42 protein-coding genes and 1 pseudogene (1 of these 43 running past the window's edge) are annotated in these 57,671 nt (G+C 42.3%); 35 read left to right on the top strand and 8 right to left on the bottom strand.

The features are described 5' to 3' along the window. Nucleotides 1-116, top strand: partial view of a phosphatase gene (locus FKN05_RS11200; protein WP_099611278.1) — the end only. The gene continues 631 nt to the left of window position 1, outside the view; 116 of the gene's 747 nt are visible here — the last part of the coding sequence; its start codon lies beyond the left edge, outside the window; the stop codon is at nucleotides 114-116. Nucleotides 117-241: 125 nt separating this feature from the next. On the opposite strand, the gene FKN05_RS11195 is transcribed toward FKN05_RS11200, so the two are convergent. Continuing rightward, nucleotides 242-1,024 (bottom strand): transporter substrate-binding domain-containing protein, encoded by a 783-nt coding sequence (locus FKN05_RS11195; RefSeq protein WP_157928690.1) that lies wholly within the window; start codon nucleotides 1,022-1,024, stop codon nucleotides 242-244. Nucleotides 1,025-1,373: 349 nt separating this feature from the next. On the opposite strand from FKN05_RS11195, the gene FKN05_RS11190 reads away from it, so the two are divergent. From FKN05_RS11190 to FKN05_RS11165, 6 genes are read left to right on the top strand one after another with little or no spacing between them, the layout of a single operon-like run. Next, nucleotides 1,374-3,008, top strand: coding sequence for an ABC transporter substrate-binding protein (locus FKN05_RS11190; protein WP_099611276.1), 1,635 nt, complete (start codon nucleotides 1,374-1,376; stop codon nucleotides 3,006-3,008). Between the two features lie 53 nt (nucleotides 3,009-3,061). Next, the gene (locus tag FKN05_RS11185) at nucleotides 3,062-4,036 is read left to right on the top strand and encodes an ABC transporter permease (RefSeq protein WP_099611275.1); all 975 of its coding nucleotides are present in this window, start codon (nucleotides 3,062-3,064) and stop codon (nucleotides 4,034-4,036) included. Nucleotides 4,037-4,050: 14 nt separating this feature from the next. Further along, complete coding sequence (locus FKN05_RS11180) at nucleotides 4,051-5,031, top strand: ABC transporter permease (RefSeq protein WP_099611274.1); 981 nt, start codon at nucleotides 4,051-4,053, stop codon at nucleotides 5,029-5,031. Next, nucleotides 5,028-5,984 (top strand): ABC transporter ATP-binding protein, encoded by a 957-nt coding sequence (locus tag FKN05_RS11175; protein WP_161433884.1) that lies wholly within the window; start codon nucleotides 5,028-5,030, stop codon nucleotides 5,982-5,984. The genes FKN05_RS11180 and FKN05_RS11175 overlap by 4 nt, the downstream gene beginning before the upstream one ends. Before the next feature lie 9 nt (nucleotides 5,985-5,993). Next, the gene (locus FKN05_RS11170) at nucleotides 5,994-6,980 is read left to right on the top strand and encodes an ABC transporter ATP-binding protein (protein WP_161433882.1); all 987 of its coding nucleotides are present in this window, start codon (nucleotides 5,994-5,996) and stop codon (nucleotides 6,978-6,980) included. 51 nt (nucleotides 6,981-7,031) lie between these two features. Next, nucleotides 7,032-10,487 carry a 1,3-beta-D-glucan phosphorylase, GH149 family gene (locus tag FKN05_RS11165; RefSeq protein ID WP_170887565.1) on the top strand — a complete coding sequence of 1,152 codons (3,456 nt, stop codon included), beginning with the start codon at nucleotides 7,032-7,034 and terminating at the stop codon, nucleotides 10,485-10,487. Nucleotides 10,488-10,578: 91 nt separating this feature from the next. Here the strand turns inward: FKN05_RS11165 and FKN05_RS11160 are convergent, their stop codons facing one another. Then, nucleotides 10,579-11,574 (bottom strand): LacI family DNA-binding transcriptional regulator, encoded by a 996-nt coding sequence (locus FKN05_RS11160; protein WP_170887507.1) that lies wholly within the window; start codon nucleotides 11,572-11,574, stop codon nucleotides 10,579-10,581. Between the two features lie 411 nt (nucleotides 11,575-11,985). On the opposite strand from FKN05_RS11160, the gene FKN05_RS16785 reads away from it, so the two are divergent. From FKN05_RS16785 to FKN05_RS11150, 3 genes are all read left to right on the top strand, one after another. After that, the gene (locus FKN05_RS16785) at nucleotides 11,986-12,108 is read left to right on the top strand and encodes a hypothetical protein (RefSeq protein ID WP_272870143.1); all 123 of its coding nucleotides are present in this window, start codon (nucleotides 11,986-11,988) and stop codon (nucleotides 12,106-12,108) included. 184 nt (nucleotides 12,109-12,292) lie between these two features. Continuing rightward, entirely contained in the window at nucleotides 12,293-13,885 is a 1,593-nt protein-coding gene (locus FKN05_RS11155; protein WP_170887506.1) for a glycoside hydrolase family 16 protein, read from the top strand. A gap of 471 nt (nucleotides 13,886-14,356) precedes the next feature. Further along, nucleotides 14,357-15,640, top strand: a complete 1,284-nt coding sequence (locus FKN05_RS11150; RefSeq protein ID WP_161426842.1) for a carbohydrate porin — start codon at nucleotides 14,357-14,359, stop codon at nucleotides 15,638-15,640. 165 nt (nucleotides 15,641-15,805) lie between these two features. On the opposite strand, the gene FKN05_RS11145 is transcribed toward FKN05_RS11150, so the two are convergent. Further along, nucleotides 15,806-16,675: a helix-turn-helix domain-containing protein gene (locus tag FKN05_RS11145; protein ID WP_161426841.1), complete on the bottom strand. Its 870-nt coding sequence runs from the start codon at nucleotides 16,673-16,675 to the stop codon at nucleotides 15,806-15,808. Between the two features lie 123 nt (nucleotides 16,676-16,798). Between FKN05_RS11145 and FKN05_RS11140 the strand changes: the two genes are divergently transcribed. From FKN05_RS11140 to FKN05_RS11075, 14 genes are all read left to right on the top strand, one after another. Next, nucleotides 16,799-19,603, top strand: coding sequence for a glycoside hydrolase family 3 protein (locus FKN05_RS11140; RefSeq protein ID WP_170887505.1), 2,805 nt, complete (start codon nucleotides 16,799-16,801; stop codon nucleotides 19,601-19,603). A 166-nt stretch (nucleotides 19,604-19,769) separates the two neighbouring features. Then, entirely contained in the window at nucleotides 19,770-21,110 is a 1,341-nt protein-coding gene (locus FKN05_RS11135) for an MATE family efflux transporter (protein ID WP_170887504.1), read from the top strand. A 164-nt stretch (nucleotides 21,111-21,274) separates the two neighbouring features. After that, entirely contained in the window at nucleotides 21,275-23,269 is a 1,995-nt protein-coding gene (locus FKN05_RS11130; protein WP_170887503.1) for a peptidase U32 family protein, read from the top strand. 144 nt (nucleotides 23,270-23,413) lie between these two features. Then, nucleotides 23,414-25,009, top strand: a complete 1,596-nt coding sequence (locus FKN05_RS11125) for an ABC-F family ATPase (protein ID WP_099611265.1) — start codon at nucleotides 23,414-23,416, stop codon at nucleotides 25,007-25,009. A gap of 532 nt (nucleotides 25,010-25,541) precedes the next feature. Further along, complete coding sequence (locus FKN05_RS11120) at nucleotides 25,542-26,516, top strand: autoinducer 2 ABC transporter substrate-binding protein (protein WP_170887502.1); 975 nt, start codon at nucleotides 25,542-25,544, stop codon at nucleotides 26,514-26,516. Between the two features lie 70 nt (nucleotides 26,517-26,586). Then, entirely contained in the window at nucleotides 26,587-28,080 is a 1,494-nt protein-coding gene (locus tag FKN05_RS11115; RefSeq protein ID WP_099611264.1) for a sugar ABC transporter ATP-binding protein, read from the top strand. Beyond that, on the top strand, nucleotides 28,073-29,071 hold the full coding sequence (locus tag FKN05_RS11110; RefSeq protein ID WP_099611263.1) for an ABC transporter permease: 999 nt from the start codon (nucleotides 28,073-28,075) through the stop codon (nucleotides 29,069-29,071). Before FKN05_RS11115 ends, FKN05_RS11110 begins: the two co-directional genes overlap by 8 nt. Further along, the gene (locus FKN05_RS11105) at nucleotides 29,071-30,030 is read left to right on the top strand and encodes an ABC transporter permease (RefSeq protein ID WP_161426790.1); all 960 of its coding nucleotides are present in this window, start codon (nucleotides 29,071-29,073) and stop codon (nucleotides 30,028-30,030) included. Before FKN05_RS11110 ends, FKN05_RS11105 begins: the two co-directional genes overlap by 1 nt. 11 nt (nucleotides 30,031-30,041) lie before the next feature. After that, nucleotides 30,042-31,676 carry an FGGY-family carbohydrate kinase gene (locus FKN05_RS11100; RefSeq protein ID WP_099611262.1) on the top strand — a complete coding sequence of 545 codons (1,635 nt, stop codon included), beginning with the start codon at nucleotides 30,042-30,044 and terminating at the stop codon, nucleotides 31,674-31,676. A gap of 533 nt (nucleotides 31,677-32,209) precedes the next feature. Further along, the gene (gene iolG, locus FKN05_RS11095; protein ID WP_099611261.1) at nucleotides 32,210-33,196 is read left to right on the top strand and encodes an inositol 2-dehydrogenase; all 987 of its coding nucleotides are present in this window, start codon (nucleotides 32,210-32,212) and stop codon (nucleotides 33,194-33,196) included. 96 nt (nucleotides 33,197-33,292) lie between these two features. After that, nucleotides 33,293-34,999 (top strand): solute:sodium symporter family transporter, encoded by a 1,707-nt coding sequence (locus FKN05_RS11090; RefSeq protein ID WP_099611260.1) that lies wholly within the window; start codon nucleotides 33,293-33,295, stop codon nucleotides 34,997-34,999. Nucleotides 35,000-35,098: 99 nt separating this feature from the next. Then, complete coding sequence (locus tag FKN05_RS11085; protein WP_170887501.1) at nucleotides 35,099-36,958, top strand: DUF294 nucleotidyltransferase-like domain-containing protein; 1,860 nt, start codon at nucleotides 35,099-35,101, stop codon at nucleotides 36,956-36,958. Beyond that, entirely contained in the window at nucleotides 36,955-37,671 is a 717-nt protein-coding gene (locus FKN05_RS11080; RefSeq protein ID WP_099611259.1) for a 3'-5' exonuclease, read from the top strand. The genes FKN05_RS11085 and FKN05_RS11080 overlap by 4 nt, the downstream gene beginning before the upstream one ends. 308 nt (nucleotides 37,672-37,979) lie before the next feature. Next, entirely contained in the window at nucleotides 37,980-38,816 is an 837-nt protein-coding gene (locus FKN05_RS11075; RefSeq protein WP_099611258.1) for a MurR/RpiR family transcriptional regulator, read from the top strand. A 192-nt stretch (nucleotides 38,817-39,008) separates the two neighbouring features. Here FKN05_RS11075 and iolB read toward each other — a convergent pair whose 3' ends face one another. Continuing rightward, the gene (iolB, locus tag FKN05_RS11070) at nucleotides 39,009-39,833 is read right to left on the bottom strand and encodes a 5-deoxy-glucuronate isomerase (protein WP_170887500.1); all 825 of its coding nucleotides are present in this window, start codon (nucleotides 39,831-39,833) and stop codon (nucleotides 39,009-39,011) included. A 361-nt stretch (nucleotides 39,834-40,194) separates the two neighbouring features. Between iolB and iolD the strand changes: the two genes are divergently transcribed. The 4 genes from iolD to FKN05_RS11050 all read left to right on the top strand — a co-directional run bounded on the left by iolD (nucleotide 40,195) and on the right by FKN05_RS11050 (nucleotide 47,114). After that, a complete protein-coding gene (gene iolD, locus FKN05_RS11065; protein ID WP_170887499.1) occupies nucleotides 40,195-42,126 on the top strand; it encodes a 3D-(3,5/4)-trihydroxycyclohexane-1,2-dione acylhydrolase (decyclizing) in 1,932 nt (643 codons plus the stop codon). 355 nt (nucleotides 42,127-42,481) lie between these two features. Continuing rightward, on the top strand, nucleotides 42,482-44,398 hold the full coding sequence (locus FKN05_RS11060) for a bifunctional 5-dehydro-2-deoxygluconokinase/5-dehydro-2-deoxyphosphogluconate aldolase (RefSeq protein WP_161428515.1): 1,917 nt from the start codon (nucleotides 42,482-42,484) through the stop codon (nucleotides 44,396-44,398). Nucleotides 44,399-44,419: 21 nt separating this feature from the next. Beyond that, nucleotides 44,420-45,310, top strand: a complete 891-nt coding sequence (gene iolE, locus FKN05_RS11055; protein ID WP_099611256.1) for a myo-inosose-2 dehydratase — start codon at nucleotides 44,420-44,422, stop codon at nucleotides 45,308-45,310. 292 nt (nucleotides 45,311-45,602) lie between these two features. Beyond that, nucleotides 45,603-47,114, top strand: coding sequence for a CoA-acylating methylmalonate-semialdehyde dehydrogenase (locus tag FKN05_RS11050; protein WP_170887498.1), 1,512 nt, complete (start codon nucleotides 45,603-45,605; stop codon nucleotides 47,112-47,114). A 76-nt stretch (nucleotides 47,115-47,190) separates the two neighbouring features. Here FKN05_RS11050 and FKN05_RS11045 read toward each other — a convergent pair whose 3' ends face one another. From FKN05_RS11045 to FKN05_RS11035, 3 genes are all read right to left on the bottom strand, one after another. Further along, complete coding sequence (locus tag FKN05_RS11045) at nucleotides 47,191-48,684, bottom strand: methyl-accepting chemotaxis protein (RefSeq protein WP_099611255.1); 1,494 nt, start codon at nucleotides 48,682-48,684, stop codon at nucleotides 47,191-47,193. Between the two features lie 10 nt (nucleotides 48,685-48,694). Beyond that, nucleotides 48,695-49,543 carry a transporter substrate-binding domain-containing protein gene (locus FKN05_RS11040; RefSeq protein ID WP_212752272.1) on the bottom strand — a complete coding sequence of 283 codons (849 nt, stop codon included), beginning with the start codon at nucleotides 49,541-49,543 and terminating at the stop codon, nucleotides 48,695-48,697. A 128-nt stretch (nucleotides 49,544-49,671) separates the two neighbouring features. Continuing rightward, nucleotides 49,672-50,844, bottom strand: a complete 1,173-nt coding sequence (locus FKN05_RS11035; RefSeq protein WP_099611254.1) for an iron-containing alcohol dehydrogenase — start codon at nucleotides 50,842-50,844, stop codon at nucleotides 49,672-49,674. A gap of 303 nt (nucleotides 50,845-51,147) precedes the next feature. On the opposite strand from FKN05_RS11035, the gene FKN05_RS11030 reads away from it, so the two are divergent. The 5 genes and pseudogenes from FKN05_RS11030 to FKN05_RS11015 all read left to right on the top strand — a co-directional run bounded on the left by FKN05_RS11030 (nucleotide 51,148) and on the right by FKN05_RS11015 (nucleotide 55,214). Further along, nucleotides 51,148-52,527, top strand: a complete 1,380-nt coding sequence (locus FKN05_RS11030; RefSeq protein ID WP_161433996.1) for a GntT/GntP/DsdX family permease — start codon at nucleotides 51,148-51,150, stop codon at nucleotides 52,525-52,527. A gap of 442 nt (nucleotides 52,528-52,969) precedes the next feature. Next, nucleotides 52,970-53,665, top strand: a pseudogene (locus FKN05_RS16645) (DUF1538 family protein); the annotation flags it as partial. Nucleotides 53,666-53,761: 96 nt separating this feature from the next. Next, nucleotides 53,762-54,454 carry a DUF1538 domain-containing protein gene (locus FKN05_RS16640; protein ID WP_237665841.1) on the top strand — a complete coding sequence of 231 codons (693 nt, stop codon included), beginning with the start codon at nucleotides 53,762-53,764 and terminating at the stop codon, nucleotides 54,452-54,454. After that, the gene (locus FKN05_RS11020) at nucleotides 54,451-54,816 is read left to right on the top strand and encodes a transcriptional regulator (RefSeq protein WP_099611250.1); all 366 of its coding nucleotides are present in this window, start codon (nucleotides 54,451-54,453) and stop codon (nucleotides 54,814-54,816) included. Before FKN05_RS16640 ends, FKN05_RS11020 begins: the two co-directional genes overlap by 4 nt. An 11-nt stretch (nucleotides 54,817-54,827) precedes the next feature. Next, nucleotides 54,828-55,214, top strand: coding sequence for a CBS domain-containing protein (locus FKN05_RS11015; RefSeq protein ID WP_099611249.1), 387 nt, complete (start codon nucleotides 54,828-54,830; stop codon nucleotides 55,212-55,214). A 157-nt stretch (nucleotides 55,215-55,371) separates the two neighbouring features. On the opposite strand, the gene FKN05_RS11010 is transcribed toward FKN05_RS11015, so the two are convergent. Next, complete coding sequence (locus FKN05_RS11010; RefSeq protein ID WP_161431173.1) at nucleotides 55,372-56,007, bottom strand: hypothetical protein; 636 nt, start codon at nucleotides 56,005-56,007, stop codon at nucleotides 55,372-55,374. A gap of 538 nt (nucleotides 56,008-56,545) precedes the next feature. Between FKN05_RS11010 and FKN05_RS11005 the strand changes: the two genes are divergently transcribed. Next, on the top strand, nucleotides 56,546-57,085 hold the full coding sequence (locus tag FKN05_RS11005) for a cytochrome b (RefSeq protein ID WP_099611248.1): 540 nt from the start codon (nucleotides 56,546-56,548) through the stop codon (nucleotides 57,083-57,085). Continuing rightward, the gene (locus FKN05_RS11000) at nucleotides 57,082-57,651 is read left to right on the top strand and encodes a YceI family protein (RefSeq protein ID WP_099611247.1); all 570 of its coding nucleotides are present in this window, start codon (nucleotides 57,082-57,084) and stop codon (nucleotides 57,649-57,651) included. The genes FKN05_RS11005 and FKN05_RS11000 overlap by 4 nt, the downstream gene beginning before the upstream one ends. The last annotated feature ends 20 nt before the right edge of the window (nucleotides 57,652-57,671 follow it).

Below are 57,671 nucleotides of genomic sequence, written 5' to 3'. Positions count from 1 at the left end.
TTGATAAATACCATGTTAACGAAGAGCAAGTTATTACCACTTCAACAGCTCGGTTTCTAAACTTTTTACTGTTGCGTGGAAAACCAAAAATTAACGAGTTTGAACATTTATATTGAAGGTTTACCTAAGCGAATTATTATCGACAGCGGCAGCCAGTCAATTCCCCAATTATATGCTCATTGGGTTGCTGCCTATCTGTTGATCCAAATCGTTTGAGTATAGAATTAGCTATTAACATTGTTTATGAATGTGGCGTATACTCTGCTAAAAAATCACAACGAAAATCGGCATATTGACTGGGAATAAATGGATTATTTAAGTAAATGACTTTCCATATGTTTGTTTGTAGTTGTTGCATAGTCGTCGAATAGTGTTGATTAAATATTTGATCAAATTTTTCACTTTTTCTTAGCGAATTCCAGCGATTATTTATATTTTTCATATCTTTATCCATACTCGGTGATAGATAAAAAATTAGAGGTAATGGATAGTAAAGGAGTACATCTTTTAAAATTATTAGTTTCGGTTTTATTTCTGGATATTGATCAATGACAGATTGGGCTTCTGTAATGCCTAAAGAGATATAATCACACTGATGATCTAACAATAAATTTAATATTGTTCTGAGATCACCATATTCTAATACTGGTAAATGATTACGCCGGAATATCTCTGCATCAGCCCATGTAGCAGGAAAACCAGCCGTTTTTTTTTCCAACATCTTTCTATTCACTGGATGAAATGAAGGAATATCATCTTTTCTTACGATTAAAACACGGCAGCCCAGCGTTCCTTTACAAATCGGGGGATCAATCGATAAAAAAGAGTGGTTTATAAACTTTTGATTACCAGCTACCGTGACTATCATATGAGTACCATTGTTAAAAATATTGGCTTCATCATCAGGGTTTGGATAATCACGAGTATCATTTATGATCATTTTTGGTGAAAACAATTGATGCATGAGAGCCAGTTCATAATGCTGGCGTACGGTGGTTTTATTGCCATTCCAAAATTTAATCATACACTTATCAGCCTCCATCTTTCGATTACTATTGGTAGTTTAATTTATTACTCCTCTTTAAGAAAGCGCTTTCTTAATTGTGGCAATAAATTAGATTGTCCGAGACAAAATTCTCACCTTGTTTTTTATAATTAAATCATGGATATGAAAATAATAAACTAAAGTATAATTTTAACTTATTGAAAAATATGGTTATTTTTTGTTTTGGTCATATTGGTAATAAAGATTATTCACTATTATGTGATCAAGGATTAGTTTTTCGACTCATGGAGTTGAACATTCGCCACAAATTCTTCAGAATCATAAAAAGAAAGCGCTTTCTTTATGGCAAATTAAAAAGGACAACGTGATGCAAAAGAAAACCTTACTCATTTCCATGCTAGCAAGCATGATAGGAATGAACGCTTATGCTGCTGAAGCCGTTCAGAAAGGAGGCACATTAACCGTGCCGATTATCAATACCGGCTTTGTGGACAATTTTAATCCTTATACCACCAAAGACTTACTTCATGGTGTTATGTTTGAACCACTACTTGTATTTAACAATATGACAGGGAAAACGGATTTTCGTTTAGCAGAAACATATCACTACTCAGAAGATCTAACGACACTCACTTTGACATTAAAGAAAGATCTTAAGTGGTCAGATGGTACAGCAATTACGGCTGATGATGTTGTATATAGCTTTATGGTGACAAAAGAAGCGCCAGCATTTGACCAAAAAGGGATTTGGTCAGGAGGAAATTTACAATCTATCTCAGCCGTTGATGATATCACTGTCGTTTTTCAACTAAGCTCTGCTGACTCTACTTTTGTATGGAACCTTGAACGTTATCATATCGTCCCTAAACATATTTGGTCGAAAGTTTCTGATATAACAACCTTTACCAACCCAAATCCTGTTGGTAGTGGTCCCATGACAACGGTGAAGTATGTGCGGCCTCAGCAGATGGAGCTATGTCGTAATCCTAATTATTATTTGGAAGGACGTCCATATTTAGACTGTATCAATTTCCGTTCATACAATGATAACTCTCAGATTCAACCAGCATTAATCCGTGGAGAGATCGATTGGGGATCGAATTTTATTGCAGATGTTGAGTCCACGTTTGTTGAACAAGATAAAGAAAATAATCATTTTTGGTATCCTGCGAACGATGCGATTCATTTATATATTAATACGAAAAAACCACCATTTGATGATTTACGAGTAAGGCAGGCATTGTCGATGTCTTTAGACCGACAAGCCATTGTTGATATTGCTGCTTATGGTTATCCGACACCTAACTATAATGTAGGAGGTATTGCGGAGTTATACCAAACACATATTGATCCTAAGATCGCACAAAATTATGGGTATATTACAGAATATAACATGAAGCAAGCTAATAAATTGCTTGATGAAGCGGGCATTATTGATAGTAATGGTGATGGCTTTAGAAATAATAAAGATGGTTCAACCGTTGAATTTGACATTGAAGTTGTTAATGGTTGGACAGATTGGATTCAAGTTGTTCAAATGGTTAGTGAGTATTTTGCTGAAGTTGGAGTAAAAGCTAAAGTTAAAACGGTTGATTGGGCTGTATATGATGCTAATTTAAAAGAAGGCAACTATACCATGTCTATTAACTGGTCCATGGTTGCGACCAATCCTATTTTAGCTTATCAAGAGTACTTCCATACTTCTCGTATCGGTAAAACCTGGCATGCAGGGCATGGTGTTCATTCGTCTAAAATTGATAATCTCATTGATAGTTTTGGTAAAACAGCTGATTTAAATAAACAAGAAAATATTTTATCAGAGTTACAAACATATACTGCTGAAAATTTACCTTTTATCCCACTTTTTTCGAATCCTACTTGGTTTCAATATAGTACTAAGAAATTCGTTGGATGGCCAAATGAGAAAAATCCTTATGTTCAACCAGTATGGTATGACGGTGGTAAACGGGTGATTATTTTAAATAATTTACATTTAAAATAGTTCTATATTTATGGGGCTAAATATTTATAGCCCCAAATTTTTAAAGGTGTACTATGTCGTTTCTACTACGCAGGTTTAGTTTTTACTTTACTGCCTTTTTAATTGCAATCTCATTCAATTTTATGTTGCCAAGATTGATGCCTGGTGATCCGGTTGATGCTTTATTCGCTGCAGCTCAAGGCCGAATGGATCCAGCACAGATGGATGCGGTTAGAGAAATGTATGGCTTCGTAGATGGTAATATTTTTGAGCAGTATATCGCTTATATGAAAAGTGTTTTTACTCTGGATCTTGGCCCTTCTGTTCTCATGTTTCCCGTTAGTGTTTCAGAGGTTATTACAATGGCATTGCCTTGGACTATGTTTCTAGCTTTGGGATCATTAATTGTTGCTTTGATTATTGGTGTGAGTATTGGTACTTACGCCTCTTATCGGAGAGAAGGGGTATTTGGTCAAATTGTGCCACCCATTTTAGCATTTATTAGTAATTTCCCATATGTAGTAACCGCATTGTTATTATTCTACTTTTTTGCCTTAAAATTAGAATGGTTTCCCCTTGCTTATACTTATGATTCATCATTGCAACCTGCTTGGACATTTGAATTTATATTAAGCGTTGTAAAACATGCCGTTTTACCGGTTGGTTCCATGGTTATTGTGGGTATTGCAACATGGGTATTTAATATGCGCAATGCAATGATTAATGTATTAGGTGAAGATTACGTCACAATGGCAGAAGCGAAAGGATTAAGTAGTTATAGGGTAATGTCACGTTATGCTGGGCGAAATGCAATATTGCCAGTTGCAACTGCGATTGCAATGGCGATTGGTTTTTCATTTGCTGGTTCAATAATGACAGAAGTTGTTTTCAACTATCAAGGCTTAGGGAATATATTGTTAAAAGGTATTGTTGCTCGTGACTATCCGCTAATTCAAGCCATATTACTTATTTTAGTTACTGCTGTGCTTACAGCCAATTTCATCGCTGATTTATTATACGTTTGGCTTGACCCTCGTATTTCTAATTAAAGGGTAAAATTATTATGAATATTGAAAATTCTACCAAGTCAATAGATTGCTCTAGTGATGCACCAATATCTTTTTCTAAAAGAATAAAAAACATTGCCAATAAAGCATATGCATTTTTTTATGGTAACCCTCCTGCAATTATCGGTGGATTGTTGTTATCGATTATTTTATGTGGTGCAATGTTTGCCCCTGTACTTGCGTCTCATGATCCAGAAAGGCGTGTCGCTCGTCCTCATGTTTCGCCTAATGTTGAACACGTGCTCGGAACGACAAGAAGTGGAAGAGATGTTTATAGCCAAGTGCTTTATGGTGCTAGAAAATCACTTTCTGTTGCGATAAGTGCAGGGATTATTGCCATGAGTTTAGCGGTAATAGTTGGTGTTTCTGCTGGTTATTTTGGAGGGAAAATTGATGAACGGTTAAATTTTATCACTAATGTTTTCCTAGTATTTCCTCAGCTTCCCTTATTAATCGTTTTAGCTGCATTTTTAGGGCAGGTTGGCTCGCTTGTCATTACTGTTTTGCTCGGTTTAACCTCGTGGCCATGGGGAGCGAGGGTAATTAGATCGCAAACAATGGCTATTCGTCATAAAGAATTTATTATTTCAGCTGAAGTGATGGGAGAATCTAAAATTAGAATTATTTTAGTTGAAATACTTCCTAATTTAGTTTCAATCGTTTTTGGTGGCTTTCTTGGAACAGTGATTTATGCCATGGGGGCTGAAGCTGGTTTGGGTATTCTTGGGTTAGGTGATCCTACTGAAGTGAGCTGGGGATCGATGCTTTATTGGGCACAAACTTCCTCTTCCTTATACACCGGTGCTTGGTGGGAAATGTTGGTTCCAGCTATTGCATTAGCTTTAACGGGCGGAGCTTTAGCCTTGATCAATATGTCTATTGATCAGGTTAGTAATCCTAAATTACGTACAGGGCCTCATATTAAATTGTGGCATAAATTGAAAAAAGAAGCAGATAAACGCCGAGGTTTATTATGAATAAGTTATTAGAAATTAATAACCTATGTGTTGATTACGTATCACCAAATGGGGTAGCTCGCGCAGTTAATCATGTTAGTTTATCTATTGCCCCAGGTGAAACATTGGGGCTTGCTGGTGAGTCTGGATGTGGTAAAAGCACCTTAGCCTTTGCTATTTCTCGACTTCACAAGGTACCCGCTTTGATCTCAGAAGGTGAGATCCTTTATAAGGGTAGCGATGTTCTTAAGATGAACGATAGACAGCTACGAGATTTTCGTTGGAATGAGGTGTCGGTTGTATTTCAAAGTGCGATGAATTCATTAAACCCGGTCATTACCATTGGTGAGCAGTTAACGGATGTGATACTTGCGCACAAAAAAGTCTCTTACAAACAAGCGTATGAACGAGCGGTTGAACTATTAAATATCGTCGGAATCCATGCCGATCGCATGAAAAGTTTTCCACATCAGTTAAGTGGGGGGATGCGTCAGCGAGTCGTCATTGCTATTGCTTTGGTATTGAAACCTAAACTAATTATTATGGACGAGCCAACAACTGCACTTGATGTTGTTGTCGAACGAGAAATTTTAAATGAATTGTATGAATTAAAACAAAAATTCGGTTTTTCTATTTTATTCATCAGCCATGACTTAAGTCTTATGGGAGAAATTGCAGACCGTATCGGGGTGATGTATGCAGGTAATTTGATTGAACTTGGCCAAGCGAGTGAGGTTTTTGGTAATCCTCAACATCCTTATACTAAAGGCTTAATCTCCTCTTTTCCTACAATTCATGGCCCCAAAGAGAGGCTGTATGGAATACCTGGTAACCCTGTTAATTTATTGAACCTACCAAATGGGTGTAATTTTCAAGAACGTTGCACAGTCTGTGTAGAAAAATGTCAGCAGCAAGCACCTCAGTTAATATCCGTTGAAAATGGTAATTTAGTATCTTGTCACCTTATTCGATAAGAGGAATATATGGAAAGTATTAAAAAAAATGAAGTGATTTTGTCCATTAATCATCTTGTCAAAGATTTTCCATTGGGACAGTCTGTCAAAGATAATGTGATGAGAGCGGTCAATGATGTTTCTTTTGAATTAAGAAAAGGCGAGGCTCTGGCTATTGTCGGAGAATCGGGTTCAGGCAAGAGCACAGGAGCTCGTATATTAACTCGAATTTATCAAGAAACAGCGGGTGAAATTATTTTTAAAGGACAACCACTAGCGGAGTATATTAAGGAAAACGGTGAGTTGGAATATGCACGACAAGTACAGATGATTTTTCAAGACCCATTTGGTTCACTTAATCCAGTGCATAGTATTTACCATCATATTGCACGCCCTTTATTAATTCATAAGCGTGCTGATAAAGCTCATATTCCTAAATTAGTGTTCGAGTTACTGGAAATGGTGGGGTTATCTCCGGCAAAAGAAACCGCCGAAAAATATCCGCATGAGCTTAGTGGAGGCCAACGTCAACGTGTGGCGATTGCCCGTGCTATCGCGGTAGATCCCGAAGTTATCTTGGCAGATGAGCCTATTTCCATGCTTGATGTATCAGTACGTCTAGGCATATTAAATTTAATGTCAGATCTAAAAGATAAGCATGGCATTTCATTTATGTATATAACCCATGATATTGCTACAGCGCGTTATTTTGCGGAAAAAACAGCGGTCATGTATGTTGGGCATATGGTGGAATGGGGCGATAGTGATAGCGTAACCCAAAATCCTGAACATCCTTATTCACAATTACTGCTATCTGCAGTTCCAGAAGTTGGTCGAGCTGGCAAAAGAGAACTGTTAGCTAAAAAAGGAGATATCCCATTATGGAAACCGAGCAGTGTTGGCTGTCCTTTTGCTCCACGATGCTTAAAAGCTACTGAGCAGTGTCGTCTGAGCTTTCCTGAAGCTCGAAAAGTCGGGACAAATCACTTTGCACGTTGCCACCATATTAATCGTTAGTCGTTTAAAAAAGCGTAAAAGAAAGCGCTTTCATTATATTGAGATAACATGATGAATGTAAAAAAAAATATGAATAGTTCTGTTGAAGGCCATTTTGTCGATTTACATGGTGAACGTTATTATAAAATTAGCCATGTTGATAAAATAGATCCGTTTTTTATCAGTATTGTTTCTTCAAGCAACCATTGGTTTTTTATTTCTTCGACTGGTAGTTTATCTGCTGGACGTATTCGTCCTGAAAATGCACTTTTTCCATATAAGTCCGTTGACCATATTCATGAGAGTGCGGAAAATACAGGCTCAAAAACAATTATTCGAGTTAAAAATCAACAAGAGTGGTCACTTTGGGAACCATTTAATCGTTTTCATGATGGTTTATATCAAGTTGAGCGTCACCTTTATAAAAATAACCTTGGTGATAAAATTGTTTTTGAAGAGCTTAACCATACATTAAAATTAAAATTTCAATATTCTTGGACAACGTGTGAAAAATATGGATTTATTCGACGTGCTGAAATTACCGATTTATCTGGTAAGCCTCGTACACTAGATATATTGGACGGCTTACAAAATATACTTCCATCTGGAGCACCACTTGCGGCTTTACAAACTCGTAGTGCATTAGTCGATGCTTATAAGTGGAATGAACAAGTAGTCGATACTTCTTTAGCACTTTATACCATGTATGCAAAATTAAGTGATCGTGCTGAGCCTGCAGAGTCATTACTTGCGACTACGGTATTTTCTCTGGATGATGAGCTTGAACAAATTTTATTAAGCAGTGAGCAAATAAGTGTATTTCGTTGTGGTGAAAGGCTTGTCAATCAACCTATCTCGCGAGGTGTTCGAGGAAGTTATTTAATTAATAAAACAGTGAAGTTGTTGGAAAATCAAAGTAAAAATTGGTTAATTGTTGCGGATATTGATAAAAATCATTGCGATGTTCGAGAATTGGAACAAGAGCTAGCAACACCCGCGAAACTAGCACAAAAAATCGAAACCAACATTATGGAAAATCAGCAAGAGTTGATTTTTTTAATGTCTGGGGGAGATGCTTGGCAAGTAACTGAACAGGAAGCAACGTATGTTCATCATTACGCTAATGTATTGTTTAATAGTATGCGTGGTGGTGTGATTGAAAATAATTATCAGCTTGATAAAAAAGACGTTTTTAAAACCATGATGCAGACAAATCGGTCTGTGGTTACACGTCAGCGCCTCTTTTTTGATGAATTACCGGATGGTTTTACCCATGCTGAGTTGGTCAAATTAGCAAAGCAAACTGGTGATACTCAATTAGTACGCTTAAGCTACGAGTACCTTCCTCTAACGTTTGGCCGTCGCCATGGTGACCCAAGTCGACCTTGGAATCATTATGAGATTAAACTTAAAGATGATAATGGTGAACGGTTACTTTCTTACCAAGGTAATTGGCGAGATATTTTTCAAAACTGGGAAGCGTTAGCATTGAGTTATCCTGGATTTATTTCCTCTTTCATGGCTAAATTTGTTAACGCCTCGACGATGGATGGCTATAATCCTTATCGCATTACTAAAGATGGAATCGATTGGGAGTTACTGGAAGCGGATGACCCATGGAGTAATATTGGTTATTGGGGCGACCACCAAATTATTTATCTACTGAAATTTCTTGAGCTTTCTAAAAAATATCAACCAGAAGAACTCAAAGAATTATTAACCTCAGATTTATTTAGCTATGCAAATGTACCTTATGAACTGTGTAGTGTTGATGGTTTGTTTGCCAATCCAAAAGATACAGTGACCTTTAACTATGAATTACAAAAGCGTATTGAAGAAAAAATTGCTCAGATAGGCAGTGATGGACGTTTAGTGCTTACTGGATCAGGGCAGGTCTATATGGTCAATCTTTGTGAAAAAATTCTTGTTCCTTTACTTTCTAAACTTAGCAATTTAGTGTTAGATGGAGGTATTTGGCTTAATACTCAGCGTCCAGAATGGAACGATGCTAATAACGCAATAGTGGGTAATGGTCTTTCGATGGTGACGTTGTACTATATGCGTCGTTATGTTGTTTTTATGCAAGGGATGGTGAATGTTCTACCTTCTTCTATCTCAATCTCAAAAGAGGTGTTTGATTGGATGCTCTCAATCACCCGAATTTTACAGGACGCGAACAAAGAAATTCGTCAGGGCACAGTAAACCGTCAAACACGTAAAGCGATTCTAACCTTATTGGAAAAATCCGCAGATGAGTTTAGACAACGTGTCTACCGTATGAATAGCTTCTCAGGCAAAACGAAAGCGGAAAAAAGTACAATTGAAAAATTACTAGAAGTGAGTCTTGTTGTACTCGATTCCAGTATTAAAAGTAATCTACGTGAAGATGGTTTATATAATGCATATAACATTCTGACTTATTCTGGTGAAAGTCTTAGCATAGAAAATCTTTACCCAATGTTAGAAGGTCAAGTGGCAGTATTGAGTGCCGGAGTTTTAACGCCAAAGCAAGCTGTAGAATTATTGAATAACCTATTTAATAGCGATATGTATCGTGAAGATCAGCAAAGTTTTATGCTTTATCCAGATCGCGAATTAATCAATTTTGTCGAACGTAATCGCATCGAGTCAGATCAAATTAAAGCGAGTCCTGTTATAGTTGCGATGTTGGCAAATAATGATCATCGTATCGTATTGCGTGACTTACAAGGTGATGGGCATTTTCATGCAAAATTTGAGAATGTGAATTCTCTTCGCAAAGCTATAAATCAAGTACAAGCTGATTATCCAGAGCTTCCAAAAGAACAGTGGGATGAATTAGAAACACTTTATGAACAAGTGTTTAATCACCGAACCTTTACGGGTCGCTCGGGAACGATGTTTGGATACGAAGGGTTAGGATGTATCTATTGGCATATGGTATCTAAATTGTTATTAGCTGTTCAGGAGAACTATCAGTATTCATTTAATCAAGATCCAGATAGCATAGAAACCAAGTTATTAGCTCAATATTATTATCGTGTTCGTCATGGTATCGGATTTAATAAAACACCACAAAATTATGGTGCATTTCCGACGGATCCTTATTCTCATACACCTAAGCATGCAGGTGCACAACAGCCTGGTATGACAGGACAAGTCAAAGAAGAAATATTAACGCGATTTGGTGAGCTAGGGTTACAGGTTAAGTCGCAAGGATTAAAAATTATTCCATCGCTACTAAAACGTGATGAATTTTTGTCAGAATCAGCAACATTTAATTTTTTAAATGTTAATAAAGTTCATGTCAGTTATGTATTAAAAGCGAACCAATTGGCCTTTACTTATTGTCAAGTTCCCTTTATTTATGAAGTTTCTAGTACAGAACATGCAAAAATTTTTGTGCATATGATGGATGGGAAAATAGAGAATTATCAAGGTACACAGCTGCCAAAATCGAGGAGTCAAAGTCTCTTTGAGCGTCGTGGTGAAATAGAAAAAATCATTGTCTATCTACCTGAAAAATTGTTATATAAAGACGTTGAATAACGAAACTAAATAGGCCTCACCATGTGGGGCCTACTTTTGAATAATATTAAACATAACACCATGATACACAGATAATGGGCTGAGATTAAATTTATCTCATTTTTACCGAATCTCGAACTACTAATTCTGGAGTTAGTTTGTGTTTAAGAGGGTACGCTTGTTGTTTAACTAAAGCTAAAACACCTTTTGCCGCTTCAATACCCATTTCTTGTACTGGAAAGTTAATGGTTGTTAAACGAGGTCTTATATGTTGACTGTGTGTATCGTTATCAAACCCCACAACAGAAATATCTTGACCAATGATTAATCCTCGTTCAGCAGCAACATCATATACAGCCAGTGCAATGTTATCATTTTGGCAAAAAATGGCACTAATGGTAGGATCTCGGTCTAATAAACGCCGAGCAACATCGTGATTGCCTTGGTGGTCAAATCGACCTTCAACAAATAAAGCTGCATTATAATCAATACCATATTCTGCTAGGGCATTTCGATAACCTTGTAATCTATCTCTACTATCTCCTTTACTTAGTTGACCTGAGATACAGGCAACTTTAGTATGACCATTTTCAAGTAAATGCTTTGTTGCTAAATAACCACCTAATTCATTATCAATATAGATACAATGATCAGCTATTTCCGGTATATAACGATTGAGTATAATCGTTGTATTTTGTTGTTTAACCACATCAATTAATTCATCATCAGAGAGCTTATCTGAATGTATAATCAAGCCATCAACTTGCTTTGAACGTAAAAAATAAATCGAATCGAGTTCTTTACTATAAGACTCTTGCCCACTAGTAACGATCAAATGAATGTTATTTTGTCTAACTGTATCTTCTGCATGGTGCATAAGTGGGCCATAAAATGGGCCATCGAGTGATCCCACCAACATCCCAATACTATTGGATCGACTGGATGCGAGAGCCTGTGCAAAGGCGTTAGGTTTGTAACCCAGTTTTTCAATCGCCTCGAAAACTTTTTTACGATTGGCCTCTTTTACCGTTGGGTGGCCGTTAAGGGCTCGAGATACGGTAGATTGAGAAACCTTCGCTAGCTCAGAAACTTCTTTAATGGTGATCAATGGAACTCCCCTTATATAGTACCTTTTGAGTTCAGGGCGACAGTGTAACCCTGTGATCTCTAAGTGCATAGTGCTTATGCGGTCGAGATAGAAAATATTGGAACTGAACAAGGTTCAGCACTGGTTCACTAAGCCAATTATAAGTAAACGTAGCAGAACTGATTATAATGTGATCCATACATAAAGAAAGCGCTTGCTTTTTTGGTGATGCTCACGTTTTTCATCCTTATTTATTTCTAGAATGGTTTTATCGACGGAAGACATTGCAAAATATGGGATTTTCAATTTTATTGCTGTCGTTTAGCGAAAGCGATCTGTCTTCTCAGTTTGTTTTCTCGCTCTTTTTATGAAACAAAAAGAAAGCGATTTCTTTTTGTTTTTATTCCAATCTATAACGTAAGGACACTAAGAATGAATCTGATGAAAAACATCATGAAGTCCGTGTTACTGCTCTTCTTCCAAGCGTTTGATGAGCCATGGAAAGGCGCAGCCTATCGTTTGAGCTCAAAGGCATCCCCGACTTTAGCGACGTGACTTCGCTGATCTACTTCAGTGGCACTGCTGACATTGATGGCGGTGTAGTGGAAGTGCGCAATGTGGTCTTCAACAAATAATCGTTAATCCGCGACGAAGGGCTATGCCAATGGTATAGCCTGTTTGTCGTTCAGCGGATTTCACACTGACAACGCAGTCACGGGGTATCCCGTGCGGAGGAATCATGACATCGAACAACCGTAATCGTATTAACCAGCTTGCTTTGGCCGTTTCTCTTGGCTTGTTGGCGGGTTGTAGCCAAACAGGTGCGAGTGACAGCGCATCCGGAACCGACTTCGTTCAAACCAAAAAGCCAGTGATGCTGCTGGATCAACCTACGCCACCGAGCGCAAAGTGGCAACTGGTGTGGGCCGATGAGTTTGACGGCAGTGAAATCAACAGCCGTAACTGGAGTTTAGAAGAGAACTGTTGGGGCGGCGGTAACAACGAGCAGCAGTGTTATACCAAGCGCAGTCGCAATGCTTTTGTTCAAGATGGCTACTTGCACATTGTGGCGCACAAAGAGAGTTTCACTGGCCCGGATGATGCTGAGGGTAAAACGGGGGCGAATAAAACCCTGCCATTTACTTCGGCACGTCTGCGCTCCAAAGACAAGCGTGACCACAAATATGGCCGCTTTGAAATCCGCGCCAAACTGCCATCTGGGCAGGGAGTGTGGCCAGCAATTTGGATGCTGCCGACCGATAACAAATATGGCACTTGGGCGGCGTCTGGTGAAATCGACATTATGGAAGCGGTTAACTTAAAAGCACAATCCGATGCGCCAGGAGCACAAGCGGGCGATGGTGAAAACCGCATTTACGGCAGCCTGCACTATGGTAAAGCATGGCCAGATAACGTCTACAGTGGTCAAGGTGCTTCGCTGCCCAACAACATCAATCCAGCGGATGACTTCCACACCTATGCGATTGAGTGGGAAGAAGGGGAAGTTCGTTGGTATGTCGACAACATTCACTACGCGACACAAACGCAAGATGAGTGGTACAGTCAATACAAAGTCGATGGTGCTCTGGTCAACGCCAAAGGTTCAGCACCGTTTGATGAACGTTTCCATTTGCTGCTCAATCTTGCCGTGGGCGGCTCTTGGTCTGCCAATGCTAATGAGAAAGGCGTGGACAAATCGGACTTCCCGAAAACTATGCTAATAGATTACGTGAAAGTGTATCGCTGCTCGGCAGATCGCTGGAAAGGTAAAGGCTGTGCGACCATCGGTGAGCAAGCGGTGAAGGTCAAAGGGCAGCAAGCCCCAGCGATTTTGGCGCAAGATGATCGCTACGCTGAGGGGCCAAACTTAGATATTTTCTCCGATAGTAACTTGGCGTACGGCAGTTACGATCCAATGGACATCGTGTCGCACCAAGAAGTGGCCGATGGCGAACACGGTCAAGTGTTGAAGATCACCAAGCAAAACGGTGCGGGCAATCTCTATTTCCGTTCACCCACCACCGACGTGAGCCATTGGTTGGAGAGCGGTGAGTTGATTTTTGATATCAAGGTGGAGTCGATGACCGACGGCAGTGAGTTGATGGTTAAAATAGACAGTGGCTGGCCAAAAACCAGTGATATGACGGTGGAATTGCCAGCAATCGGTCAATGGGGCGAAGTGCGCATCAAACTGGTGGATTTACTCGCTCAGTCAAACCGGTTTGTGGCTGGCAATCAAGCAGATCCAACCATGATCAATAACTTATTGGTGTTTGAACCTACGGCTGCGATGACTTTCAGTTTAGATAACATTCGTTTCGAAAAAAAATGATCTAAATCTGTCGTGTTCAGCTCGTGATGTTTACATCACGAGTTGTTTTTTGCGAATTCAATTAGCGATGCTGTTAACTTCTCTATTATTAATATACCCTTCCTACTTGAAGCTGCAGGGGTGTTGGCTACGTTCGTTCACCCCAATCACATAGCTTGCCTATGCTCATGGAGATTCACTCACTTGCCGCCTACCTACAACTCCAAGTTGTTTGGGTATCGATAAAATATAAAAGTGTGATAAATATTTAAGAAAGCGCTTTCTTAAATGAGAGTGATCACAGTTTTGTATCTGAAGATCATTTTATACTTTCTTTGCGCTGAACATAGTCCTTAAGGCTTTATTTTATTAGTCTTATTGATTAAGTAGATGTGGATTATCCATCTGTGTCTTTTACTAATGTTCAGAGTTCCTATAAATACTAAAGAAAGCGCTTTCTTTGTGGCGTTAATGATAGAACATGGAGTTAATATGAAACTTTCTAAGCTAACCCTCGCTTGTTTGGTTGCAACTGCAGGACTGAGCACTATACCTACTGCCTATGCTGAAAAATCAGATGGTTTTGAATTTCACGGTTATTTCCGTGCCGGTGCGCTTTTCAGTAAAAATGATGATTATAAACGAACCAAATTTCCAGCCTCTAAAGAACGATTAGGTCGTTTAGGGATTGAATCTGATAATCATTTTGAACTGGCGTTACAGAAAAATTTTGAAAATGATGATGGGCAAAAAATTCGCATTAAAACTCGTGCTGGAGCTGATAATGCTCAATCTCAAGGTGAAAATCAATTAGGGCTAAATGCAGATGCTGCTAATAGTAGTATTGGTATGGTCGAAACTTTTGTTGAATTTGATGGTGTTACGGAGACGGGTACTCTTTGGGGGGGGACTCGTTTTTATGGCAAAGACAACTATATTTTTATGACTGACTTTTTCTATACCGATATGTCTGGTACTGGTGTGGGAATTGAAGGGATTGAGCTAGGTGGTTATAAGTGGGACTTTGCCTATGTGGCTAGTGATGATGCAGAAGGTGAATTTTGGGCAACTAATGCAAATAATCCGATGCATGCGGTACATGTTGGAGTGGATCTAGGTGGGGTGGAATTACATGCAATGGGGAAATACCTACCAGATAACTTTGTTGATGGTACAGAGTACGCGAGCAATGGTATGGAAATGACTGCTATTGTTCACTCAGATAAGGTATTTGGCCTTTCTGAAAAAGGATTTACTAAATATATTGTGCAAGCTGGTAAGGGGCTTGGCTCTGGCCAACTACTTGGTGGCACATTAACCACGTATAACGCATGGAAACCAGGAAATGGTGCTTTAGAAGGCCCATCAAAAATGAAAAAAGTAGAAAGTGGAGATGTTTCTGCACGAGCATTAGTTTGGGGAGGATACTTCTTTGAAAATGGAATCAGTATCTTCCACTCGATTCAAGGTCAATATAATGATTTAGATAACGGAGGAAAAGATAGTTGGGCATCAGCTATGGTTCGTCCTTCTTTCCCTATTTCGCAAAACTTCTTTGTTGCCACAGAAGCTGGTTTTCAATATAACAAATGGGAAGATCAATATGGGGTTGGTGATAATGCTACTAACTATAAGCTGACGGTTGCTCCGACGGTGATCGTCCCTACTGGTTTTGGCCCTGCTCCAGAAATTCGCTTCTTAGCGACTTATTTAGATGGTTCTAAACGGGATAATTCCGATCTTATTGTGGGTATTCAAGCAGACATGTGGTGGTAAGCCACCTGTATGGTAATGGGAGAGATTACCTCGTAGGGAGTGGCACTTTAGGGAACCGCTACTCCCGATTTCGCAACTGGCAAGTCGGGCTACAGGGGGAGCTTGTTTTTGTTGCATGAATGCATACCACTGCCATTCATTATGCCGCTGACAGCAGCGGCTTTTTTATTTTTGTTGTGCCATGTATTGACGTGGGCTTTGGCCAAATTTCTGTTTAAAGCATTTGGAAAAATAGTTGCTGTCACTGAAGCCACACTGTTCCGCCACGTGCTGAATCGAAACACCCCTGTCATTACTTAAGAGAGTACGCCCATAGTTGAGCTGCATTTCACGCAAGTACAGATTGGGTGAGGTGTTGAGAAATTGCTTAAATAATCGCTCTAATTGACGCTGACTGACAAACGCCGCTTGAGCAATATCCCCACTGTGAAGGCCACTATCGGTAAAGTGCTGCTCAATAAAAATCAGCGCGCGGCTTAGCGCTAGTGTGGTTTTTGGCAGATCGTGCGTTTGTTGCTGATACATGCGCGCCAGAGTAATCACCAATTGTTGCATCAAGCTGGTGAGCATGGTTTCAAAGCCGCTTTCTCCGTTCTGATACTCACGGCGAATCGATTCGATTAATTGCGAAATGATTGACAATTGCAGCGCATTTAAAGTCAGTTTGGCCTGATAGTCGCGCGTTTGGCGGGCAATCGGTTCGACTTTAAACATCGCCTGATAGCCTGAGAGCATTCTCAGTGACGGTGTTTCGAAAAACGGGGTGCCTGCTTCAAACATCAAATTGATGATGATTAACTGATCCACATTCTGGAAGGCGTGCTCAGTATCGCCATTAATCACAAACACATCGCCAGCGCTGAGTGGATAAACATGCGAAGCAACAAGGTGATTGCCTTTGCCACTGACCACCAAAAACAGCTCAGAGAAATCGTGTTTATGCAGGCCGAAATCGCTGTGATGGTGGCCATCAACGTAAGCAAATTTAAAGTGGGGATAGCGAAGATGATGATGCAACTGATAAGTGATACTCATGTCGCTATTTTCCTTTTATTAGTCGGTATATTGGTATAATTGCGCGCTTGGAAAGCTTACACTCAAACTCAACCAATGAGAATGCCAAAGGCAAAAATAAGGCAAGAAGAGGGCGATAGAGCGATGAGAAATCCAGCGATAGAAAAAGCGCAGCAAGCACTGGTGTCGGTGAGCCGACAAGCGGCAGCAGAAGGCATCGTCTTGCTGAAAAATGAAGACCAAGCCCTTCCTATTCAGCCATCAGAGGTGGTTTCTCTGTTTGGCCGCTGTCAAATGGATACCTATCGCAGTGGTACAGGGTCTGGCGGGGCGGTCAATGTACCGTATGCCGTTAACGCGCTGCAAGGGTTACAAGTCAACGCTTCGTTCACGCTGAATCAGGAACTGATCGCTACCTATCAAGCTTGGTTGGCACAGCATCCATTTGACGATGGCGGCGGCGGTTGGGCGGCGGAGCCGTGGTTTCAACATGAAATGCCATTGACTGATGAGGTGGTGGCGCAGGCCGCAGCGCAGTCAGACAAAGCGATCGTGTTTATTGGTCGCACTGCCGGTGAAGATAAAGATTACGCCGATGAAGCAGGCAGCTACCGCTTAACCGAACTGGAAACCGGCATGCTAACCAAAGTGTGTCGCCATTTTTCCTGTGTGATCGTGGTGATGAACGTCACCAACATTATCGATATGTCGTGGTTAACTGGCCTTGAAAACCATCAAGCGATCAAAGCGGTGCTCTACAGCTGGGCGGCGGGGATGGAAGGGGGCCACGCGCTGGCCGATGTGCTCTCTGGCGCTGTCTCACCTAGTGGTCGTTTGACCGACACCATCGCCTATCGTTTGCAAGATTACCCTTCATCTGCCCATTTTGGCCGCAAAGATTTTAATCTCTACGCGGAAGATATTTACGTCGGCTATCGCTACTTTGAAACCTTTGCCCCAGAGGCGGTGCAGTTTGAGTTTGGTGCTGGGTTATCTTATACCCAATTTGAACGCCGTTTGCTGCAGTGCTCTAGTGACGTGGCCGATGCTGGCGGCGATCTCGCCAACGCCAACGTGCTGACGTTTGATATTGAGATTCGTAATGTCGGCCAACAATTTAGCAGCAAAGAAGTGGTGCAGCTCTATGTTGAAGCGCCACAAGGAAAACTCGGCAAACCCGCACGTGTGCTGTGTGGTTTTGATAAAAGTGGTGAAATTGCACCGAATGGCCGTGAAAGAGTGCAAATTAGCGTGCCGTTATGGGCTTTGTCTTCCTATGACGACAGCGGTGTGACAGGGCACAAAAACAGTTATGTGTTGGAAGCGGGTGAATACCGTTTCTACCTTGGGGGGAGCGTACGCCAAGCCGAGCTGCTTGATGCCGTTTGGCAACTCGACCAACTGCGGGTACTAGAAACCCTTGCAGAAGCCTGCGCCCCAACGCGTGAGTTTGAGCGTCTTGTGCCCGCCGAGCGCCAAGCCAATGGCATCTATAAAGCCAGTTATCAGCCTGTGCCACAGCGCTCGGTGGATCTGGCGCTGCGAATTGAAGCCAACTTGCCGCCAACCTATGCTTTTACGAGCGAACAAGGGATTAAGTTGGCCGATGTTGCCCAAGGCCAAGCCGATTTAGACGCTTTCATTGCCCAACTGACGCCGGCGCAATTGGCGACTCTTGTCCGTGGAGAAGGCATGTGCAGCCCGAAAGTGACACCGGGTACGGCGGCGGCGTTTGGCGGGGTGTGTGACTCGCTGTTTGAGCTGGGCATTCCGGTGGCCGCGGCGGCCGATGGTCCGTCTGGGATTCGTATGGACAGTGGCCATCAAGCGACCCAAGTGCCGATTGGAACGCTGCTTGCCTGCACGTGGAACTCGGCGCTCAATCAGCAGTTGTATTATCTGGTTGGCCAAGAATTGCAAGCGTACCAAATCGATACGTTACTTGGCCCCGGCATCAATATTCATCGTCATCCACTCAATGGCCGTAATTTCGAATATTTCTCCGAAGATCCGTTATTAACCGGTTGGATCGCAGCGGCGCAAACCACAGGTTTAAAACAAGCGGGCGTTTCTGGCACCATCAAACACTTTGCGGCCAACGATCAAGAAACCGCACGCGTGGATGTGGACAGTGTGATGTCGCAGCGCGCGCTGCGTGAAATCCACATCAAGCCGTTTGAAATGGCGGTGAAGTATGGTCAGGCGTCCACCATCATGACTTCCTACAATCCGGTCAATGGCCATTGGGCAGCGTCCAATTATGATCTCAACACCACCATTTTGCGTGGTGAATGGGGCTACACCGGCATTGTGATGACCGACTGGTGGGCAAAAATGAATCACCCGATTGACGGGGGCGACGAGAGTAAGTGTTTCACTGGCTATATGCTAAGAGCGCAAAATGATCTCTACATGGTGGTGGAAAACGACGCCGCCGAGCGCAACCCGATGGACGACGACACATTACAGGCGTTAGCGCAAGGTGAGTTGACGTTAGGCGAGTTGCAACGCAGCGCGATGAACATCTGCCGCTTTATTTTGCAAGCGCCTGTGATGCAAAGACCGCTGCAGGCGTATCAAGCGGTGAAGTCTTTTGCGCCGCTAGCGGGCAGATTGCCCGATGCCGTGCCGCTGTTGCCGGTAACGCAGCGCATGGTGGTGAACAGCGAAAATAATTGCGAACTCTGGGTTGAAGTTGCGCAAGCAGGGCGTTATCGCTGTTTTGCCGAAATGGCCTATGATCGCGAATCATTGGCGCAATCCTCTTGCAGTCTGAGCATCAATGGCGAATTTGCCATGTCGCTGCCTACCAATGGCACCGAGGGAAAAAACGTTGAAACTGAGGGCATCGCTATCCATTTGCAAGCGGGGATTTATCGAATCGATACCCAATTTGTGAAAAAAGGCGCAGTGTTGCAAACCTTACGCTTTGAGCGACAAGAGCAATAAGCACAGCCAGTTTGCACCCAATTTAACCATGAATGTTATGTATCTTTTTGGGCATCATGTGCACAATAAGATACATATTATTTTTCATTCAGACTGCTCTGCAACCTTTTTATTGAGCAGTTTTCCGTTTTTTCGACAATCGTTATTCATATTTAAGGTCAACAAGATGGCTAAAACCCAAAATATCAACCAGCGTATGTCTATCGTGACGCTCGCGTGGCCGATATTAGTGGAAATTTTGCTACGGACAGCACTCGGCACCAGTGATGTATTCATGCTCTCTGGTTATTCGGACAAAGCGGTTTCTGCGGTGGGGGTGATCACCCAACTGACGTTTTTCCTCATCATCATCTCTACTGTTGTCAGTAGCGGCACCGGGATTCTTATTGCACAATACAACGGTGCAGGGCGCGATCAAGATTCCTCCCACGTTGGGGTGGCGAGCATCGCGCTTTCCAGCATGATTGGGGTGATCCTCAGTGTGTTGGCGGTACTCGGTGCGATGCATCTGCTTCCTTACTACGGACTTGAAGCACAAGTCGAACAGTATGCGCAAGAATACCTGCTTATCAGCGGGGCGCTGACCTTTAACGTCACTATTGGTATTGTGTTTACCACCATTTTGCGCAGCCACGGTTATTCGCGCTCACCCATGACGGTTAACCTTATCAGTGGCGTGCTGAACGTTATGGGGAACTACATTGCACTCTATCAGCCGTTTGGTTTGCCCGTATATGGTGTACAAGGGGTAGCGATTGCGACGGTGGTGAGCCAAGTGATCGGCACGACGATTTTAGGCGTGCTGCTGTGGCGTAGCGCCATCGACTTGCCGATGCGTTCCCTTGCACAAGTGCCCAACGCGGTCTATAAGCGAATCCTCAAAATCGGCGGCATGAACGCAGGGGAAGTGCTTTCGTACAATATGGCGCAGATTACCATCGTCTATTTTGTGGTGCAAATGGGTACTTCGTCTCTTGCGGCGTTTACCTACGCGCAAAACATCGCGCGTTTCTCTTTTGCGTTTGCCTTAGCCATTGGCCAAGCAACGCAAATTCAAACTGGTTACTACATCGGTAAAGGTTGGGTAGACAGTATCCTCAAACGGGTACAACTCTACTTTCTCGTGGGGTTTACCACCTCCGTTACCGCTGCCAGTCTGATTTATTTTTTCCGCGATTCCATCTTAACGTTATTTACGCAGAATCCAGAAGTTTTGCGACTTACGGGGGCTTTAGTGATGGGATCTATCCTGCTTGAAGCTGGGCGAGTGTTTAACTTGATTTTTATCTCTGCATTGAAAGGAGCTGGGGACATCCAATTCCCGGTGCAAATGGGCATTTTGAGTATGTGGGGCTTAGGCGTGGTGTTTTCGTATCTACTCGGTATTCACTGGGGTTATGGCGTATTCGGTGCTTGGATGGCGATAGCGTTGGATGAATGGGTTCGCGGAATTATCATGGGTATACGTTGGCGCTCAGCGGTTTGGGCTAAATATCAATTACTTTAACCTGTCAACAGACTCTAGAAAGTGTTGAGTGGCATCAAATAAGATTTGTTCATCACTTTCTTAAAATAAATCTTAGATGTCGCTCTCACCTGAGCCACATCAAGGGTTTTGTGACCGAGATCGCTATAATGCCTGACCCAATGAAATGAAAAAGAGTCAGTCGTTTGTTTTTCCCAAAAGAACAGTTTGAGTTATTAGCCCCTGGCGGGGATTTGGATTCAATTAAAGCCGCAATAGTAGCCGGAGCTGATGCTATTTATTGTGGTTTGGAAAGGTTTAACGCCCGCAACCGAGCGACCAATATCACATTAGATATCTTGGATAGCGTTTTAACGCTGGCACATCAACACCAGTGTAAAATTTTTATCACCATAAATATTGTGCTGTTGGAAAATGAAATTCCTTCTGTTATCCGCTTACTTCAACAGTTAGCTGGGTCAGATGTGGATGGGGTGATCGTACAGGATCTGGGGTTAGCATACATAATTAAGCATTATTTCCCTGAGTTGGATATGCATGCCTCAACTCAAATGAATACGCATAACGAAGGTCAAATGTTACTTTTGAGTCAACTGGGTAGCAGCCGTGTAAACCTCTCACGTGAGCTGAACATCGATGAAATTACCCATCTGGCTCAATTGGGCCGTCAGCATAATGTAATGACGGAAGTCTTTGTACATGGCTCGTACTGCATTGGTTTTTCTGGTTTGTGCTATTTCAGCTCTGAACGCAGTGGCGCTTCTGGCAACCGAGGTCGATGCAGCCAACCCTGCCGAGATCAATATCAAACGACATCCGTTGGAAAAAACTATCCGCTTAACTTAAAAGATAACTCGGCATACACCGATATTGCCGCTTTAGCCAAAGCTGGAGTGTATTCTTTAAAAGTCGAAGGGCGGATCAAAAAGCCACATTATGTTTATACAGTAGTGGATAACTGGCGTAAGCAGATTGACCAATTTTGTGAAACAGGGACGATTCGGCAAGATATGACAGAGCTATACCATGTCTTTAACCGTGATTTCACCAATGGCTATTTACAAGGTGATATACATCGTGACATGTATATAGATAACCCAAGAAACCATGCCGCCACGCACTTCTCCACCATTTATCAATGTCGTAACCTTGATGAAGTTAAACAGGTTAAGCAGCGCCTGTATGACAAGACCACTGAAATTATCGATAAGGTTGAAACGCTTACTCGAACGATGCCGATTGAACCTAAAGCTCGCCGTAGTTTAAAAGGTAACAGCAGAAGAGGTGATATTTCGATACCAAAACAGGCGAATAGTGATATCACCACGCCACCTCAATTATCGGTGTTGATTTCTGATTCTAGCGATTTGGAGCTTATGAACTCATGCAGCGATGTCTCTTTTTTCTATCAGCTTCCAGATGCACTGAACTATCAACTTGAAGCGATGATCGCGTTGTTTAACCATCACCCCACATTGATTCCATTTTTTCCTGCGGTGCTGATTGGTGAGCATTATCAAGCCGCCATCGAATTACTCCGAAGGATCAACCCCGATTTGCTGGTAACCGATAATCTGGGCGTTGCTCATATTGCGCAAACTTTAGGAATCAACTGGGTTGCGGGGCCACAACTTAACATCACCAACTCCTTCGCTCTGCAATGTATACAGCAGGAATTAAAAGGCGTTGGAGCTTTCATTTCCGATGAAATTAATGCTCTACAAATGAGAAAGATTGTTCGGCCACAAGGCGTTAGGCTCTTTTATACCCTCTATCATCCGATACATTTAATGACCAGTCGCCAATGCTTTTTTATGTCAACGGTTGGGTGTAAGAAACCGCGCATGAACAAAGGTTGCATGATGCGTTGTGAAAAAACCGCTTCGATTATCTCGTTAAAAGAGAGGCCTTATGTCATTCATAAACAGAAGGGGAGCCATAACCGTTTGTACAGTGATGTCAATTGCCTTAATCTCGCAGTTTTAGAGGATTTACCATCGTTGTACACCGATTTCATGATCGACTTGCGTCACATTCCTACCCAAACTCAAATTCAGATGGACAAGAGATCACTTATCGAACAATTTAAACGCGCCTTACAAGGTGATCTTACCGCTAAAGAAATGCTATTGACGCAAATTCAAGGCACCACAAACAAGCAGTACCAAAAAGGCTTATAACGGCACATTGGTTACTGAAAAGGAAAGTCCATCGACAAACTCAGGTGATATTTGTCACAAAAACTGTTAGTATCGCCCCCACTTTTTGAAAGGTTGGTTTTTGCCAACCTTTTGCTTTTACCATCCAACAACTTGGAATTCTCTGTGTTAACGACTGCAAACATCACCATGCAATTTGGCGATAAGCCATTATTTGAAAATATCTCGATTAAATTTGGTAATGGTAACCGTTATGGCCTGATTGGTGCTAACGGTTGTGGTAAATCCACCTTTATGAAAATCCTCAGCGGTGAGCTGGAGCCTTCTGCGGGGTCTGTCTCGACTGACCCGAATGAACGTATGGCTAAATTAGGGCAGGATCAATTTGCGTTCGAGGAATTTACCGTGGTGGATACCGTCATCATGGGCCATAAAGAGTTGTGGAAAGTAAAAGAAGAGCGCGATCGCATATACGCCCTACCGGAGATGACCGATGAAGATGGTATGCGAGTGGGCGATCTTGAAACCGAATTTGCGGAGATGGACGGCTATTCTGCTGAAGCTCGTGCAGGAGAACTTCTGCTAGGTTTGGGGATACCCGAAGCGCAACATTTTGGTTTGATGAGTGAAATTGCTCCGGGTTTGAAGCTTCGAGTCCTACTGGCGCAAGTGCTGTTTGCTGAGCCTGAAATTATGCTGCTTGATGAACCGACCAACAACTTGGACATGCATACCATTGCTTGGTTAGAACAAACCTTGCTGGCGCGTAACTGTACCATGATCATCATCTCGCACGACCGTCATTTCTTGAACACCGTCTGTACTCATATGGCGGATCTTGATTATGGTGAATTACGCTTGTTCCACGGTAACTATGATGAATATATGATTGCCGCAGAACAAGCGCGTGAGCGTTTACATGCTGATAACGCGAAGAAAAAAGCACAAATGGCTGAATTACAAACATTTGTAAGCCGATTTTCTGCCAATGCCTCAAAAGCAAAACAGGCAACATCTCGTCAGAAACAGCTGGATAAAATTCAGCTTGAAGAAGTAAAACCTTCGAGCCGTCAATCTCCATTTATCCGTTTTGATCAGAAGAAAGAGTTATTCCGTAACGCATTAGAAGTTGAAGGTCTTAAACAAGGGTATGGCGACAACATCTTGTTTAATAACGTAAACTTAATGGTAGAAGTGGGTGAGCGCATTGCTATCATTGGTGAAAACGGGATCGGTAAGTCAACCATGCTCAATACCCTTGCTGGGGTAATGGAGCCAATGGCTGGCATGATCAAGTGGTCTGAAAATCATAACATCGGTTTTTATGCACAGGATCATGCGCATGATTTTAGCCAAGAGATGACCTTGCTTGACTGGATGAGCCAATGGAAAAACGAAGGGGAAGATGAACAAACCGTACGCGGCATTTTGGGGCGTATGCTCTTTTCACAAAATGACATTAAAAAATCGGTAAAAGTCATTTCCGGTGGTGAACAGGGCCGCATGCTGTTTGGTAAGCTTATTATGCAAAAACCCAACATTTTACTGATGGACGAGCCAACCAACCACATGGATATGGAATCAATCGAAGCGTTGAACTTAGCGTTAGAGAACTATAAAGGCACTTTGCTGTTCGTATCTCACGATCGCCAATTTGTTTCTTCTATCGCCACACGCATTATTGAGATCACCAAACAAGGCGTCAACGATTTCCACGGCACCTATGATGAATATCTGGCTAAACAAGGTTTAACGGGCTAATTTTTCGTTCAACCATATAATGTTTATAAGCCATCGCGTTATGTGATGGCTTTTTTATCATAATTGGGTAGCGTTGAAACTCTAAAACAAAAATTGGTTACTTAATAACAAAAAAGCTAAATGAGTTGGAGGGTTTTATATTGAGGAAACTCTTTCTTATGCCCCCGATTGAGTGAGAAATGATTATTTTTGAGAAATAAAAGTGATTTTGTTCATATATTGATCAAAATTCACATTCTATATTGAATGATCATTGATAGAAAACGATTGCTTTACCATTTGATTGGCTTTTTTGTTTTTTTATTGTTTTTTATTTGTTTTTAATTTGATCTTTTGCCCTTCATTTTTTTATGTAAGTTTACACCCCTCTATATATAAAACCTTAAGTTATCATTTTACTAACCACCTATTAACAATATCGTGTGTAGATCACGTTTATTATCCTTGGTGGCAATAATATCTTGATATTAGATTTAACATTCTCGTGTCGATTCACCTAACCCTGCATACCACCAAGAAAGGATTGATGAAGATGAAAAAGATCTTATTAAACGTCGCCGCATTAACGCTTGCTATTGCGGCTGTCGGCGCACAAGCCAAGGATTATGAAATAGTCAATGTCGTAAAAGTTTCCGGCATTCCTTGGTTTAACCAAATGAACAAAGGGATTGAGCGAGCCGCAAGTGACTTTGGCGTGAATGCTCGCCAACTTGGCCCTTCAACGCCTGATCCCGCACAACAAGTTAAAATTATTGAAGATTTAATTGCTAAAGGCGTTGATGCCATCACGGTAGTTCCTAATGATGTCACGGTATTGGAACCTGTATTTAAGAAAGCTCGTGAGAAAGGCATTATTGTCCTAACTCATGAATCTCCAGATGAGCATAACGCAGATTGGGATATTGAAACTATTGATAACCAAGCTTATGCGCAGGCAACGATGGATGAGTTAGCTAAAAATATGGGAGAGAAGGGAGGATATGCTGTTTATGTTGGGTCATTAACGGTTCCTCTGCATAATAACTGGGCAAATTTAGCCATCGATTACCAGAAAAAAAATTATCCTGATATGTATGAGGTGACCAGCCGGATGCCTGTCGCTGAAAGTATTGACCAGTCCTATGCAGCCACCAATGATCTAATGAAAGCTCACTCAGATATGTCAGGCATTGTTTCTTATGGCTCCTTGGGCGCGATTGGCGCTGGCGAAGCGATCAAAAAGAAACGTGCAAAAGATAAGATCAGTGTTGTGGGTATTATGATGCCTAGTCAAGCTGCGCCATATTTGGCCCGCGGAGAAATAGATAAAGGTTTCTTATGGAACCCGGCCGATGCCGGTTATGCCATGGTTGCTGTAGCAAAGCAGATGCTAGAAGGTAATGATGTATCAAAAGGCGTGACGGTCGAAGGGCTTGGAGAGGCTGACATTGATATTGAAAATCGTGTTATTAAATTCAATAAAATTTTAGAAGTGGATAAAACCAATGCTCGCCAGTTAGGTTTTTAACCACGCTACGTTCTTCCTCTACTCTTATTTGGGGCGGCGCAACGCCGCCTCATGACTACTGGAGATTCTTATGTCAGGTACTCCTTTTATTACTCTTAAGCATATTTCAAAGCATTTCGGTTCAGTAAAAGCTTTAGATGGTATTAATCTCACCTTTAACCGAGGTGAAGTGCATTGTTTAGCGGGTAAAAATGGCTGCGGTAAAAGTACATTATTTAAAGTGATCTCCGGTGTTCATGCGCCAGAGAAAGGAGCAGAAATCATTCTTGCTGGCAAAAGCTATGCAAGACTTACTCCACAGCAGTCCATTGAATACGGCATTCAAGTGATTTATCAGGATTTATCATTATTTCCTAACTTAACCGTTGCAGAGAATATTGCCATTCAAGATCACATTGAGTGGGCGAAAGGATTGGTGCAAAAAAAACGAATTCAAGGCATTGCCCTCAAAGCGATGGAAAAAGTCGGCGTGACGTTGCCGTTACAAAAACGGGTTGAACAGCTCTCTATTGCTGAATGTCAGCTTGTGGCGATTTGTCGTGCTATGGCATCGGATGCCAAATTAATGATTATGGATGAACCGACCGCATCGTTAACCCGCACGGAAGTTAATCATTTGATTAATGTCGTCGCCGATCTCAAATCCAAAGGTGTTACGGTCGCTTTTGTGAGCCATAAGCTCGATGAGGTGATGGAAATCTCTGATCGCATCACAGTCATCCGCGATGGGAAAACCATTGGTACTTATCAAGCTAATGAAGTGGATAGTGATAAATTGGCCTTTTTAATGACGGGGCAGCGTTTTAAATTTACGCCACTTACTCCTTATCATGAGCAGGGTGATATCAAGCTAGAAGCAAAAGGTTTAACGAAAAAAGGGCAGTTTAGTGATATTTCTTTTTCTGTGCGAGCGGGTGAAATCATCTCAATTACGGGTCTATTAGGCGCTGGCCGAACTGAATTATGTATGGCTTTATTTGGTATGACCAAACCTGATCAGGGACAAATATTGGTGAATGGACAGCCGGTGCAATTTGAATCAAATCGCGATGCGATTGCTCATGGTATTGGTTATGTTTCAGAAGATCGCATGTCGACCGGTCTGGTTATGGAGCAAACGATTCGCGATAACATTACGGCTGCAGTGTTAGACCGGTTGCAAAAACCTTCTGGATTTCTCGACCATATCAAGGCGAATAAGTTAGTGGATCTTTTGATCTCATCGCTCTCGATTAAAGTTGCCGACCCTCAACTACCGGTCACTAGCCTCTCTGGTGGCAATGCACAGCGTATTTCTATTGCAAAATGGATAGCTGTCGAGCCAGAAGTCCTGATTCTTGATTCTCCGACCGTTGGGGTTGATGTTGCTAATAAAGAAGCGATCTACACCATAGCGAAAGATCTTGCCACAAAAGGCATCGCGATCATCATGGTTAGTGATGAAATACCAGAAGTGTTTTACAACAGTCATCGCGTCATAGTGATGAAAGAAGGACGTTTTACCCATGACTTCTATCCCGTTTACAGTTCCGAGCAAGAGATTATGGAGGCGGTCAATGCTTAATTTCGTTCGTCGGTCTGTTACCGCATTAATGAAACATCACGAATTTTATCTGTCGATGATGATTGTGCTGATGATGATGGCATTGACGATGACCTCTGAAGATTTTTTCACTTTAGGTAACTTATTTGATATGTCTATCAGTTCAGCAATTCTGGGCATCATGGCGTGTGGGCTCTTTGTTGTTTTGATCGCTGGAGGAATTGATATCTCTTTTCCTGCCACCGCGGCCATCGCACAATATGTCATGGCGAGCTACGTGTTAAATCTTGGCGGTAATTTTATGGTGGCTTTTGCCATTGCTACCGTTGTGGGCATTTTACTGGGGATGATTAATGCGATCCTGGTGTATAAGCTAAAAGTGCCTGCCATTATTATTACCATTTCTACTTTAAACCTCTTCTTTGGATTACTGATCTATACCAGTAACGGCGAGTGGTTATATGGTTTTCCTGACTGGTTTATGGATGGTATCGAGCTGTTTACTTTTACCGGTCATGATGGTTATGACTATGGCTTGTCACTTCCTATTCTGACTTTAATCGTGATGGTTTTCGTTACCTCTTTTTTGATGAATAAAACCCGCTTAGGACGACAAATTTATGCTGTAGGGGGAAATGCCGATGCCGCCAGTCGAATTGGGATTAATCTTTTTGGCATTCATTTATTCGTTTATGGGTATATGGGGGCTCTCGCGGGCATCGCTTCGGTGGTACAGACCCAAATCACTCAGTCGGTCGCGCCAAATTCATTGATGGGTTTTGAACTGACAGTGCTAGCGGCGGTCGTGCTGGGAGGCACTAGTATGACTGGCGGAAAGGGAACTTTATTGGGCGTTATTCTTGGCGTTGTTTTGCTAGCGATTGTAAAAAATGGACTAACCATATTAGGCGTTCCTTCCTATTGGCATACGGTTGTTACCGGCTTCATTATTGTGTGCAGTATTAGTATGACAGCGATCAATGAAAAAAAACAAGCAGTGCAGGGGGCATAATGGAAGCGTTTCTCAATAAACTATCACTACCGACCGATAAGAATATTCGTTATTTGCTCGTGATCTTAGCCGGTATCTTATTGGCGATGGGTTTATCTGCCGGCAAAGCTTTTTTTTCGTTAGGTAACCTACAGTCGATGTCCTCCCAAATGCCATTGCTTGGTTTACTCGCACTGGCGATGGCGATCTGTATGCTAACTGGAGGCATTAACTTATCGATTATTGCCACAACCAATGCCTGTGGTTTAGTTATGGCCAGTATTATCACCCAAGCGCCAGACAGTGCAATCATGCTTGTTGCCGCTTTAGCCGGTGGCATGCTAACCGCAGTTGTGGTTGGGCTGTTTAATGGAGTGTTAATTGCTTATGTTGGTGTGTCTCCTATTCTTGCAACATTAGGAATGATGACATTAATCAATGGGTTGAATGTGCTCATTTCAGGAGGAAGCGTCATTTCAGGGTTTCCTCATGCCTTATTGGTGCTAGGAAATGGGACGCTTTGGGGGATCCCGATGCCGCTTATCTTGTTTGTCGTGTTCGCGATTGGGCTTTGGGCGCTGCTCGAACATACCCGTTTAGGCCGAACCATCTATTTGATTGGCTCAAATGAAAAAGCCACCCGTTTTTCTGGGATTAATACAAAAAAGGCCATCTTAGCGGTGTATGTGCTTTCCTCAATCCTATGTTGGGTTGCCGCATTGGTCATGATGGCGAAATTTAACTCAGCCAAAGCAGGGTATGGTGAATCATACCTGTTGATTGCCATCCTCGCTTCCGTGCTAGGTGGGATTAATCCCGATGGTGGTTTTGGGCGAATTATTGGCATTGGGCTGGCCTTGATTGTTCTACAAACCTTGGAAAGTGGCCTGAATTTGTTAGGGGTAAGCAGTTATCTCACGATGGCCCTTTGGGGCGGCATTCTGATTTTATTTATTTTCTTACAAAAGAATAAGGCTTAACGGTGAAATCTATGAGTATTTATTTTATCGGCGTTGATGTAGGCAGTGGTAGCGCGCGAGCTGGGGTGTTTGATGCTCATGGCTGTAAAGTTGGCGAAGCAAAGCGCGACACGCTGATGTTCAAACCACAAGCGGATTTTGTTGAACAATCTTCCGAAAATATCTGGCAATCCGTCTGTCTTGCCGTCAAAGATGCCGTTGCTCAGGCCAATATCGACCCGATCCAAGTGAAAGGAATAGGATTTGATGCCACTTGCTCTTTGGTGGTTTTAGACCCAAATGGTCAACCCTTAACGGTCAGCCCTACTGGGCGTAGTGAGCAGAATATTATCATGTGGATGGATCATCGAGCTATTGTACAGGCTGATCGCATCAATAGAACGCAGCACCCTGTACTGGCGTACGTCGGAAATCGAATTTCACCTGAGATGCAAACTCCCAAGTTACTTTGGTTGAAGCAGCATATGCCGAATACTTGGGCAAAAGCGGGGTATTTTTTTGATCTTCCTGATTTTTTGACTTGGAAAGCCACCTTTGATGCAAGTCGTTCACTCTGTTCAACCGTTTGTAAATGGACTTACTTGGGCCATGAAGGGAAATGGGACAAAAGCTTTTTTAATCAGATCGGCCTTGAAGACTTACTAGCCAGTAATGCGAAAGTGATCGGAGAGCGCATTCTACCGATGGGGCAGCCAGTAGGAGATGGCTTAACCGCTCATGCGGCTTCCGATCTCGGTTTAATTCCGGGAACCGCGGTGGCGACTTCCATCATTGATGCTCATGCAGGGGGAATTGGTGTATTAGGTGCGGCTGGAATGACAGGAGATAAAGCAGACTTTAATCAGCGATTAGCTTTGATTGGTGGCACCTCTTCTTGTCACATGGCCGTTTCAAAAACCGCGCGTTTTATTGATGGCGTCTGGGGAGCTTACTACAGCGCGATGATCCCAGGGTATTGGTTAAATGAAGGCGGGCAGTCTGCTACTGGTGCATTGATTGATCATATGATTACTTCTTATCCCTTGTATCCTAGCGTAAAAGCTCAAGCTGATAAGGTAGGAAAAACCGTCTATCAGATCCTCAATGAACGTCTGCTTGCCTTAGCGGGAAGTAAGGATAACATCGCTTTTCTAACCAAAGATATTCACGTGTTACCGTATTTCCATGGTAACCGTTCACCGCGAGCTAATGCACATCTTACCGGGACGATGACTGGATTAAAAATGTCCCAAACAATCGATGATATGGCATTGCTATATTTAGCGACCATTCAAGGCATTGCGCTAGGAACCCGGCATATCATTGAAGTGATGAATCGTTCAGGTTATGAAATCAACACCATTATGGCCTGTGGTGGCGGGACTAAAAATAGTGTATTTCTGCAAGAACATGCGAATGCCACCGGATGTATCTTCTTGTTACCGGAAGAGAGCGAAGCGGTGATTCTTGGCTCCGCCATGTTAGGCGCAGTAGCCGCTGGGTTTTATAGTGATATTCCTGATGCCATGAATGCGATGAGCCGTATCAGCAAAAGTGTAACCCCACAAACCGAAAAAATTAAACGCTTTTATGAAGTCAAATACACAATTTTCCATAAAATGTATCAAGATGATGCAGAATATAAGCGCCTAATGGCCGATTTCTAATTCGGCAGTTTTAGCAGTTGGGGTGAACGAACGTAGCTAACATCGCTGCAGCTTCAACTAGAAAGGGATATTTACCCCGCTCAAAGCCACAAATAGCATCAAATAACGTTATTTTGTGGCTTTTGCTCTTGTTACTCCAATAACAAACAGCATCGCCATTATGGTGATAAATAAAACTTTCATTTCACTTTTTAGCGGTAGAGTCCCCGGCGTTGACGTGAATTTTTCTATACCGACCCTATCCTGTGTTGCGCTTGAATATCGTACCTTCTCTCATATTCACTCTGATGAATAAGAAATTTTAATGAGCCCTGAACAAAAATGCTGCAATACTCTCAATTTTTAAACGCAAAATAAAAATTTCATTTTATATGATTGTGAAATTATTTTTTCGTTGTTATGGTGTGTTTGTCATTAACAAGAGCTCATTGCTTCCAATTGATCGAGAGCTGCCGGTAACACGACATCGACTCATCACACGATGGAATTCAATGAAAAGATCATAAAAACATCCTGTAGAAGGAGAGTACCCTATGTATAACATTGCTTTGTTTGGCGCTGGCCGAATTGGACAAGTTCATGCGGTTAATATCGCTGAACACAAAGAAACTAGCCTTTATTCCGTCATTGATCCTTATGGTGATGGGGCGACAAAATTGGCTGACCAATATGGCGCTAAAATTCAAACCACAGAACAAGCGTTAGCCGATCCGAATGTGCATGGGGTGCTGATTGCCTCGGCAACGGATACCCATGCTGAACTAATAGAACTTGCCGCACGGGCAGGAAAAGCCATTTTCTGTGAGAAGCCAGTTCATCTCGATATCGAACGAGTTCGTGAATGTTTAGCGACAGTCAAAGAGTATCAAGTTCCTCTCTTTGTTGGATTTAACCGTCGTTACGATCCTCAGTTTCGCAAAGTCCGTGAACAATTGAGCGCCGGTCTGATTGGTAAAGCTGAATCCTTACTGATTACCTCACGCGATCCATCACCACCACCAGCTCAATATGTCAAAGTTTCTGGTGGCATGTTCCGTGATATGACGATTCATGATTTTGACATGGCGCGTTTTATCATGGGAGAAGATCCAGTCTCTATTTATGCCCAAGGCAGTAATCTTGTCGATCCTGAAATTGGTCAGGCGGGGGATATTGATACCGCATTTATCGTGATGAAATTCCCATCAGGGGCGATGGCGACCATTACCAATAGCCGTCGTTCTGGTTACGGTTATGATCAACGGATTGAATTGCACGGCGAAAAAGGCTTATTGCGCGCCAATAATATCCATGAAGATGTAGTGGAAGTTTGGGGCGAGCAAGGGTGTGTGGCAGCCAAACCGGAACATTTCTTCTTACAACGTTATGAAAAAGCGTATCGCGCAGAGTGGCAGCATTTTGTCGATGTATTGTCTGGACGAGCTCAACCAGAATGCAGTGGTTATGACGGCGAGCAAGCATTATTGCTCGCGGATAAGGCGCTGGAATCACTGCATTCAGGACGCGAAATTACACTGTAAATCGTCATTAGCTCACCGTAATCGAGTGGGCTAATTCATCGCCCAGCATGGGGACGTATAAGGGTGCTGGGCGTAATAAAAGCTTTTGGAGGAACCATGCTCGCTTTTATTTCATTTATCGGTTTTACGTTGTTCGTTGCGGGATTTGCTTACTATAAAACTCGTAATGCACACCTCACTGATTCAACCGAAGGTTATTTCCTTGGCGGTCGATCGTTAACAGGGGTTTACATTGGTGGATCCATGTTGCTGATGAACCTCTCGACAGAACATCTTGTCGGACTGAATGGTTTATCCTTTCGAACCGGCTTTATCGTTATGGCATGGGAAGTGATGGCCGCGATGACCATCGTTCTCTTTGCGATTTTCTTTCTACCGCGTTACTTAAAACTGGGGATTTCCACCATTCCTGAGTATTTAGAGAAGCGGTTTGATAAACAAACGCTGACCATTACGTCCATTCTATTCTTAGCCATGTATGTTATTTCACTCTTACCGATTGTACTTTATACCGGCGCAATTGCTTTGGAGAGCTTGTTCCAAGTGTCCAATGTGTTTAGTGTCGATAAAGATACCGCTTTATGGTTGATGGTTTGGGGGGTCGGTACGATTGGGGCAATTTATGCTGTTTTTGGTGGTATTAAAGCCATTGCGGTCGCCGATACCATTAATGGCGTAGGATTAATTACCGGCGGCTTGATGGTTACCTTGTTTGCACTGGCTTACGTTGGTGACGGTAATATCTTGGGCGGTTTAGTGGAAGTGTATCAATCCCATCCTGAAAAATTTAATTCGATTGGAGCTGAAGACTCTATGGTGCCATTTTCAACCTTATTTACAGGGTTGATCGTCTCCAATATGTTCTTCTGGTGTACCAATCAGTCCATTGTACAAAAAGCGCTTGGAGCAAAGAACTTGGCAGAAGGACAAAAAGGGGTTCTACTGTGCGCTTTCTTTAAACTGATGATTCCAAGCATTATCATTTTACCCGGTATCATTGCGTATCATGTGTTCAGTGGCCAGATGGATAATCCAGATCATGCTTATCCTAGCCTCGTGCAATTGGTTTTACCGGAAATGTTGGTCGGTTTCTTTGCTGCCGTAGTCGTGGGAGCGGTGTTCTCCACCTTTAGTGGCGGATTAAACTCTTCAGTTACCCTATTTACCGTCAATATTTTCCAAAAATCGCTTAAACCTGATGCAACGGAAGCCCAAACGGTGTCACTTGGGAAATGGCTAGGACTAAGTTTGGCATTAATTTCTATGATTGTAGCCCCGTTGGTGGCCAATGCGCCAGACGGCTTGTTCTATTTGATCCAGCAGCTACAAGGTTTGTTTAACTCGCCTATTTTAAGCGTGGTATTAGTTGGCTTATTGACTAAGCATGTACCCGCGATAGCAGCAAAACTCGGGTTATTATTTGGCGTATCAGCCTATATCCTATTCAATTTTGTGTTCCAAGTTGATATCCATTTCTTCCACTTAGTTGGGTTATTATTTGTCGCTAACGTTGCCTTTATGTTGACGGTTGGCTACTTCTATCCACAAGAAGATCATGAAGATATCTATACCGAGCAAGTGGATATTACCCCTTGGTCAATGACTCCAGCTGTCGCGGTATTGATCACGCTTTCTTCGGTATCTATGTATGTGTTCCTCGCGCATAATGTGCCCACTTGGATCATGACTGGCTATTATTTATTAGCTGCCGGTTCTTTAGGTTATGTCTTCTGGACGATTTTCCGTGAGTTAATGCGTAGCCCCAGAGCGAAGTTGATCAAAGCTCAGAAAGACGCTCAATAATAACGTATCTCCCTCTTGGCTAACGCCAAGGAAATGCGTCCTCCGCTCAATCTTTTATATTAAGATTGAGCGATTTTCGTTAATCAATAGGGGTTCTCGATGGAAAGTTCATTGTTACCGAATATTGTCAGCTACCTCTCCTCGGTTGATCCTTTTGAGCGGCTTGGTGAACAAGAACAAAATGCATTGGCTGCTGCGGTAGATATACTCTATTTAAAGCAAGGAAAGTGCCTTGCGGGAGAACAAATTGTTGGGCAGGGGTTGTATCTTGTGCGAACTGGAGCGGTCGAGCAATATCATCCCGATGGGACTTTACGTGCTCGGTTAGCTGATGGTGATCTATTTGGTTTTAGCCAGTTATATCGTTCCGGCCAGTGTGACTATCAATTAGTTGCCTTAGAAAATACTTTGTTGTATCGGATCCCTAAGCAGATTTTATTGCAGTTAATGCGCGATAATCCGGCAGTTAGCCACCATTTTTCATCTAAAGAATCGGTTCGATTGGCTCATTCGAATGAGAAATGGTCTGGCGAGGAGGTGTTTTATTTAAAAAGTGTCAAAGAGGTAATGAATCGTAGTGTCGCCAAAGTCCAACCGTGCACTTTAGTTCAAGAGGCGGCACAAATGATGGTCGATAAACACCGTTCCAGTGCCTTAGTGATGGAAGGGGAGCAGCTGGTTGGTATTATAACGGATCGAGATATGACTAAGCGTGTCATTGCGGCAGGCCTAGGGTTGAATGTTCCTGTCAGGCAAATTATGACTCCGGATCCACAAACCATTCAGTCGAATGTGTTAGTTCTTGAAGCAATGGAAATGATGATGCAGCACAACGTGCGTAGCCTTCCTGTATTGGAAGGTCAGCAGGTTGCTGGCGTATTAACGGCCACCAGTTTGACAGAAAAAAGCCATGTGCATGCCGTATTTCTAATCAGTCGAATTTATCGGCAGGAATCGGTTACTGAGTTGGTGAGTATGGTTCCTCAACGACAGGCCGTATTTGACGCATTATTATCTGCCAATGTTGCCCCCAGTATTATACAGCAGATGATGACGCAGATTGCCGATGCCTTTAATAAACGACTGCTACAATTGGCCGAGCGTGAATTCGGAACTGCACCTATGGATTATGCGTGGTTTGTTGCTGGCTCTCAGGCTCGTCAAGAAATGCACCTGAACTCGGATCAAGATAATGGCATTATTTTAGCGAGAGAAGCCAACGATGAAGAGCAACTTTACTTTCAAAAATTGACACAGTTTGTTTGCCATGGGCTGGATGCTTGTGGTTATCGGCTTTGTCCTGGCGATATGATGGCCAACCAAGCTCGTTGGTGTGTTTCGCTAGCACAATGGCAGAGCAACTTTAGACAGTGGGTGGTGCTGCCAGAGGCACAGTCACTGCTCGATATCAGTGTTTTTCTCGATATGCGCTTTTTATATGGGGCAAAGGCATTGGTTGAACAGCTTAACCAAACCTTGCTGACTTGTGTGCGAGGCAACCAGCGCTTTCTTTCGATTATGGTGGCCAATTCTTTACGCGTCAGTCCACCGCTTGGTCTCTTTCGCCAGTTTGTGTTAACCAAAGATGGGGATAATCGACAGGTGCTTAATATTAAACAGCAAGCTGTGAATTTAATTGTTGAACTCGCACGAATTTACGCCTTGAATGCCGGATGTCTTAGCCCTGAAACGGGGAAAAGATTAGCCTACGCTGCTGAATTTGGGGTAATCAGTTATGCCAGTAAACAAGAGTTACAAGAAGCCCTGAACTTTATCAATCAAGTGCGTTTTCATCATCAAGGTGAACAAGTACAAGCAGGGAACATATTGAATAATCAAATTGCGCCAAGTGAGTTAACCGCCTTTGAGCGCAACCATCTCAAAGATGCATTTCGAATTATTGCTCGCTATCAGGAAGCGGCGAAACAGCGGTATCATGCTGGAGGACGTTTACGATGATAAGGGCTTGGTTTCGTCGTCAACACCCGCTTGGTTATAGCGATAAGTTACGACGTCACGCTTTGGCAAAGTCTCGCATTCCGGCACCTTGTCTGCCACTTTTTAAAAAGCCATATCCGTCGCCCAATACTCCGTTAGCTGATTTAAAGTGTGTGGTCTTAGACTTTGAAACCTCGGGATTAAACCCTAAGGTGGACGAGATTTTATCAGTCGGAATGATCCATCTTCACTATCCCGTGATGTCTCTAAGTCGTGCTGAGCATTATTATGTCGAATCGGAACAGTGTATTGACTCAGCAAGCGCGGTAGTCAATCATATTGTTCCTGAAACGCTCCTTGGCGGAATTTCACGCGATGAATTAATTGAATGCTTAGTGAAAAACCTTAAGGGAAAAGTGGTGATTGCCCACGGTGCTGAGATTGAGAAACAGTTTTTACGCCATTTGCTGCAATTAGAAGAGACGCTCCCTTTACCACTTATTTTTTTAGATACTATGCGCTTGGAGCGATCTCTTATGAAGTATCGAGGCGTGTCGTATCCCGATTTACGCTTAGCGCACATTCGCGAACAAAAAGGGCTACCACCTTATTTGGCTCATAACGCATTTGCTGATGTTGTCGCTACGGGGGAGTTGTTTTTGGTTCTAATTGAAGAAATTTTTGCCGATCAAACACCAGTACTCGGCCCCTTAGTCATGCGTTCATTATCATAAAGGTTAGCGATTTTGCCGAGTTAAAGTGCCAGATCCGTTTCTATCGGCATGGCTTTTCTGTCAAGACCGTACTGGCCAACGCGTGAATCGGTTGTTAATAATTTTTCATCTATACCAAACAACTTGGCGTAGCCTACCCCTCTGCAGCTTCAAGTAGCAAGGGTATAAGTCAATATTTGGATAAGCGTGGTAAGTTTTTCGAGCGAATTAGATTTTTTTATTTTATTTTAATAAAAACTCGAAAAATAATTTTTATTATCGTTTCATTTTGCATAAGATTAATTCATGGTAAATAACGGAGTGTTGGCATGATAACAGCAACGACCTTAAGCGAATTAGAGGATCAAATCCGAACTCGTTATGGTGAATTAAGTAAAAGATTACAGCAAGTCGCCGCATATGTGTTAGATAATAAAAATAGTGTCGCTTTTGAAACCGTCTCTGCGATTGCTGAGCAGGCGAGTGTTCCTCCCTCCACGCTGATCCGTTTTGCAAACGCTTTTGGGTACAGTGGTTTTAATGAAATGAAACAACTATTTCGTAGTAATCTACTAGAAGAGACTTCCAGTTATACTGATCGCGTTCGACTGCTGAGAGAGATGGAAGGAGACATGACGCCACCGGAACGCCCGATGGATATTTTACAGGAATTTGCCAGAGCAAATAGTAATGCGATGCATCAACTAGCCGCGCAAACACCAGTCGAATATCTCGATGGAGCGGTTGAGATACTGGCTCAAGCGAAAAATATCTACGTGGTCGGGTTAGGACGTTCATTTTCGGTCTCTTCCTACCTTGTGTACGCATTACGCCATTTAAACAAACGTGCTTTTCTGATTGATGGGCTCGGTGGCATGTTTAAAGAGCAATTGAGTACGATTGAAGAACATGATGTATTGATTGTGATTAGTTTTTCACCTTATGCGAAAGAAACGACCACGATTAGCGAATCATTAGCCGGTTCTGCGATTAAACAAATCATCATTACCGATAGTCAAATTAGTCCACTGGCTTCATCCAGTGATGTCTGTTTTGTGGTTAAAGAAGCCAAAGTGGATGCTTTTCGTTCCCAAGCCGCTTCTTTGTGTTTAGCTCAGACCCTCGCAGTGTCGCTCGCCTTTCATGATTCCTCGCACAAAGCATGATTGATTTATGCAACATAAAAAAACGTCAGCTTTAACTGACGTTTTTATCCTCATCTTATGCTATACCCTTACTACTTAAAGCTGTATGGGGTAGGCTACCTTCGTTCAAATTTTTTCCAGATAAATTTGTCACTCACTTACCGCCTACCTGCAACGCCAAGTTGTTTTATACATAGTATAAAACAAGGCTAATTAAGCATGTTTAGCCTTATAGACTGGGCCATTGACCCACTCATGATCGGGTTCCCAAGTAAAACACCACTTTCTTGAGGGGCCAGCCATGACGTTTAAGTAATAGTTATCGTAACCGGCAATGGTCGCTACAGGGTGGTAACCTCGTGGGGCTTTGACTACATCTTTATCATAAACAGCCATTGATTCATCTAAAGTTCGATCATCGGTATAGACGCGCTGTAAGCAAAAACCTTGACCAGGATTTAAACGATGATAATAGGTTTCTTCTAGATAGGTTTCATGAGGCTCGTTGGCTTGATCGTGTTTATGGCTTGGGTAGGAGCTGGTACAACCTTCATCGGTAAAGACTTCCACAACCAATAAACTATCTGCAGGAACATCATCGGGTAAGATATTATGTACATAACGCTGATTATTTCCTTGACCTCTGGCTTCTGCTTGAATGTCTTGTGGTGCGATCAATCGAGTGGCATAGGTGCCTTTGCCAGGAGCTTTACAGACGGCTAACTCTAATGGTGTCAGCGCTTCGACGTGACAGCTTTCTTGGGCCGAAACATAAACGGCATACGGTTTTTTTCGCTCAAAAGGATCCATCCGATCGCCGATATTTTCAAAATGAGCGGTCTCTGTTTTTATGTTTGCTTTACCGGCGACAAAAACAAGACAGAGCTCGTTAGTGGAAGCTGGCAGAGAGAGGTTTTGTCCCGCTTTTAATTCATACACTTCAAATCCAACATAATCCCAACCTGCGTTTTTAGGTGTGATTTTTTGAATGCACCCGGTGCTATCCGGTGCCCTATATTTTGATAACAATGTAGACATGCGATGTTCCTCATCGGTTAGCGAGCCCATTTCTCCCATTGATTTACGTGATGCTTTTTAGTTGATTTAGACCAACTTGGAGTGAAATGGGTTTGGTTTTTCAATAACCCATATTATGAAATAAACATTTCAAATTCAAGGTGAACTTATCTGGAAAAAGCGGTTTATAGCAGTCAGCAAAGGGTTATTGATGACAACTATACCCAGATCACAAAAGCTAACTTTATTTCAAAAAATAATTGAAATGAAATTTATATTTCATATAGTGAGTTTAGAGAATAATAGAATTGTGGTCAACCACGAGAGCAGAGATGAAATCGCATCAACGCTTCTCTGAGCAAATTTTGGAGATATTCGGGTTATGAAGACGCTAAAAATGACAACAGCGCAGGCGCTGGTCAAATTTATGAATCAACAATATGTTGAATTTGATGGTCAGCAGCACAAATTTATTCATGGTGTGCTGAGCATTTTTGGGCATGGTAATGTGGTTGGGCTTGGGCAGGCGCTGGAACAAGACTCAGGTGATCTGATCGTACATCAAGGTTGTAATGAGCAAGGCATGGCACACATTGCTATGGGGTTTGCTAAACAACATAAACGCAAAAAAATATATGCGGTGACCTCATCGGTAGGCCCTGGTGCTGCAAATATGATTACGGCGGCAGCAACGGCAACCGCAAACCGAATTCCCGTTCTCTTCCTTCCGGGGGATGTATTTGCTTGTCGACAGCCGGATCCTGTCCTGCAACAAGTAGAGCAGTATTACGATGCTTCCATCAGTACTAACGACTGTTTTAAACCCGTTTCTCGCTATTGGGATCGTATCAATCGGCCAGAACAGTTGATGTCTGCAATGATTCATACCATGCGCGTGTTAACCGATCCGGCTGATACTGGTGCGGTTACCATCTGCCTTCCTCAAGATGTACAAGGAGAGGTATATGACTTTCCTGATTATTTCTTTCAAAAACGGGTGCACCGTATTGAGCGTCGACCAGCGACAGACGCAATGATCAATGACGCTGTTCAACTGATCATGAAGAAGAAAAAACCACTATTGATCTGCGGTGGTGGCGTTCGCTACTCTGAAGCTCATGACGTATTTCGTCAGTTTGCTGAAACTTTTCATATCCCATTTGGGGAGACTCAAGCCGGAAAAAGTGCCGTTGTATTCGATCATGAGCTGAACTTAGGTGGCATTGGTACAACCGGATGTTTGGCGGCAAACTTGTTAGCAAAAGATGCCGATTTAGTCATTGGTGTGGGGACGAGATTTACCGACTTTACCACCGCATCGAAATCTTTATTTCAACATCCTGAGGTCGATTTTTTAACCATAAACGTGTCTGAATTTGATGCCAGTAAACTTGATGCAACGTCGGTTGTCGCAGATGCAAAAACAGCGCTTAGCGTAATCGCGAATCGGTTAACTCAAGCAGGGTATCAAACGTCTTACCAGCAAGAAATCCAACAAGCCAAAGCCTTGTGGCAAGAAGAAGTTAATCGGTTATTTAACACACAAGTTGGCCAAAGTTATCAACCCGAAATCGAAGGGCACTTTGATGATCAACTCAGGGAGTATCGTGAGACGCTCAATACGGAACTCACACAAACACGAGTACTTGGTTTATTAGATCAGTATTTGGAAGATAATGCGATCGTGGTGGGAGCTGCTGGCTCGTTACCCGGCGATTTACAACGATTATGGCAACCGAAAGTGCCTGATACCTACCATATGGAGTATGGTTTCTCTTGCATGGGGTATGAAGTTGGAGCCGCTGTGGGAGCAAAAATAGCCTGTCCAGATCAGCCGGTTTATTCCTTATTAGGCGATGGTTCTTATATGATGCTGCATTCTGAATTACAAACATCGATTCAGGAAGGGCTGAAGATCAACGTAATTCTATTTGATAACGCTGCGTTTGGTTGTATCAATAATTTACAAATGAGCCAAGGTATGGGAAGTTTCGGTACCGAAAACCGATTTCGAGATCCGCAAACGAATCGTTTGACAGGGCCGCTCGTGCCGGTTGATTTTGCTATGAATGCCGAAAGTTATGGGTGTCGTGCTTATCGAGTTTATAACCAAGAACAACTGATTGCTGCGCTCGCCGATGCGAAAAAGCAGACGGTATCGACGCTGATTGATATCAAAGTGCTACCGAAAACTATGACACATGGCTATGAAGCATGGTGGCGTTGTGGTACTGCACAAGTAGCTGATAAACCCGAAATAGAACAAGCCGCAAATGAGATTAAACAAGTGCTCACTAAGGCTCGTCAGTATTAAATAATAATAAATGCTCTCCCCCGATTCCCACCACGTGTTGTGGTGGGCTTTTTCAGTTCCCTGCGCCTTTATTCTGTTATTGATGAACGCATTATCTATTAATTCCTATCTTTTTGATTCTTTGTATTATTTTTTGTTTTTATCGTTTGTATTGCCCTATTTTGAGTGTCGATAAAACAAAATTCCATCATGATCACAGAATGAAATATTGCGCTATTTCTTTAGTTGAAAATGAAATAAATATTCCGTATAAATGTATTTGTGAAATGCTTATACAATGTTATGGCAGAACGCACTTTTAGCCCAAAAAGGTAAAAAAGCCGCGTATAGCACTGAGGGACTTGAGGAGTGAACGGTGAGTACAGAAAAAAAATTAGATGTAATTTGTATGGGACGAATTGCGGTTGATCTTTATGGTCAGCAAGTCGGTGCCCGCTTAGAAGATATGGGCTCTTTTAGTAAATATTTAGGGGGCTCATCGGGTAATGTTGCTTATGGTACGGCAGTGCAGGGGTTGAAATCTTCTATGCTGGCACGTGTTGGCGACGAGCACATGGGCCGATTCCTGCGCGAAGAATTACAACGTGTTGGCTGTGATACCAGTCATCTTATCACTGATAAAGAGCGATTAACGGGGCTTGTTATCCTCGGAATCAAAGACGAAGAGACCTTTCCGCTGATTTTTTATCGTGAAAACTGTGCCGATATGGCGATCAGCAAAGAAGATTTCACAGAAGAGTATATTGCTTCTGCGCGCTGTTTAGCGATTACCGGAACGCACCTTTCTCACCCTAAAACTCGTGAAGCAGTGCTGACTGCGCTGAAATATGCGCGTCGTCATGGGGTTAAAACCGCGTTAGATATTGATTACCGCCCAGTATTATGGGGGCTTACCTCTTTAGGTGATGGTGAAACTCGTTTTATTGAATCGGAGCAAGTCACCGAGCAACTACAAGAGGTATTAGGGCTATTTGATGTGATTGTTGGTACTGAAGAAGAATTCCACATCTGTGGTGGTTCAACAGACACCATCCAAGCATTAAAAGCCGTCCGTCAAGTTTCTCAGGCTGAACTCGTTTGTAAACGGGGTGCTCTTGGTTGCTCGGTATTTAGCAATGAAATTCCAGAGCATCTTGATCTCGGGATCACGGTTTATGGTGTTCGGGTGGATGTGTTGAACGTGTTAGGTGCGGGTGATGCCTTTATGTCCGGTCTATTACGTGGTTACTTAAATGGAGAAGGTTGGGAAAAAGCCTGTGCCTATGCCAATGCTTGTGGTGCGTTGGTCGTTTCTCGCCATGGCTGTGCCCCTGCGATGCCGACTAAAGCTGAACTCGATAATTATTTACTACGTGCGACACAAGTGAAACGTCCAGATTTAGATAGTGAACTCAATCATCTTCACCGAGTCACGACACGAAAATCACCGGAACGAGACGAGCTTTGTGTGATGGCATTTGATCACCGTATTCAATTTGTCGATATGGCGCGACAAGCCGGTGCCGATCTCGCCCGCATTAAACCTCTCAAAAAATTGATTTTGCAAGCCAGTCAAGAAGTAGCGCTTGAAGCCGGGCTAGCACATGGTCAGGCTGGACTATTGTGCGATAGTTCATTTGGCCAAGATGTATTAAATACGGTCACCGGGCAAGGGTGGTGGATTGCTCGCCCCATTGAATTACCAGGCTCACGTCCGCTGAAGCTTGAACATGGCAATATTGGTTCACAACTGATCAGTTGGCCGTTAGAGCATATCGTGAAATGTTTAGTGTTTTTTAATCCAGAAGATGATCACGCGATACGTTCACAACAAGAACACCAAATTCAAGAAGTGTATCAAGCCTGCTGTCAGTCAGGACACGAATTACTGCTTGAAGTCATTCTACCAAATGGCATCAAAAAAGAAGATGCTCTCTATCTACGAGCGATGCAACGCTTTTATAACTTAGGAATAAAACCGGATTGGTGGAAACTTCCACCGCTTGATAAGGCGAGCTGGCAAGCGGTTTCAGATTTAATCGAACAGCGAGATGCTTATTGTCGAGGCGTAGTCATTCTTGGCCTAGATGCACCACAAACAGAATTACAGCATGGTTTTTCACAAACAGCAGGACAACGTATCGTGAAAGGGTTTGCTGTTGGTCGCACGTTATTTGGAGAGCCCTCACGTGCGTGGTTAGCCGGTCAAATGGATGACCAAACTCTAATTCATACCGTGAAAAAAAATTATCACAACTTAATCACACTATGGCGTCAACGTGGCGAAAAATAGTGCAATAAAAGGAGACTTTTGATGAGTGTTCAATTAGGTATCAACCCACTGACGTGGACCAATGACGATATGCCAACTCTGGGAGCGGAAACATCGTTAGAAACTTGTTTAAGTGAAGGAAAGCAAGCAGGTTTTGCCGGGTTTGAGTTGGGAAATAAATTCCCACGTCAAGCGAGCGTACTGGGCCCGATATTAGCTAGCCATGAATTGCAGTTGGTTTCTGGCTGGTATTCGATGGAGTTATTGACACGGAGTGTGGAAGAAGAAATCGCAGCAGTACAGGAGCATCTTACGCTATTACGCGAGCTTGGGGCTAAAGTGATGGTGGCGTGTGAAGTTACCAACTGTATTCATGGTGCCAAAGACACGCCTGTTCATCTACGCCCTTTATTTCCCGCCGACCGCTGGGAAGAGTATGGCCGAAAACTGACAGAATTTGCCCAATACACGCAAAGCCAAGGGGTTCAAATTGCTTACCATCATCATATGGGAACCGTCATTGAAACCGCACAAGACATTGATCATTTGATGGAACACACCGGTCCTGAAGTTGGTTTGTTACTCGATACTGGTCATTTAACTTTTGCGGGTGAAGATCCAGTCAAGGTTGCACAGCGTTGGGCCGAGCGGATTAACCATGTGCACTGTAAAGATATTCGAAAAGATGTCCTTGCCGATGTGAAAAATCGCAAATTAAGCTTTTTAGACTCGGTTCTTGAAGGTGTTTATACCGTTCCTGGCGATGGCTGCATTGATTACCCTGCGGTATTTAACGTCTTAAAAGCGGTGAACTATACCGGCTGGTTAGTGGTTGAAGCTGAACAAGATCCTGCGATAGCTCACCCGTTGACCTATGCAACGCTGGGTTATAACAATTTATCCAACTTTGCTAAAGAGGCCGGACTTTTATAACCATCAGTGATGGCAATGGTTTCATTCTTCATAGCGCCTTTTTAGGCGCTTTTTTAGTAAATAAAGCAAACCAAGCCAAGCTGATCAGTCGTTGTGCGTCTATGCTGCACTCGGCTCACTTAAGCTGATGTGAAAAACGCAGCAATTAAACGAAATAAACGTTTCATTGTTGAAAATGAAACGTTTATTCTGTATAAAGGAGTTAAGGTCAAAACAATTCCAAACATACAGAATCGGTAATGACAGCAAAATAATAATGATCTTCCAGTCAAGACAGCCAAAGGAGAAAACGATGGAAACGGTGTTGAATTTTATTAATGGTCAACGCAAAACAAGCGAGAGTGAACGATTTTCTGCTATCTATAACCCAGCAACCGGTGAGCAAACTCGTCAGGTACAATTAAGTCAAAAGGAAGATGTTATCCAAGCGATTAAAGCTGCGGAAACGGCGTTTTCCTCTTGGGCGAAAACTAGCCCGTTAAAACGTGCCCGGGTTATGTTTCGCTTTAAAGCGCTACTAGAACAGAATATGAATCGATTAGCGCGCATTATTTCTAATGAACATGGCAAAGTCTATTCAGATGCGGTAGGAGAGGTAACTCGTGGGCTTGAGGTGGTTGAGTTTGCCTGCGGTATCCCACATTTGCAAAAAGGCGAACATTCTGCCAATGTGGGTACACATGTTGATAGCCATTCTTTAATGCAGCCACTCGGTGTTTGTGTTGGTATCACCCCGTTTAATTTTCCGGCAATGGTACCCATGTGGATGTTTCCTATTGCGTTGGCAACGGGTAATACCTTTATTCTTAAACCGTCAGAAAAAGATCCTAGTGCTGCACTTATTCTTGCTGAATTGCTGACAGAAGCTGGCTTACCTGATGGTGTCTTTAATGTGGTGAATGGGGATAAAGAGGCCGTTGATGTATTACTGACCGATTCGAGAGTTCAAGCGGTTAGTTTTGTTGGATCGACCCCAATTGCCGAATATATTTATAGCACAGCCTCTGCTCATGGTAAGCGTTGCCAAGCATTAGGCGGTGCTAAAAACCACTGTATTTTGATGCCCGATGCCGATATTGATATGGCAACCAATGCGATTATGGGGGCTGCTTTTGGTGCAGCTGGAGAACGCTGTATGGCTCTTTCGGTCGCGGTCGTGGTCGGTGATGAAACGGCTGATCAATTGATTGAACGACTGCAACAAAAAATCGCGACCATGCGAGTGGGGCCAGGGTTAGTCGATGGCACTGAAAATGACATGGGGCCCGTTATCTCAGCGCAGCACAAGCAAAAAATCTGTGACTATATTCAATCAGGACAAGAGCAGGGGGCCACATTAATCACTGATGGACGAGATTTTTCTGTCAAGGGGAATGAGGCGGGGTACTTCGTTGGTCCAACATTGATTGATCATGTATCCCCTGATATGACGGTATACCAACAAGAGATTTTTGGCCCAGTCTTGTGCGTGGTTCGAGTAGAAAATTATCAAACGGCATTAGAGTTAATTAATCGTCATGAATATGGCAACGGTTCAGCCATCTTTACTCGTGATGGTGAAACGGCTCGTCAATTTAGTGAAGATGTGCATACAGGGATGGTCGGAATAAACGTTCCGATTCCTGTTCCGATGGCTTTTCACAGTTTTGGCGGTTGGAAGCGCTCTATATTTGGGCCACTTAATGTCCACGGCCAAGATGGTGTGCGTTTTTATACTCGGATGAAAACCGTGACCAGCCGTTGGCCTGCCAGTGTTCGATTAGAGCAACATATAAGTTCTTTCTCAATGCCCACAATGGAATAACTGAATCAACGATATTCTTCTAGAAAAATGACCCATGTTATGGGTCATTTTTTTAATTGGCTAATCCGCTTCACGGTTAGACTTTAAATTTACTTAAATCTTGACGAATATGTTGACAAAGTTCATCTAATTGTTCACTTAATAGCCGCACTCCTGCCACATTATTGGTCACGGATGTGGTACTTTCATTAATGGTATTAATTTTTTCACTAATATCGCTCGCGACCGTAGTTTGCTCTTCAGTTGCTGCTGCGATTTGGGTGTTCATATCATTAATGTCATTAATATGTTTAATAATATTATTGAGTGCTAGGGTGGTTTGTTCTGATTCTGATACGGTTTGACTTAACGTTATGCTGGTGCCATGCATTTGAGAATTAGCATTTTCTGAACTGGCTTGAAGATCATGAATGATTTGCTCGATTTCTTCTGTGGAATGATGAGTCCGTAACGCTAACGCTCGAACTTCGTCTGCGACCACGGCAAAACCACGTCCTTGTTCACCCGCCCGAGCGGCTTCAATTGCAGCATTTAAAGCCAGTAAATTGGTTTGATCCGCCACCCCTTTAATCACCTCTAATACTGTGCTGATGTAATCACTTTTTTCTTTTAGTTCAATAATAGTGCTAGAAGTGGCATTAATTTCATCGCCGAGTTTATGAATTGCAGAAACAGTTTGTTGGACAACATGGTTACCTTGTTCCGCAAGTTCATTACAACTTCTTGTTTTATCTGCTGTATTATTAGCATTTAACGAAACTTCATGAGAGGTCGAAGCCATTTCACTTAACGCGGTGGCAACTTGTTCTATCTCTCGTAATTGTTGTTGTGTTTCGTGGCTGTTTTGTTCACTATTTGTGCGAATTTTCTCGGCACATAAAGTTAGCTCTGTTGTGGAAGCTATAATACGAGTGACTAACGCATGAAGGTTTGAAATAAACGTATTAAATTCATTGGCTAATTGACCAACTTCATCATGATGACGAATGGTTAGCCTGCTGGTTAGGTCGCCTTCACCTTGAGCGATTTTAGATAATGCCGCGGTGACTTGAGTCAGCGGAGCGATCACCAATTTTGATAATACCCCCCAATTAATCAGTTGCAAGGAGAATAATAATAGGATGGCAATGAGGAGAAACATTTTTTTTATCGTGCTTAAAATAGCACTGTTTGCATCAAGCCGATAATCAATCACTAATGAACCTATCTTTTGTCCATCCTCCCATAAAATATTTAATGTGAAAGATTTTAACTCTGATATTGCAGGAGCAAGTTCATTAGATTTGGCTTCTCCAATGAGATTATCACGGTGATCAAATGCTTTAACTTGGTAGAGGTAAGGATTATTGACAAAAGAGTGAGTGATATTATCAATTAATTGAGTGTCGTATGAAAATAGGGGCTCTTTTAATACAACAGAGAGTGTTTGGTTTGTGTCATTAATGTCTTGTTCTAATTGGTTGACTAAATAATTCTTTGCAAGAAAATAGCTACCAGAGAAAACAAATGTCATCACAACTAATGAAATGATGATCAAAAGTAGCATAGATTTATATCGAATTGAATTCATGGTGAATGACCTATAATTGGTTGATGTCTAGCCAAAGTTTTTTATTTGCATAAGGTGTATCAGGATGCATGTAAGGATTATCGATACGTAAAATCGTTCGTTGACTTAAATTGGCTTTAGCAAATGCCTCTTTAATGATCTGGCTATTGAAAAATAACTGATCAAAACTACCATCATCGATGGCTGACATAAAACCTGAATATATTTGATGATAAAGTTGCTGGTTTTCTTGATTTACGTAGAAATATAAAGCAAAGGGATAAATCAACATTACCTCTTTTTCTACTGTTAAGTTTAGATGCGCATGCTGTTCAACTTCTTCCCAAGGTTCGAGTACACCACGAGGAAAGTAATCATAGCGTCCACCTTCTAACATCCGGAAAAGGTTACTATATTTAATTGTGGTTACTAGAGGTAAACCGGCACTTTTGAGAACTTGTGTATCTCCCCAGAAAGTGGCTTGCCCCGCTTTAAATTTTTTAAGCTGAGTAAGATTTTTTATCTGGGAAAATTTTCCTTGATCGGCTGAGCGAATAATAAAAATTCGGTGTCCCATAAGCCCTTTAAAAATAGGAATACGTATCGCCAAAAGTTTTTCATCTCGTTCTGCTGATGCGCCAGCCCACATTACATCAATATGATTGGCTTGAATTTCCTCGGCAAGGCGAGTTTCATTATAATTTTGCTCACTCTGTTTAATGCTTAATTCAGGTGAGCTTTTGGATAGCGCTAATTGCAATATATTAAATGCAAGTTGTTCTTTTTCGCCTTCCACCTTATTCACCGTAATGGTTTTTGCCGTCACAGAGTGAATATTGAAAACGATAACGAATAGAGCCAATAGATGGTTGATTTTCATAACATTTCTCTTTTTACTTGAAGTTGCAGGACGAGCGCTTAACGGTTACGAACCAATAAACGAGTGCGGTTTATTTACCGGTCAGTCTCGAGTTGCAACTTCAAATGATGGTGATGTGGTTAATCCGCTTATCTTTCACCTTCCATCCATACCTTGCGGTAAAGTTCGATCATCTCTTCAATGGTAGGAACTTTGGGATTATTGAGTGGTGAACCTGAATCCAATGCTTGCTGGGCCATGGTGGGTAGAAGATCGAAAAATTTATCTTTCTCAATACCATAAGAAGAGGGAGAGGGAACGTTAAGATGTGTATTCAACAGCCGTAGCTCTGTGAGTAACTTTTGGCAGGCGACCGAATTATCATCAGATAACAGCGCGACACCCATGGCTCGCGCACAATCGGCATAGCGATCGTTTGCTGCAGGAATGGAATATTCAGTAATCACTGGTAATAGCATGGCATTGGATAAACCATGAGGCACATGAAAAAAAGCGCCGATAGGGCGGCTCATTCCATGAACTAAAGCAACCGAAGCATTTGAAAATGCAATTCCAGCCAGTGTTGCGCCTAACATCATTGCTGCTCGAGCGGCTTCATTATGCGGTTCATCGAAAGCGTAGCGTAAATTAGATCCAATCAATTCGATGGCCGAGAGGGCTTGTGCATCGGTAAAAGGGTTCGCTTTTTGGCTGACATATGCTTCAATCGCATGAGTCAGAGCGTCTAATCCACAATCGGCGGTGACTCTTGGAGGCAATGATAAGGTCAATTCATAATCGATCAGAGCAGCCATGGGCATAAATCCTAATCCCATACAGAGCATTTTTTCATCATTTTGATCGTCCGTAATCACGGTAACACGTGTTACTTCTGAGCCAGTTCCTGCGGTTGTAGGAATGGCAATAATTGGCAAACCGCTATCTGCAACATTTTTGGGGAATCGATAATCACGGACTTGGCCGCCGAATTTACCGACAATAGAAATGGCTTTCGCACTATCTATCGGACTTCCCCCTCCAAGAGCAATAATAGAATCAAAATGGCTTGAGCGAACTAAATCAACACCAGCTTGGATTGAGCTGACCGTTGGTTCAGGGACCGTCTCTGAATAAATCATACTCTCGATGCCTGACTGGCGTAAAACTTGCTGTACTTGTTCGGCATAACCTAACTTAACCATCATGTTATCGGTGACGATAAGAGGAGCGTGAACCTTCAATACGTTCATCACTTCAACGACTTTCATCGCCGCTCCTTTTCCGATGTGCATGATTCTTGGCAATACGATATTGGTACTCATCACTGACTCCTCAGTTCATTTAAAGTTGAAAAATAGTCACAAAATTATCTTAACACTGAAACTTATATTTCTTAAGATAATTGATTGGAAAAAATATTTCAATCAACCAAATTACAAGCTCACTCGCTATAATTGCTTTTATATCTTTGATAAATAACAATTTTTATTTAAGTGTTTTTTTGATTGAAAGAATTGTGATCCGTGATACATAAAACAAACTTCCACAAAAATGAAATAAATGTTTCAATGTTGTCGTGTTTTAAAAAAATTAACCTAAATTTGGACTCTGTGGTGAGGTAGATCGTGGATCTTGGAATTGTTGGAATTATTCTCTCATTGTTGATGCTGATGTACTTAGCCTACCGAGGTATGTCGGTGATCTGGTTGGCTCCGATCCTTGCTCTTTTTGCGGCTGTATTTTCAGCGGGAACCCCTTTAATGGCCAGTTACACCGAAGTCTTTATGTTGAGTGCGGCGAATTACGTAAAGCTGTATTTCCCGGCATTTTTATTAGGTGCCGTGTTTGGCAAAATTATGGACGTTTCGGGTGCAGCAAAAACGATTGCTCAAGTGATTACTGCCAAAGTAGGAACAAATAATGCAATTTTAGCGGTGGTTCTTGCCGTTTCGGTGCTGACCTATGGCGGCGTGTCTATGTTTGTCGTGGTTTTTGCTGTTTACCCCATTGCAGCACAAATATTTCTAGAAAGTGATGTTCCTAAACGATTAATTCCGGGAACTATAGCGTTAGGTTCGTTCACCTTTACCATGACTGCGTTGCCGGGATCGCCTCAAATTCAAAACACGATTGCGATGCCTTTTTTCGGCACCACGGCTTATGCTGGCCCGATGCTCGGGCTAATTGGGGCAATTGTGATGTTTGGGCTCGGTATGTTATGGCTAAAGAGACGAGAAACGGTTGCGAGAGCAAATGGTGAAGGTTATGGACACTCTATCGGCCCCATCGCTACTGAGAGTGATGAGCCTGATCATTTACCTTCTCCGATACTAGCGTTTATCCCGATTATTATCGTGCTTACGCTTAATTTTTTATTGGTGACTTTTTATTATCCCAATATAGAAGCGAGTTATTTGTCTGACTATGATTCAACCTTACAAAAAGTGAAGGGAATGTGGAGCCTGATTATCGCTTTAACTACGGCGATAATTGTGGCTTTAGTTCTTTTTCGAAAGCACATTGCTCACGCACGGAACGCGATCAACGAAGGTGGAGAAAGTGCCATTATGCCCATCATGAATACCGCAGCTGCTGTTGGTTTTGGCAACGTGATCAAATCATTATCTTCTTTTGATGTAATTAAAGAGATGATTCTTTCCATTCCCGGCTCTCCATTAGTGTCATTTGCGATGTCCACCAGTTTATTGGCTGGAATTACCGGTTCGGCATCAGGTGGGCTAAGCATTGCTTTGGATGCACTCGGTGATATTTATATTCAGCAAGCAGCAAACTTAGGCATCAGTTTAGAGGCATTGCATCGAATTGCTTCAATCGCATGTGGTGGTTTGGATTCTTTACCACACAACGGGGCGGTCATTACTTTGCTTAGTATTTGTGGCATGACACATCGAGATTCTTATAAAGATATTTTTGTATGTACATTAGCGATTCCGATGATTGCCACCGCTGTGGTGGTCATCTTCGCCACCTTTGGCGTGGTGTAACAAACCGATCATTTAAGGTCAACAGACCCTAGCGATAGTGCGTAAATCACCGTCTAGGAGTATGCCGTCACACAACTCGGAGGAACAAGGCATGTTTAATGAAGAGCAACGATTCGAACACCCTATTCGTTGGGGGATGGTTGGAGGAGGACGTGGTAGCCAAATTGGATATTCACATTCGATTTGGGTTGACGTTGATTGATCATCCTTAACGGGTAAGCCTATGGTGAACATGGGCTTACTTTCCTAACCGTTCTCAACCCAGATGCCGAACCTCTGGGTTGTTAACCGTCTCTAAGATCATTGTTGGGGTAAATTCACAAAACAGAGCGTTTAACGTTCAAGATTCGTGTGGTTTTTAACATCCTCTCATATAATATTCAAATAGATGCCTAAATTTACTGATAAGTTATCGGGTGAGTTAACAGCGACAGGAAGAGTGATGTTATTTATCAAAGATTTTTATCATGCTTTATTACATGCAGTAAAAAATTTACTCCCCATCGTGGCTGTTGTCCTATTTTTTCAATTGGTTATTTTACGTCAAGTCCCGGAAAACGTTGCTTCGATGGCTTTTGGACTGCTTATCGTGGCAATAGGGGTTGCGTTATTCCTACAAGGTTTGGAGTTAAGCATATTTCCTGTCGGTAAAAGCCTTGCCAATCAATTTGCGCGTCGCGGTTCGCTTTCTATTTTACTTGCTTTTGGGTTTGCAATGGGGTTCTCCGCCGTTGTTGCGGAACCCGCTCTTATTGCGGTGGCTGAGCAAGCGCAAACGATTAGTGACGGGCGGATTGACGGACTAACTTTGCGATTATTGGTGGCCAGTTCAGTTGGTTTAGTGATCTCGTTAGGCGTTTTTCGCACCATCATGGGGTATCCGTTACATTGGTTTATGATTATAGGTTACCTTTTAGTGGTAACTGTCACGTATTTTGCGCCTGAAGAAATCGTCGGATTAGCCTATGACTCCGGTGGTGTAACCACCAATATTGTTACTGTACCATTGATTGCGGCGATGGGAATTGGCCTAGCAAGTTCAATTCGTGGAAGAAATCCTCTTATTGACGGTTTTGGTTTAGTTGCTTTAGCCGTGATGGTGCCGATGATCAGCGTGCAACTCTATGGTATTTACGTATATTCACAACCTGATAGCTATTCTGTGTTACCCGTCTTGAGTCATCAATTAGAGACAAACTCACCATGGTTTACCCCGCTACTTGAATTAGCCAGTATGGTGAGGGATGTGCTTCCTATTATTATCACGATCCTTTTTTTCCAATATCTTATTTTACGCCGACGTTTGAGTCATCCTAAGCAAATTGTATTTGGTTTTTTATTAGTCATTATTGGTTTATATGCTTTTGTGGTTGGACTCAAGCTCGGGCTTTTCCCAATAGGGAGTTCCATGGCTGAACAATTAATCGGACGGGAACAATTATTCTACATTTATTTATTTGCATTCATGATTGGCTTTGCGACAACAATGGCCGAGCCTGCGTTATTGGCAGTTGGTCATCAGGCTGAAGAGGCGGCAGCTGGTAAAGTGAAGGGAAATACTATTCGTCTTTTGGTGGCCTTGGGAGTTGCATTGGGAATTGCGATTGGAGTTCATCGAATCATCATTGGCGGTTCAATGCATTATTTTATTATGGCAGGATATTCACTGGTTATTTTACTCACAATCTTTGCTCCACGATATATTATTGCGCTAGCTTATGATTTAGGAGGCGTTACGACTTCAGAGGTGACCGTGCCGCTCATTACCGCACTAGGAATCGGGCTGGCGACTCATATTGAGGGGCGTAATGTTTTGATTGATGGTTTTGGCCTTATTGCCTTTGCCTCTATTTTTCCGATCGTTACCGTGATGATGTATGCCATTATTACACATTGGTTTTTTCAATATTCAAAGGTGAAAGCATGAAGTTTTCCGTATTAGTTGCCATTGTTCCTGAAGAGTTGGAACAAGATGCTATCGATACTGCTCGTGATCAAGGCGCGGGAGGTATAACCGTTTTAGCGGGGCGAGGGATCAGTAATGAAACCCGAAAAACTTTTTTTGGTTTAACTTACGATGGTAGTCAATCGGTATTATTAATGGTGCTAGAAAAGTCCCTCTCTTTACAAATATTAAAATCGTTACAAGCCTTATTGCGGCCCAATGAAGACGATTCTAAAGGTTTAGCGTTTACGATTGGATTAGAACATTTAGCAGGGATTGATCTCAATCAGTTGGATAAATTTGAACAGCAGCTGTTCCAACAGCAATTAAAAGAGACATTATAAGGAAAATAGCCATGTTAGTGAAAGATGTAATGGTTCGTGATGTGGTGACGATTTCACCCTTTGCCAAGTTACGAGAAGCGATGAGTTTAATGAAGAAACATCAACTTAAATCGCTAGTGGTGGAGCAGCAAAATGCCAGCGATGCTTTTGGTTTAATTACTTATACCGATATTGTCAAAACAGTGATCTCTGAAGATGGTGATATTGATCTGTTAAATGTCTATGATGTGTGTGCTAAGCCAGCAATCTCTGTCGGAGAAAGTTTAGCGTTAAAGCATGTTGCGACGTTAATGGTACAACAACACATTAAGCGGCTATTAGTCCTTCATGATAACCAATTGCTTGGTTTTGTAACCATGGACGATATTATGGATGCGTTACTTTCTCGCATTGATTAACGGACAATACCCTTCCTACTTGAAGATACAGCGGTTGGCTACGTTCGTTCACCTCAATCACATCGTTTGTCTACACTGATGGGAACTCACGTACTGCTAACCTGTCACTCCAAGTTGTTTGGGCCAATAGCGTTGTTTTCTTTCAAGGGGTTGAGAACTAAGCCCCTTGCAATACGGCATAAAGTTGAATGTATTTTCTTACTAACTGTTGATTTTTAGAACGTTTTAATGGGTGGCCAAACTTTACATAGCAAGGGCTGATATTAAATGTATTATCTACCGTTTGCATCAACTGCGAATCACTTTCGTATAGGGTAATACCTTGGGTATGGTAGTCATTGATTTCATCAGGCAACCGTCCTGTCCACCAGTGCAATAATTCCCGGCTTTTTTGACTACGGCTAATCCAATGATCCGTCAAAAGTAATAATAAATCATTCGGTTGAATCGCATAAGCATACTCTTGTTTCCATAAGCTGATGTCTTGAAGAAGCTTTTCTCTGCATGTTTTCCCGGCGCTAATCATATGGTGAGTAAGTATCCATACAGTGCCTTTATCACAGCTGACGCGAAAGTGATGGGGGTTCTCATGAACCGGAAAAAGATCAAGTGGGGCATATTCACATTGATGACCAAATTCGGTCAGTGTGCGAGCTAAACGCCGAGCAAAAGCGAGGCCCAGGTGATGTTCACTCATTCCTTGGTTATGAATGGTCGGGTAGTGTTTTTCACACAGCTTCAGACAGTCGACTTGGAATTCATTAACACTTTGAGTCAGGATATCGAGTAGCAATTCAATCTTCTCCTTTGTACCACCAACTAAATTGTACCACCAACTAAATCTGGTGACTTATGGAAGGCCGATCTTCCCATCTGGTCACGTGTGGTTTGGGTATCCACCTTACTGAATCCTATCATAAACTTACGCGATATTTGTATTGCTTAATCGGCTTCGGGCGCTTTATCACGTTGAATTTTTATACATCAAAGTGATCCAATAGCTACATCCGTATTGACGAGTTCATTGGTTGAGACAAATCAAGCGCATTGGTGCTTGTTATAATTTGTTACAAACTAGAATCATCTCTCTACGCTAAACGCCAATTTATCTAGGCCTAATGACTCATTAAGCCTAAATTTATGATTTATTTGGTTATTTTATCGTGATAGCGATCTTAAATTAAAAACGCTCTCAATGAATGACTTGTGGTTCAAATAATTTGAACATCATCATCAATCCGTTGGTATATTTATCATGCATGAAATGTTAAATAATCTGTTGCTAATATGTATATACTGATGTTGACACTGATTTTACAACGAGAAATAAAATGAATAGTCAAGTAACTCATTACCACCGAGCGATACAAGTGATCCATTGGCTATCGGCTTTAACTGTGATTGGTCTGTTTGCCGTCGGTCTATGGATGGTCGATCTCTCTTATTATAGTGAGTGGTATCGTACAGCACCTCATTGGCATAAGTCGATTGGCCTTTTATTGGCCGCAGTAACTCTCTTACGTATTATCTTACGATTTGTGACAACGTCACCAAAAGTTGAAGGGAACGGGCTAGAAAAGTTGGCAGCAAAATTTATGCACCTTCTACTTTACGTTAATTTAGCGATCTTATTTACTTCCGGTTACTTGATTTCTACTGCCGATGGTCGAGGAATTGATGTCTTTAACTGGTTTACATTACCCAGTGTAGGGGCTTTGTTTAATCAACAATCAGATATTGCAGGCACCGTACACTTCTATGCAGCTTGGACACTAATCGTGATGGCATTTTTGCATGGTTTGGCGGCTTTAAAACATCACTTTATCAATAAAGATAATACGTTACGTAAAATGATAGGAGCATCAAAATGAAAAAAACGTTACTGGCATCAGGGTTGGCAATGGCAATGGCTTTCCCATTTGGTGCAAGTGCTGCCGATTATGTGATTGATACTAAAGGGGCTCATGCATCGATAAACTTTAAAGTGAGTCATTTAGGATACAGTTTTATTAAAGGACGTTTTAATACGTTTAGCGGGGAGTTTTCTTATGATGAAAATGATATTTCAGCCTCGAAAGTAAGCGTTACCGTTGATACAACTAGTCTTGATTCTAACCATGCCGAGCGTGATAAACACATTCGCAGTGCTGATTTTTTAAACACGTCAAAGTTCTCAAATGCTACCTTTGTCAGTACACAAGTCATTGATCAAGGGCAAGGACATTTAGCAATACAAGGTAATTTAACCTTACACGGCAAAACACAGCCAATCACTATCGATGCTCAATTGATTGGTGCTGGTGCTGATCCATGGGGAGGAGAACGTGCTGGGTTTGTTGGTGCTACCCGTTTAGAGCTGAAAGATTTCGATATTACTGTAATGGGGCCATCGAGCTATGTTGATATGGAACTGCATGTTGAAGGCATCAAAAAGTAATTTTTTTGATGATTAATGTG

It is taken from the genome of Vibrio sp. 1-1(7) (assembly GCF_013048485.1).
Taxonomy (GTDB): domain Bacteria; phylum Pseudomonadota; class Gammaproteobacteria; order Enterobacterales; family Vibrionaceae; genus Vibrio; species Vibrio fujianensis.
The sequence above is the reverse complement of the archived record's forward strand: the minus strand, read 5'-3'. Positions and strand labels throughout refer to the sequence as shown.

What these genes read in the sequence shown, in the direction of transcription:
- FKN05_RS11195 (WP_157928690.1), bottom strand. Translation starts at nt 1,024, where the DNA reads ATGATTAAATTTTGGAATGGCAATAAAACCACCGTACGCCAGCATTAT.
- FKN05_RS11190 (WP_099611276.1), top strand. Translation starts at nt 1,374, where the DNA reads ATGCAAAAGAAAACCTTACTCATTTCCATGCTAGCAAGCATGATAGGA.
- FKN05_RS11185 (WP_099611275.1), top strand. Translation starts at nt 3,062, where the DNA reads ATGTCGTTTCTACTACGCAGGTTTAGTTTTTACTTTACTGCCTTTTTA.
- FKN05_RS11180 (WP_099611274.1), top strand. Translation starts at nt 4,051, where the DNA reads ATGAATATTGAAAATTCTACCAAGTCAATAGATTGCTCTAGTGATGCA.
- FKN05_RS11175 (WP_161433884.1), top strand. Translation starts at nt 5,028, where the DNA reads ATGAATAAGTTATTAGAAATTAATAACCTATGTGTTGATTACGTATCA.
- FKN05_RS11170 (WP_161433882.1), top strand. Translation starts at nt 5,994, where the DNA reads ATGGAAAGTATTAAAAAAAATGAAGTGATTTTGTCCATTAATCATCTT.
- FKN05_RS11165 (WP_170887565.1), top strand. Translation starts at nt 7,032, where the DNA reads ATGAATGTAAAAAAAAATATGAATAGTTCTGTTGAAGGCCATTTTGTC.
- FKN05_RS16785 (WP_272870143.1), top strand. Translation starts at nt 11,986, where the DNA reads ATGAATCTGATGAAAAACATCATGAAGTCCGTGTTACTGCTCTTCTTC.
- FKN05_RS11155 (WP_170887506.1), top strand. Translation starts at nt 12,293, where the DNA reads ATGACATCGAACAACCGTAATCGTATTAACCAGCTTGCTTTGGCCGTT.
- FKN05_RS11150 (WP_161426842.1), top strand. Translation starts at nt 14,357, where the DNA reads ATGAAACTTTCTAAGCTAACCCTCGCTTGTTTGGTTGCAACTGCAGGA.
- FKN05_RS11145 (WP_161426841.1), bottom strand. Translation starts at nt 16,675, where the DNA reads ATGAGTATCACTTATCAGTTGCATCATCATCTTCGCTATCCCCACTTT.
- FKN05_RS11140 (WP_170887505.1), top strand. Translation starts at nt 16,799, where the DNA reads ATGAGAAATCCAGCGATAGAAAAAGCGCAGCAAGCACTGGTGTCGGTG.
- FKN05_RS11135 (WP_170887504.1), top strand. Translation starts at nt 19,770, where the DNA reads ATGGCTAAAACCCAAAATATCAACCAGCGTATGTCTATCGTGACGCTC.
- FKN05_RS11120 (WP_170887502.1), top strand. Translation starts at nt 25,542, where the DNA reads ATGAAAAAGATCTTATTAAACGTCGCCGCATTAACGCTTGCTATTGCG.
- FKN05_RS11115 (WP_099611264.1), top strand. Translation starts at nt 26,587, where the DNA reads ATGTCAGGTACTCCTTTTATTACTCTTAAGCATATTTCAAAGCATTTC.
- FKN05_RS11110 (WP_099611263.1), top strand. Translation starts at nt 28,073, where the DNA reads ATGCTTAATTTCGTTCGTCGGTCTGTTACCGCATTAATGAAACATCAC.
- FKN05_RS11105 (WP_161426790.1), top strand. Translation starts at nt 29,071, where the DNA reads ATGGAAGCGTTTCTCAATAAACTATCACTACCGACCGATAAGAATATT.
- FKN05_RS11100 (WP_099611262.1), top strand. Translation starts at nt 30,042, where the DNA reads ATGAGTATTTATTTTATCGGCGTTGATGTAGGCAGTGGTAGCGCGCGA.
- iolG (WP_099611261.1), top strand. Translation starts at nt 32,210, where the DNA reads ATGTATAACATTGCTTTGTTTGGCGCTGGCCGAATTGGACAAGTTCAT.
- FKN05_RS11090 (WP_099611260.1), top strand. Translation starts at nt 33,293, where the DNA reads ATGCTCGCTTTTATTTCATTTATCGGTTTTACGTTGTTCGTTGCGGGA.
- FKN05_RS11085 (WP_170887501.1), top strand. Translation starts at nt 35,099, where the DNA reads ATGGAAAGTTCATTGTTACCGAATATTGTCAGCTACCTCTCCTCGGTT.
- FKN05_RS11080 (WP_099611259.1), top strand. Translation starts at nt 36,955, where the DNA reads ATGATAAGGGCTTGGTTTCGTCGTCAACACCCGCTTGGTTATAGCGAT.
- FKN05_RS11075 (WP_099611258.1), top strand. Translation starts at nt 37,980, where the DNA reads ATGATAACAGCAACGACCTTAAGCGAATTAGAGGATCAAATCCGAACT.
- iolB (WP_170887500.1), bottom strand. Translation starts at nt 39,833, where the DNA reads ATGTCTACATTGTTATCAAAATATAGGGCACCGGATAGCACCGGGTGC.
- iolD (WP_170887499.1), top strand. Translation starts at nt 40,195, where the DNA reads ATGAAGACGCTAAAAATGACAACAGCGCAGGCGCTGGTCAAATTTATG.
- iolE (WP_099611256.1), top strand. Translation starts at nt 44,420, where the DNA reads ATGAGTGTTCAATTAGGTATCAACCCACTGACGTGGACCAATGACGAT.
- FKN05_RS11050 (WP_170887498.1), top strand. Translation starts at nt 45,603, where the DNA reads ATGGAAACGGTGTTGAATTTTATTAATGGTCAACGCAAAACAAGCGAG.
- FKN05_RS11045 (WP_099611255.1), bottom strand. Translation starts at nt 48,684, where the DNA reads ATGAATTCAATTCGATATAAATCTATGCTACTTTTGATCATCATTTCA.
- FKN05_RS11040 (WP_212752272.1), bottom strand. Translation starts at nt 49,543, where the DNA reads ATGAAAATCAACCATCTATTGGCTCTATTCGTTATCGTTTTCAATATT.
- FKN05_RS11035 (WP_099611254.1), bottom strand. Translation starts at nt 50,844, where the DNA reads ATGAGTACCAATATCGTATTGCCAAGAATCATGCACATCGGAAAAGGA.
- FKN05_RS16640 (WP_237665841.1), top strand. Translation starts at nt 53,762, where the DNA reads ATGGTGAGGGATGTGCTTCCTATTATTATCACGATCCTTTTTTTCCAA.
- FKN05_RS11020 (WP_099611250.1), top strand. Translation starts at nt 54,451, where the DNA reads ATGAAGTTTTCCGTATTAGTTGCCATTGTTCCTGAAGAGTTGGAACAA.
- FKN05_RS11015 (WP_099611249.1), top strand. Translation starts at nt 54,828, where the DNA reads ATGTTAGTGAAAGATGTAATGGTTCGTGATGTGGTGACGATTTCACCC.
- FKN05_RS11005 (WP_099611248.1), top strand. Translation starts at nt 56,546, where the DNA reads ATGAATAGTCAAGTAACTCATTACCACCGAGCGATACAAGTGATCCAT.
- FKN05_RS11000 (WP_099611247.1), top strand. Translation starts at nt 57,082, where the DNA reads ATGAAAAAAACGTTACTGGCATCAGGGTTGGCAATGGCAATGGCTTTC.